We start from the raw sequence: 57,328 nt of genomic DNA, 5'->3' as shown, positions 1-57,328 counted from the left end.
CTTCGGTCCGGTCCAGCCCTTCGGGGAACGCAGCACGATCATCGGCCAGCGCGGTCGCTCGGTGACCCCGTCGCGGCGGGCGCGGCGCCGGATCTCGAGGATCGCATCGACGCAGTGGTCCAGGGCCGCCGCGAACGCCTGGTGCATGCGCTCGGGATCGGAGCCCTCGACGAATACCGGATCGTGGCCGTAGCCGCGGAGCAGGTGCTCGAGCTCGTCGTGGTCGATGCGGGCGAGGACGGTCGGGTTGGCGATCTTGTACCCGTTCAGGTGCAGGATCGGCAGCACGGCGCCGTCCCGGCGCGGGTCGACGAACTTGGTGGAGTGCCAGCTGGTGGCGAGGGGCCCGGTCTCGGCCTCGCCGTCGCCCACCACGGCAGCGACGATGAGGTCCGGGTTGTCGAAGGCGGCGCCGTAGGCGTGCGACAGGGCGTACCCGAGCTCGCCGCCCTCGTGGATGGACCCGGGTGTCTCGGGGGCGACGTGGCTAGGGATGCCGCCGGGGAACGAGAACTGGGTGAACAGCCGGGCCATGCCGTCCGCATCCTGGGACACGTCGGGGTAGATCTCGCTGTAGGTGCCCTCGAGCCAGGCCGCGGCGACGGGCCCGGGACCGCCGTGCCCGGGACCCATCACGTACATCACGTCCAGCTCGCGGGCGGCGATCGCGCGGTTGAGGTGGGCGTAGACGAAGTTCAGCCCCGGGGTGGTGCCCCAGTGTCCGAGCAGCCGGGGCTTGATGTGCTCGGGACGCAACGGCTCGCGCAGCAGCGGGTTGCCCATGAGGTAGATCTGCCCCACCGACAGGTAGTTCGCGGCTCGCCACCAGGTGTCGAGCGCGGCGAGCTCCTCGCGGCTCAGCGGTCCGGTGCGGTCCGGCGTATGCACGGTTGTGTCCATGGTGTTCCTCGTCTCGTCGTCCAGCGCGAGTGTCCGCGGCAGCGACTTTCGGTCAGCGTGGACCCGTCGGTGTGGGCTCGGGCGCCCGCGTCCGCTCGCTCGGTTCAGGCTGGGGCGGCGTAGGCAGTTGCAGTCGTTTGAGCATCAGTGCGTTGACCGCGACGATCAGGCTCGAGCCGGACATCGAAATCGCGGCGATCTCCGGGCGCAGCACCAGCCCGAATGCGGGCTCGAACACGCCGGCGGCGATCGGCAGCGCGATGACGTTGTACCCGACCGCCCAGCCGAGATTCTGCCGCATCTTGCGCAAGGTGCCCCGGCCGATGCGCAGCGCGATCGGCACATCCAGCGGGTCCGAACGCATCAGCACCAGATCGGCGGTTTCGATCGCGACATCGGTGCCGGCACCGATGGCGATGCCCAGATCCGCCTGCGCGAGGGCGGGTGCGTCGTTGACGCCGTCGCCGACCATGGCGACCTTCTTCCCGCCGCGTTGCAGTTCGGCGATCTTGTCGGCCTTGTCGCCGGGCAGCACCTCGGCGATGACGGTGTCGATGCCCAGTTGTCCGGCGATGCGCCGGGCTGTGGCCTCGTTGTCGCCGGAGAGCATGACCACCTCGATGCCGAGTTCGTGCAGCGACGCCACCGCCTCGGCCGAGGTCTCCCGGGCGGCGTCGGCCAGGGCGATCACCCCGACGCCGCGGCCGTCGACCGCGACGAGGACCGCGGTGCGGCCGGTCGACGCCAGCTCGTCGCGTCGGTCCATCAATGCCCCGAACTCGACATTCTCGGCCACCATCAACTTGCGGTTGCCCACGGCCACCCGCCGGCCCGCCACCTCGGCGACCGCGCCGTGTCCGGGCACGTTGCGGAAGTTCTCCAACGACACCTCTGGTATGTCGCGGGCGGTCGCGTAGCGCACGATCGCACCGGCGAGGGGATGCTCGGATTCGCGTTCGACCGCCGTCACCAGAGCCAGCATTTCGTCCTCGTCGAGCCCGTCGACGACGACGTCGGTGACCTCCGGTTCGCCCTTGGTCAAGGTGCCGGTCTTGTCCATCACCACGGTGTCGATGCGGGCCGAGGTCTCGAGGGCGGTGGCGTTCTTGAACAGCACGCCGCGCTGGGCGCCGAGGCCGGTGCCGACCATGATCGCGGTCGGGGTGGCCAACCCCAGCGCGTCGGGGCAGGTGATCACCACGACGGTGATGGCGAACAATATCGCCATCTGTACGTTCCCGTCGACGAGCCACCACACCAGGAAGGTGCCCACGCCGCCGATCAGGGCGACGAAGACCAGCCAGAACGCGGCGCGATCGGCCAGGCGCTGGCCGGGTGCCTTGGAGTTCTGCGCCTCTTGCACCAGTGCGACGATCTGCGCGAGCGCGGTGTCGGAGCCGACCTTGGTCGCCCGGACCCGCAGGGTGCCGGTGGTGTTGATCGAGGCACCGATCACCTCGGATCCTTCGGTCTTGGTCACCGGCAGGGACTCCCCGGTGACCATCGATTCGTCGACCTCGGAACTGCCGGTCTCGACGGTGCCGTCGACCGGGATCTTCGCCCCCGGTCGGATCAGAAGCAGGTCCCCGACCACGACCTCGGCGGTGGGGATCTCCACCGGCTGCCCGTCGCGCAGGACCACCGCCTGCGGGGGGGCGAGTTCGAGCAGGGTCCGGATGGCGTCGTTGGCGCCGCCGCGGGCGCGCATCTCGAACCAGTGCCCGAGCAGCACGAAACTCGCCAGCACGGTGGCGGCCTCGTAGAACACCTCGCCGCCGCCGGTCAGGGTGACGCCCACGCTGTAGAGCCAGCCGGTGCCGATCGCGACGGCGACGAGCACCATCATGTCCAGGGTCCGCGCCTTCAGCGCCCGGAAGGCACCGTCGAAGAAGATCCAGGACGAGTAGAAGATCACCGGCAGGCTCAGCAACAACATGAACACGTCGTCGCGGAGGCCGAACGGCGCCGGCACGGTGAATCCGAGGACTTCTCGGCCGATGGGAGACCACAAGGTGATCGGGATCGACAGCACCAGCGCCACCAGGAACCGGTTGCGCATGTCGCGGACCATGGCGTCCATCGACATCCCGGCGTGACCGCCGTGGCCCATCATCTCCTGGGCGGAGCGGGTGCCGTGCTCGGCGGGCATTTCGTGCGCTGCATGGCCTCCGTGCGCGGCGTGTTCGGTATGCGTCGCGTGCTCGGCATGGGGTGTTCGAGAGTCGAGGGCAGGGTTGACCAGTTCAGAGGGTGCCTCGGTCATCGGATCACAGATGTGATGCGGGACCGACCGCCCGGTGCAGTGGTACCCGCAGTCCCGCACCCATGTCGACAGCTCCGCCACCGAGGTTCGGGTCGGGTCGTAGGTGACGGTGGCGGTCTGGTTTGCCGCGTTCGCCTCCACCGTGGTCACGCCCGGTCGGCGCCGTAGCACCGATTCGATCACTGCAGTCGATGTCGCCCAGTGCAACCCACCGACCTCGAGAACGGTGGTTTCGTCCATTCGCTTCGACTCCTCTTGTGATGATGATGGTGGGTCGTCGGGTCGCCTCGGAATGGCGACTACGGCACTCGGCCCTCTGTGCTCGCGGGACGACTGACCCACGGTATCGAGACCAGCCCATCGGCGCCTTCGTCAATGCCGGTGTCCGCCCCCGGGGAGCATCATCATCGCCATCATTCCCAGACAGGCCAAGGCGAACACCACCGCTCCGGCTCCTACGGTGCCGGTGAGCACCAATACGAGGGCGATGACGAGCATCGGGATGCAGCACGCGATCATCATCCAGCGGTGACGACCGTGACCGCCACTGTTCTGAGGTCCGCCATGACCCTCGGGATGATCGTGGAGCCCGGGTTGCGGGTCGCGCCGTTCTTCGTTCGTCATGATGTTCCGCCCTTCAACGAGGCTGGGACATATCCCAGCTTCTGGTACAGCGGGCAGTGACCGGTTGCCCCGGTTACCACCAGGTCCAGCCCTGCGAGAATCAACAGCACAGCCAGCACCGCAGTGACCGCCGTGGCGCCGCCCATGAGCACATATGCCCCGCCGACCACGCCGGCGAGGCCGATCATGACTCGGGCAATCCGCTCGGCGGGTGTGACATTGATACTCCACTTGTGCATCATCACCGCTCCTCGAGGTCCGCTGGGAGCCGCTATCGCAGCCGGCCTGTCCGAACAGATCCGAGTCTTCCTCCCGCAGATGTGGCCTTGACCGGTCATTCCATGAAGATTCGTTGAAGAATCCTCCGCGCACGCCCTCACCCCTGTGCTAGATACCCCATTGGGGTATATAACCGAGGAGTGGACGGATCTTCCGTCCGTCCGAGCACACGAGAGGGCGTAGAGCAATGAACGGCACCACAGTCAAGGTTCGAGGTATGACATGCGGACACTGCGTGTCGACGGTGAAGGCCGCAGTCGGATCCGTCCCCGGGGTGACCGCCGTGGAGGTGGACCTGCAATCCGGCACTGTCACCAGTACTGGTACCGCATCTCCCCATGCTGTAGCCGAAGCCATTTCGCAAGCCGGATACGATGTCGACTCCGCCGAGCAGTCGATGCCGGCCACTCAGGCCCTTCCGCGAACGGGGAAGTCCGGGGGATGCTGCGGCTGACCCTTGATCACGGCGGCGGCGCCGATGCGCCGCCGCCGTCCGGATCGCAACCGAGGGTGATATGGCCCTACCGGAAGATCGAGCTCAGAGCCGATCAGCCCCGGTTCCTCCCGGCCATGTAACACCCGCGGTGTCCGGAACGACGCTCTTTCCGGCCGTTCTGGCGTGATCCGACCACCGGGCGGACCGATACGCAAGGCTTCCCGAGGCCCGACGGTCGTTGCCTGCGCAGGCGATGCTCCACCACGTACCGCACACGACGCCGAATCGGTACTCGACGCGAACGTACGCGGCAACCAGTAGAGCCGTACCGCCACGGCAGCGGCCATGCCTGCCCAACGATTTCATCCGCCGTGGTGTTCACCGTGTTCGGTCGGGGTGCTGGTCACCGTCGCGGAGGTCTGTCCCGGCAGTTCCGACGGATCGTCGGAGGTGTTTCCGGTGAGAGCGGGACCGATGACGAACGCGGACAGCGCGAACATCCCGGCGAACACCACCAAGGCGATCGCCGGCGCCTTCCAGGTGTGGAAACGACGATACAACCGGCGCAGCATCGGGATCGAGAACACCACACCGAGACCGAAGAAGAGCAGATTGCCGCCGGCGCCGGTGACCAAGGCTGCTCCGGCGATCAGACCGACATGATGCAGCACGTGCGGCACCAAACCCATCACCGCACCGATCGCCCCGGAGACGGCGTTCCACACTGCCGCCAGTGCACCCTTTTTCGTGGGTTCGGCCGCGGCCGCGGGTATCGACTCGTCGATGGGGGCGTCCTGGGCGAGAGGGTGAGAGTGATGATGCTCGCCGGGATGCATCGACATGGGGATCCTCCTCAGGCCCGGTAGGACACGGTCGTCATCATTCCCGCCTCCTGGTGGTAGGCGTTGTGGCAGTGCAGGGCCCACTGCCCGGGATTGTCGGCGTCGAACTCGACCTCCACGGTCTGCATGGGGCGCACTGTGACGGTGTCCTTGCGTGCGCCACCGGAGACCAGCGCGAAGGTGTGCCCGTGCACGTGCATCGGATGGAACATCATGGACATGTTGCGAAAACGCATGCGCACGCGTTGGCCCTGCGCGACGGCCAGGGGTGCAGCGTCGGGGAAGGCACGTCCGTTGAGTGTCCACCGGTACGGAGACATGGTGCCGCCCATGTCCACGCTCAGATAGTTGTCGTGCGACTTGCTCGCCAGACGGACCTGCTCGCGGGGACTCAGGTCGGTACCGAGCAGGACCTGCCGGTCCAGTTCCGCGGGCCGGGTATCGGTGGGGCCGGCACTGCCGGCGCCGGTGCGCACCAGCGCCACACCGTATCCGGGTTTGCCTTCAGCGGCGGCGTAGAGGGGAAACACCCCGTCGGCGAGGGTGACCAGGACATCGAACCGCTCGCCCATGCCGATCAGCAGGGCGTCGGTCTCGCGGGGAGTGACGGGGAACCCGTCGCTGTGGGTGACCGTCATCCGGTGCCCTCCGAGGGCGAGGCGGAAGGCAGTATCCGAACCGGCGTTGACGATCCGCAGGCGAATCCGCCGCCCCGGCACCGCGGTCAAGCTCACCGGATCGGTGGGGATTCGACCGTTGACCAGGTAGTACGGGTAGTTGACATCGCCGGCGCCACCGAGCAGATCCGACTGCATCGTCTCTGCGCCCATGTCCCCCATACCCTCCATGTCTTCCATGGAGCCGTGATCCATTCCGCCCATTTCCCCCGCGGATTCGGATCCCTCCCCGGACGCAGCCATGCCGAGTTCGCGGGCGACGTCGTCGGGGGTGCGTCCGGTGCCGTCGACCCAGTCGTCGAGCACGACGACCCATTCGTCGTCGTAGCCGCCGGGCTCGGCCGGGTCGTCGATCACCACCACCCCATACAGGCCGCGGTCGAGTTGGACTCCCGAATGCGAGTGGTAGAAGTAGGTGCCGGGGTGGGGGGCGGTGAATTCGTAGGTGAACGCACCGCCCGGGGCGATGGGATCCTGCGTCAGTCCCGGGACTCCGTCCATGTCGTTGCTCAGCGCGATGCCGTGGAAATGGATGCTGGTGTCGGCAGGAAGTTGATTGTCCACCCGCACCTGTAGCAGGTCCCCGGCCCGGGCCCGTAGCAGCGGACCGGGCAGCGTGTCACCGTATCCCCAGGTCTGCACGATCCGGCCCCCGAGGTCGATCTGAGTCGGGCGCGCCGCCAGGTGCGCGGGGACGATCGTTTGATTCGCCACCCGGCGCTGGGCTTCGAGCCGGCGTACCGCTTCGGCAGTCGGCGCCACCGGATCCCCGGTGGCCCCGGTTCGGCCGCATCCGGACAGGCCACCGAAGGCCACCGCCCCGGCGGCAGCGGACGCGCCGATCAAGAAACGGCGACGGGACATCTGCACCACACATCACTCCTGAAAACGTCGACAGCGCCCGCTACGGGCGACCGGTCAGCGGGTCGAACGCAGCGCCTTCAGCCGCGTCCGGTATTCCTCGACGTCGATCTCGCCGCGGGCGAACCGGGCGTCGAGCAAGCTCACCGGATCGTCGCTGTGAGGGACGGGTCCGGTGCCGATGCGGTGCTCGGGACGGAACACCGCAGCGATGCCGAACACCACCAGCGCCCAGAAACCGAACATGGCCAGCGCCATCAGCAGCCAGCCGACCCAGCCCATCGCACCCCATTGCCACATCATGGTCGCTCCTTCCTCGAAGCTCGATGTCGATCCTCGTCGCCGAACCCCACGGTGGAGGTAGGCGTTTGATGAAGGTTCGCTGAAGAAGGGCTGCGACGGATCTGCCGCCCCCGCAGGAACCCCGGCCGGTGCAGGGCGTCCGATTACGAGCCACCGGCCAACCCCGCCGCTGCCTACCGAACCGGTGATCCGATCCCCGGTCGAGCGCGTGTCCGGGCGGCCGAGGGATGAAGTGCCGCAGGCCACGGTGGCGCACCGATCCGGATCACACGCCGATGCCGCCGTAGATCATGCCCGGTCCGATCCCTCGAATGTTCTGTCCCGCCGATCGACCACACCGGCGGGGTTCCGATCCTCGACCGCGTAGTCGGGGCCCGCAGTGCCTCACTCCGGTCCAACGCGGCATTCCTGCGGTCGGTCCGCTAGTGGTCATCGGCGTCAGTTCGTCGGTGACCACACCCAGGCAGCCTGCCCGAACTCGGGGAGGTTGCGTCCGGGTCGTGTCGACGCACTCGGGCCAGGTAGTCGTTGAGGTCAGCGCGCGTGTACCGCCAGTCGAACGGGCGAGCAGTGGTGTTGTAGCGGTCCTCGAACGCCAGGATCCGGGTGGCAAGGACATCGAGGTTCGGCGAAGTCGACCGGGGCGATGGCCCTGCGTTGCAGGACGGAGAAGAAGATCTCCACCTGATTCAACCACGACGCGCACACCGGAAGGTGCATCGATGTCGCTGTCGGCCAAGCTGACTGCATTCGCTCAACCGAACGGGTCCCGTTGTGGGACGAGCCGTTGCCGACGACCCAGAACACCCGCGTGGCCAGAGGCATACGGTTCGGTGGTCATCACCTTCTCGACCAGTTCGGCGAACCAGGCGATCCCCGTCTTCGGGGCGATGGTGCCGAGTACCTGCCCGCCGTGCGCGTCGTACGCGGCGAAGTACGCTAACGTGCCGCCGCGGCCGCATGGCCTGCACCAGTCCGCCCGAGCCCGAGACCGATGGACCACGATCGCCCGGATCGAGTTGCGGTTCCGGGCACCGTACGCCTACGTCGAGGCCGTACTGACCGACGGACAGACCCTGACCCCTGTGCCGGCTCAAGTACGCCGGTTACGCCACCATGTGGGGCTTCGCGATCTACCGTGCCAGCCACGACGACTCCCAGAATTCCTACCTGGCCACCGGCCACAGTGCCGGCACCGCCGAGGACGCCCTCGACACCGCCTGCGGCCTCTACCTCGCCGCCCTCACGGCCTGGACCTGAACCCCGACGAACTAACGCCGATGACCACTGATCGTAGCCCCACGGTGTCGCGGCAGTTATTATTTCGCACCGTCGCGAGCCGCCGACCGTGGCGGAGCAACGACCGCACCGCGGGAAGGTGACCGACCGGAGCTGAGACGGTGATTGGTGCACCTACGGAAACGTAAGTGCGGACACCCGAACCCGTTCGCAGCAAGCCGTTACAGATCCAGAGTCAGCAGAGGACTGCGGGAGCGGGACACGCAGGGATACATGACGTTCTGCTCGTCTTGCTCACGCGTGTGCGGGATCGAGTCGAAATGCTCGGCGTGCCCGCTGATCACCCGCACCGCACACGCACCGCACACCCCCTCGCGGCAGGACGCGACGACCGGGACGTGGGCGTGCTCGAGGGCCTCGAGGAGCGATTCGTCCTCGGTCACCTGCACGTGACGGCCGCTGCGGGCGCACACGACCTCGAAGGGACGAGGCCGAGCAGTCGGCGTGATCGGTGCGGCGGTGAAGTGCTCGACGTGCAGGCGCGCAGGGGGGACAAGGGTTGTCACCTCGTCGGTCATCGATGCGGGGCCGCAGCAGTACACCATGGCCGTGGTGCCGGTCAGAATGCGGGTCAGGTCCGGCCGGGTGCCGGTTTCGTCGCGGGCGAGGATGCTGACCTGTTCGGGCCATCGTTGCTCGAGTTCGTCGCAGAAGACCATGGCGTTGCGGCTGCGCCCGATGTAGATCAGTCGCCACGACCGGTGCGCGGGCAGGGATTCGATCATCGTCTTGATCGGGGTGATGCCGATGCCGCCGGCGAGAAAGAGGTAGTCACCGGCCGGTTCGAGGCAGAAGTGGTTGTCCGGGCCGGACACGCCCACGACGGTGCCAGGGACGGCGTGCTCGTGCACCCAGGCGCTGCCCCCACGCGAGTGCGGCGGCCGGTGCACCGCGATGCGGTAGCCGGTGCGCTCGGCCGGGTCACCGCACAACGAGTATCGGCGTTGCAGTCCGTTCGGCAGGTGCACCGTCGGGTGGGCGCCGGGTTGCCAAACCGGCATTGAGGTCCCGTCCGGCGGTGCCAGGTCGAGCCCGACGGTGTCGGCTGCCAGGGGGTGCACCGCGGTGATGGTCATCGGCTGGGGCATCGCACGCGATTGCGGAGTCGACGCTTCGGTGACGCGCCGACCGGGGCTGAACAAGGTGCGCACCAGGGCCGCCACCGTCGCCGAGACCAGCAGGACGAACGCGACGAGCCGATAACCCCAGGTGCCGACGTCGGTGCCGGACCATCCGGCGTGGAAGGACACCAGCACCACAGCTCCGTAGCTGCCGTAGTGCAGCGCTTTCCACCACCGCCGCGGCAGGCGGGTGCGCAGCAGCGAGGATCCGTAGACGGCCAACAGCAGGTAGAACGCCACGATGCCCAGGGCGACCGGCCAGGGCCGGTAGTCGGCAGCCAACGGGACGAGCAGGTCGGTGACCGAGAACCGGTCCAGGTATCGAGCATGAGGGAGAACAGGTGCAGTCCCGTCATGATCAGGGCCGTGCCGCCGAGCCAGCGGTGCATCTCGTGCAGCCACGCCGGATTGTCGACTGCCCGCAGAATGCGGGTCGACAGCAGAACCCCCCACAATGCCGAGGTGGTCATCGTCACCCACGCGACCAGGGCGCTGGCGCGGGTGACATACCACCACAGGTGCGGGTCGCTCATTCGAACTCGCTCCAGTTCACGGATCGGTGTTGCTGTCGGTCGGCGGTGAGCACCAAGGCGACGGCGCCGAGGTGCGGGGCTCGGCGCACCAACCGGTCGGGTTGCGGGGTGAAGGCGAGCTTGGTCAAGGCTTCGGCCCGGGCGCCGGTTCCGGCCACGACTGTGGCGGTCACCGTCGAGGTGCGGGCGTTCACCCCGGTGGCCGGATCGATCAGGTGGTGGGCCGGGCCGTAGCTGCCGGTCCACACGCGCACCAAGCGGCTCGAGGTGGCCACGGCTCCGCCGGCCAACCGCACCACAGTCAGCAACCCGCCCGGAGTGAAGGGGTCCTCGATGCCGACGGTCCAGGCACCCTCGTCGGGCGGTGCGCCGGCGACGACGAGGTCTCCCCCAACCTCGGCGAGCACTCCGTCGGCGCCGTGGTCGAGGGCGAACTCGGAGAGCATGTCGGCGGCCAATCCTTTGCCGAGTCCCCCGGGATCGAGGGTGGTGCCCCGGGGAAGCCGGACATCGAGGCCGTCGATGTCGATCTCGGAGACCGCGGCCGGCCAGGTGGCGGTGTCGGGCAAGGTGGTGCGCCGGGTCGGATCGGTGCAGCTGCCGGCGTAACCGGCGGCAACCAACTGAGGAAGGATGGTGGGGTCGAAGGCGCCGTCGGTCATCGCCCACGCCCGGACCAACTCGGTCACCAGATGTACGGTGTCGGGCCGCACCCGCACCGGGCGTCCTTGTGCCCAGTTCAGCCGCCAGATGTCGCTGGTGTCGAGGAAACGACTCCACGCCTGTTCGAGTTCGGCCAGCCGCGCGAAACACCGGTCGGCCAGGCCGGCCGGACCGCCCACCACGGTGATCGCTGCGGTGCCGCCCATGGCGGGGCGGCGATCGTGCTGCACGGTCCCCGTGGTCGGCGAGCCGTGGTCGCAGTGTTCGGAAGTCCTCACTTCGGGTGGAAGCATCATCTCAACCTCCGGATCCACGGGAGATCGCCTGCGGGGCGGTGACCGCACCGCGGGACGTGCTCGGTGCGGGTATCGCCGCCGGTACCGGGCGATCGGCGGAGGTTCCGGGTGCAGCCGACGGTACGCCGACGTTGGAGCCAGCCGGATCGGCCGTTCGCGCAGGTGGGGTGTCGGGGGTGTGCACGGCCATGCCGGTAACGAGGGCGAGTACGGCGCCGCCGGACAGGGCGGCGCTGGCGATCTTCGAGCGCAGTGCCGGTGACCGTTGCGGTGCGTTCCGGTCAGTCGTCGGGCTCATGTTCGCTCCTGCGCCGGAAGGAGTACTCCTCGTCCGGCGACTCATCGTCCTTTGCCGGCGCGGTGGCAGGGGGCGTGGATGTCTGCTGCGTCGATGCTCCGCTGTCCGCGGGCGAAGTGCCGGGAACCAGGACTTGGTCGGCGCGCCCGATGTCGCTGGTGGACGAGGCGTTGAGGATCCGGGTGTTGACGGCCAGGGCGGCCGCTCCGATCACCAGGATGAACACCACGGCCACGATCACCGCTGTTTTCGATCTCATGGGTCCACCGTAGGGACGCTCCGGTGAAGGAGGATCCGAGAAAGATCCAAGATTCGTCCAAGATCGACCCAGGGTCCGCCGCGGGACCCGCCGCTCGGTGACGACCCTGGGGGTGAGCCGATAATGCGCATGTGCTGGTTCTCGTGGTCGAAGACGACGACTCCGTTGCCGACGGAGTGTGCGGCGGATTGATCCGTGCCGGATTCGAGGTCCGGCGGGTGGCCACCGGCGCCGCCGCTGTGGCCGCGGTGTCCGAGACCGGCCCGGATTTCGTGTTGCTGGATCTGGGGTTGCCGGACATGGACGGCACCGATGTCTGCCGCACCATTCGTGCCGGATCGAAGACCCCGATCATCGTGTCAGCGCTCGTGCCGACGAGATCGACCGGGTTCTGGCCCTCGAGATGGGAGCCGACGACTACGTGGTCAAACCGTTCGGCATGCGCGAGCTCGTCGCCCGCATCCGCGCCGTCGGCCGACGCGTGGCCGACTCCGGTGACACCCCACAGGCCCGGGCAGGGATACAGACGGTCGGGACGCTGACCATCGATCGCCGGACTCAGCGCGTGCACCTCGGAGAGCGTGAGATACACCTGACCGCCAAGGAGTTCGACCTACTCTGCCATCTCACCGAAGATCCCGGGGCGGTGTACCGGCGCTCGGAGATCTTGCATCAGGTGTGGGGCGGCAACTGGTACGGAACCAGCAAAACCCTCGACGCCCATGTGGCCGCCATCCGGAAAAAGCTCGGTGATCCCGGCTGGATCGAGGCCGTACGTGGAGTCGGCTTCCGGATCGCGGTGCCCACGTGAGATGGCAACTGATGGCCGCGTTCATGGCCGTCACCCTGGCCGTGGTGATCGTGCAGGACCTCCCCCTCGGGAGCTATCTGATGCGAACCGAACGCGAACGCATCACCACCGCCCTCGAACGGGATGCGTTCCTACTCGCCGGCCGCAGCGAGGAGGTGCTCGAGACCGGCGGCCCTGATCCCGCCCTGGTCGCCGATGCCCAGCGCTACTACCGCAGCAGCGGCGCCCGAGTGGTGATCGTCGACACCTCCGGCACTGCTGTGGTCACCTCCGACGACGACCAGGCCACCGCCGGTTCCTCCTACCGCTCCCGCCCGGAAATCGGTACTGCCCTGTCGGGACAGATCACCACCGGTCAACGTCGTTCGGACAGTCTCGGCACCGATCTGCTCTTTGTGACCGTGCCCGTGCTCAGCGGGGAACAGGTCGTCGGTGCGGTACGGCTGACCTATCCGGCCCAGGTGGTGGCCGACCAGGTTCGCGGCCAACTACGCATGCTCTGGCTCGTCGCCGTCGTCACCGTGATCGTGGCTGGCATCGTCGCCTTCCTCATCGCCGGCACGGTGACCCGCCGCCTGCAGCAGCTGCGCCGTACCACCGAACATCTGGCCGAAGGGCACCTCGGCGCCCGCACACCCGAGGGTGCCGGCGCACCGGAGATCCGCAGCCTGGCAAGGTCGTTCAACCGGATGGCCGACCGTCTCGAATACCTGTTGCGGCAGCAGCGCGCCTTCGCCGGTGATGCGTCGCACCAGTTGCGTACCCCGTTGACCGCGCTGCGGCTGCGCCTCGACGGCGCCGCCGACCTCGTCGACGCCGATCCCGAGGCGGCCCGTCGAACACTCGCGTCGGCGCAGGACGAGGTGCTGCGGCTGCAGCACCTCATCGATGCGCTGCTGGTGCTCAGCCGTGCCGACGATTCCGGCACCGCAGCGCAGCAGACCGATCTGGCCGAGGTGGCGCGCGCCCGCATCGAGCAGTGGGAACCCCTCGCCGACGAATCCGAGGTGCGGATCACCGTGACGGCACCTGCGGCAGCGCTCGTGCTCGCCGTGCCCGGCGCTGCCGAACAGATCATCGACAATCTGCTCGACAACGCCCTGGCCGTGTCCTCGCCCGGCAGCACCGTCGAGGTCACCGTCGACAAGGCCGCCACCGACGCGGTGGACCTGCATGTGCTCGACCACGGCCCTGGTCTGTCCGCCGAGAACCGCATCCGGGCCTTCGACCGGTTCTGGCGCGCTCGCACCGACACCGAAGGCAGCGGACTCGGCCTGGCCATCGTCGCCCAGCTTGCCCGCGCCAGCGGAGCCACCGCCGAGCTGCTGCCCCGCAGCCCATACGGTGGCCTCGACGCGCACGTTCGATTCCGCGCCGTGACGCCGCGGTAGACCATCGATTCCGCAGACGCCAGGCGATGCCCGGACAAGGACCCTTATGCTTCCCCGCTCGACCTCGTCCCGGCGACGTCGCCGGCCTCACCTCGGGGCGGGCCGTCACCGGGACTTGTACACCGAGTACCAGATGCGCCGTGCGACGCGCAGCACGGCGCTGTGCAGGTGTTCTGCGCGGTGGTACAGTTCCCGACGGCGTAACTCCCGTCGGATGTCGGGCTCGTCCTCCAGGGCGGCAATCTGTCAAGTCCTGAGTCTTGTTGAGGCTGAGCGTGTGTTCAGTTCTCAGGCCGCAGAGGCGGCCGGCCGTTGTGCGTAGTAGGCGGTCTCGATCTCGGCCGGGGTGCGATAGTCGAGCATGCCGTGGACCCGTTCGGTATTGAACCAATGCACCCATTGCGCGGTAGCGGCCTCGACGTCTTCCCGGCCGGTCCAAGGGCCGTCGAGGAAGATCAACTCGGCCTTGTACAGCGAATTCAGCGTCTCCGCCATGGCATTGTCGTAGGAGTCCCCCTTGGATCCGACCGAGGCGACCGCGGCGGCCTGGTCCAGGGTCTGGGCGTAGCGGAGCGCTCGGTATTGCACGCCGCGGTCGCTGTGGTGCACCAGTCCGGTGACGTCCTGGCCTGCGCGTCGTCGTGCCCACAGGCCCATCTTCAACGCGTCGAGGGCCAGGTCGGTGTACATCCGCGTCGAGGTCTGCCAGCCGACGATCATGCGGGAAAACACGTCCAGGACGAACGCGACGTAGACCCATCCGGACTGTGTGCGCACATACGTCAGATCGGCCACCCACAATTGGTTCGGCGCGGTGGCCGTGAAATCCCGCTCGACGAGGTCACGGGGCCGATCGGTCTCCGGTGCCGGCTTCGTCGTGCGCGGCCATTTCCCGCGCACGGTGCCACGGACACCGAGTTCGCGGCAGAGTCGCTCGATGGTGCAGCGGGCCACCTCGTGACCTTCCCGGACCAGTTGGGCGTGGATCTTGCGGATCCCGTAGACCCGCATCCTCGGGTGGGAGTGGATGCGCATGATGTGTTCTTTGAGGAGGGCATCGCGGCGTGCACGGACGCTCGGTTCGCGGCCTATGAAGGCGTAGTAGGTGCCCGGGGCGATCTTGACCTCGGTGTTCTCGGACAGAACGCGACAGATCGGTTCGATCCCCCAGCGGTGTTTGTGCTCGTCGATGAAGGCAACGATCACTTCAGTCGGCGGTCGAACTCCGCCTTCGCGAAAAACGCTGTAGCAGAGCGAAGTATCTCCATCGACTGTCGTAGTTCGCGGTTCTCCTTCTCCAGGCGGCGGATGCGCGCTTCGGCGTCGACCGGCTCGGTCGGGAGCTCGTCGTCTTCGGCCTTGCGCACCCAGGTCCGCAGGGCTTCCTTGTGGACACCAGTCTGCTCGGCGATCCGGTTGATCGCGCCGGTGCGGGTGTCGGGGTCGCGGCGGGCTTCGACGGCGAGTCGGGTCGCTCGCTCACGGAGTTCCTGGGGGTATTTGTAGTTCGCCATGATGAGTCTGGGGGTGATCCTTCCGGGATATCTGGCTCACCCTCAATGAAACCAGGGACGATTCAATCGCAACCCGATAAGCGTGTTCGGCCGCCGACAGTTTTTCGATGGTCCGGTCCGCGTACGTCGCGGCGGTGCCACGCGGCAGCGCACGCAGCCCGTCCAGCAGAGGAACCGCCGCATCGGCCAGGGCGTCGAGCAGCCCCACCAGGTAAGGGTCCGGTTCGGTGCACGTCAGCCCCGCACACGACAGTTCCGATTCCCGGACCAGCGCATACCCGGCCTCCGGGATCTCACCGAGACGTTCCCCCAGTTCGAACAGATCCTCCGCCTCGAGCGGCGTGCTGAAACTGTCGCGTACGGCGTTGTGGAGGTCGCGACGCGCGGCATGCTCGGCTGCAGTGGCACTGCGCAGCTCCGCGACGGCATCACGGGTGAGAATCTCATCGTGCCCCCAGCGACGCAGGATGCGCATGCTCTGCTCCACGGTGGCCGCTTGGGCCTGCAACAGGGCGAGCACGTCGAACGACCGAGGCAGAAACCAAGAGGCAGGCAGGTGGGGCCAACGCATCAGATCGCCTGCCAGATCGGAAACAACGCCGCCCCCAGCAGGGCGGTCGCCGGCAGCGTGACGATCCAGGCCGAGCCCATCTCTTCGACCACCTTCCAGTGCACATGGCGCATGCGTCGCTGCGCCCCCACACCTACCACGCCGGCCGCGACGACGTGCGTGGTACTCACCGGTGCCCCGACGAGAGCAGCTCCGAAGATCACACCGGCGGCGCCGCCTTGGCTGACCAGGCCGTCGAGCGGGGTCATCCGGTACACCCCGCGGCCCACGGTTCGCACGATCCGCCAGCCACCGAACGCGGTTCCGGCGGTCAAGCTGGTCGCGGCCGCAAGTTTGACCCACAGCGGAACCGTGAACTCCGCCAACTGCCCGCTCGCGACGAGCAACAAGGTGATCACGCCCATCGACTTCTGCGCGTCGTTGCCTCCGTGGCTGAACGCGAGCGTGGCGGCCGTGACCCATTCGGCCTTGCGGACCGGGGCGAGCACACGGTGCCGGGCCCGCCGCACCAGCCGCCATGCGACCGCCCCGAGCAGAGCGCACGCGAGAGCGCCCAGGACAGGTGAGATCGCCAGTCCCAGAAGAATTCCCACAACGCCTGTGGGACGGCCGTCGGAGAATCCACCCCACTGCACTCCGGCCACTCCGGCGGCGACCAGGGCTGCACCGACCAGCCCGCCGACGAGGGCATGCGACGAACTCGACGGCAGCCCGAATCGCCACGTCAGCAGATTCCACGCAATCGCCGCGGTGAGCGCGGCGCCGACCGCGGCGACCGTGACATCGGCGGGCAACTCGACGACCCCACCGACCGTGTCGGCCACGGCCGTGCCCAGGAGCAGCGGTCCGGCGAAATTCCCAGCCGCGGAGAGCACGAGCGCGTGTCCCGGCCGGGCAGCCCGGGTGGCGACAAGTGCGGCAATCGAGTTGGCCGAGTCGTGAAAGCCGTTGGTGAGGTCGAACGCCAACGTCGTCACAATGGCCAGCAGCACGGGGACATCCACCGGTCAGTCCGCTCGGCCGCAGGGCAGGTGCCCGGCAGCAGTCTTCGAAGACCGCGGTGCGTCCAGCGCAACCACATTCGTCGGCGTCCTTTCGGGGAGGGCCGCATCGCTGCAGCCGGCACGCGAGCCGGGAGGAATCGACGTGAGCGAGATGACGGCCATGTTCCTCCGGCGGTGATCGGCGCGGCGCCTATGATCCGGGCACCATTGTGCAGTAGGTCCAGCCCCGGGGACATTCCAGTGGGCACCGTTGCGGCGTCGACGGCCCGGTGTGCGTTGTCCGCGTCGGCTGGAGCGAAGTCACCGCGCCCGCCGGGCCATGTCGCGCAGATCGCTGCGTCCCGATCTGCAATGACTGGGCTTCTTCAGCAGATCTTCACGGATCTCGTCCTCGGCTACCGCCGCAGGCATCTACCGTGGGGGCACCACCGCTGCCGCGGCCGGACCGCCGCGGGTCGGTGACCTGTCCGGTCGGAAGCATCCGAGGTGCGCGATGGCTGTATCGGGGTCCGAGCCCGCCGAGCCCACGGCCGGTGCGACGGCGGTGGCGGTGTTGGCGGCCGAGGGCATCGAGAAGAGCTTCGGTCGCGGCTGGTGGCCGCGACGGCACCGCACCCCGGTGTTGCGCGGGGCGGACCTGGTGCTGCGCCCCGGGGAGGTTGTCGGGCTGGCGGGGGAGAACGGCTCGGGCAAGTCGACGCTGATGAAGATTCTCGTCGGGGACCTGCGGGCCGATGCCGGCTGTGTGCGCCGTCCGCGGCGGCTGGGCTACTGCCCGCAACAGCCGGTGGTCTACGAACGGCTCACGTGCGACGAGCACTTCGAGTTGTTCGGTCGGGCGTACCGGATGAGCCCGGAGGTTGCGCACCGCTCGCGCGGCCACCTGTACGCCACGTTGGGGTTCGACCGCTACGCCGGCACCCGTGCCGACCGGTTGTCGGGCGGGACGCTGGCGAAATTGAACCTGGGGCTGGCGCTGCTGGCCGATCCGGAGGTGTTGCTGCTGGACGAGCCGTATGCCGGGTTCGACTGGGATACCTATCTGCGGTTCTGGGAGATCGTGGCGCAGCGTCGGCAGGCGGGCCGCTCGGTGTTGATCATCAGTCATTTCGTGGCGGACGAGCAACGGTTCGATCGCATCGTCGATCTGCGGGAGGGCCGGACGGTGCCGCGATGAGCCTCGCCCCCACCGTGCGGTCGGCGGTCGGCGACGTCCGGGCGCTGATCGGCCGGTTCCTGGCCGACTACGCCCGCAACCCGGTGAACCTGCTGGTGCTGGTGATTGTGCCTGTGGTGTTCGTGATCGTCGCGGCTGGAGCGATGGCCGATGCGGCCCGGCTGCTCGGTGGCGCGGGCGGACCGGCGGTGGAAACGGCGACGGCCGGGTGGGCGGCGGGTTTCCTGGCCGGGATCGCGATGTACTTCCAGATCAATGCCGCCCGCGCGGCGGACCGTCGACTGGTGTCGGCGGGCCTGGCGACAGGGCGGCTGGTGCTGGCCCGGCTCGGCACCGGCCTGGTGTTGGCGGTGCTGGTCTCGGCGGTGGCGTTGCTGGCGCTGGCGGTGCGGGTCGGCATCGATGCTCCGGTGCGGGTGACGGTGGGCACGATGATGTTCGCGATGATCTACCTGGCGATCGGGGCGATGGTCGGCGCACTGGTGCCCAATCCGGTCAACGGCACCGTGCTGATCCTGTTCGTCTGGATCGTCGACGTGTTCTTCGGGCCGGCGATCGGCTCGGCGGAGCGGGTGGCCACCCGCGGATTTCCCACCCACTTCGTGACGCTGTGGATGGTGGATGTGCCCTCCCGCCACGGCGGAAAGGTCGGGGACCTGGGATGGGCACTGGTGTGGATGGCCGGGGCTCTCCTCGTCGGGGCGGTGGTGGTCACCACCACGGTCGGCGGGGTGCGCCGCAGCGGTGGGCTCAGCGGCCGGGCCGGGCGGGCGGATCGGTTCGCGGTGGGGCTGGACATGGGGTTGCGGGACTGGCGCCGCAACCCGGTGCTGTGGGTGCTGCTGGTGGTGGTGCCGATCGTGTTCATCGCGTTGTCGAAGGCGATGACCGTCCCCGAGTTCGGGATGTTCTCCCTGGTCGAGGACGGACGAACGGTGACGGAGGTGTTCTGGCTGCCGGACGTGCATGCCGGGACCATGACTCCGATCGCCATTGCGTCGCTGTCGGCGCTGGCCGGGTTGTTCGTGGTACTCGATGCGCGCAGCGGTGATCGGCGACTGTCGCTGGCCGGCTTCGGTGCCGGGGTGCTGCTGGCGGTCCGGTTGACGGTGATCGCGGTGGCGGCGGTGGTGGTGACCGCCTCGTCGTTGCTGGTCACCGCCGCGGTGTTCGATGCGCGTCAGTGGGGCCTGTACGCGGCCGGGAACCTGCTGCTGGCGTTGACCTACGGGCTGGTGGGGGTGTGTCTGGGACCGTTGTTCGGGCGGGTGGGCGGGGTATTCATCGCGTTCTTGGTGCCGTTCGTGGATCTGGGAATCGGGCAGAGCCCGATGCTGCGGCCGCAGCCGTCGCAGTGGGCGCAGACGCTCCCCGGCTACGGCGCGACCCGGATGATCCTCGACGGCGGGCTGACCGACAGTTTCGACGCCGCCGGGCCGTTGCTGGCTGCGCTGGGGTGGCTGGTCGGGCTCACTGCGGTGGCGGCCTGGTTGTTCCGCCGGGCCCCGGCGAGCCCGCCGCGGCCCGGCTCCGGGCTCTGAACCACCCGGAGGTCAGTATTTGGCGACGGTGAGCAGCGCGACTGTGTCGGCGACGGCGTCGATCCGGTGCCGGGTGCGGGGTAAGGCGATCAGGTCCCCGCTGCGTCCGTCCCAGCTCGTCCGGTCGGCGACGACACGGATGCGCCCGCGCAGGATGTACACCGTGGCCTCACCGGGACTGACGTGCTCGGCCATGGACTGTCCGGCCTGCAACGCCACGAGAGTCTGCCGCAGCACGTGTTCGTGCCCGCCGTAGACGGTCTCGGCGCTGCGGCCGCTGGGCGCGGCGGCGGCATGCGCGGCCAGGTGCCGGGCGAGCGCGTCGAGGGAGAACTTGTTCATGGCTGCCCCCGGGGGCCGGTGTGCTCGATGCCCCGCGACAGGGTGGTACGCGCGCCGGTGCGGGTGGGCAGGTGCACGGTGAACCGGGCGCCGGCCCCCGCCCCGGGGCTCTCTGCGGTGAGGGTGCCGCCGTGGGCTTCGACCAGGGCGCGGGCGATGGTCAACCCGATACCGCTGCCGCCCTCCTGGTAGCGGCGGGAGGTGTCGGCGCGGTAGAAGCGGTCGAACAGATGCCCCAGGTGCTCGGCCGCGATGCCCTCGCCGGTGTCGGTGACGGTAATCTCGGCCCACCGGTCGTCGACGTCGGCGGTGACGGTGACGGCGCCCCCGGCGGGGGTGTGGCGCAGGGCGTTGTCGAGCAGGTTGCCCAGCACCTGCCCGATCCGGTCCGGGTCGACGATCACGGCGGTGGGCCGCTCGAGATGGTGGATCAGGGTGACGTTCCTGGCGGCATAACGATCGGTGGCGGCGCGGACCGCGGCCTCGACCAAGGTCGCGGTGTCGGTGGGCACGGGATCGATGGACAGCCGACCCTCTTCGGCGCGGGAGACCGCGCCCATGTCCTCGGCGAGCCGTTCGAGTCGGGCGGTACTCGACCGCAGAATCGTCAGCGTTTCGGTGTCGGCGACACGGATGCCGTCTTCGAGGGCCTCGAGGTGGGCATCGAGGGTGGCCAGCGGGGTGCGCATCTCGTGGGCCAGGTCGGAGAGCATGCGGCGGCGGGTGGTTTCCACCGAGTCCAGCCGAGCGGCGAGCTGGTTGAACGTCTCGGCGAGCTGGTCGAATTCGTGTCCGAGACCGGGCCCGGGCAGACGTACGTCGTAGTGGCCGCCGGCGATCTCGGTGGCCGAGGCAGCCACACCGGTGATCGAGCGCTGCACCCGGCGGGTGAAGTACCAGCTCACCGCCAGGGCCATCAGCACCGAGACCACCAGGGCGATGGCCAGTGAGATGATCATCGCCGAAGTGAACGCCTCCTCGACGTGGGCCGCCTCGGTCGAGACGTGCTCGATGCCGGCCTGCTGCAGATGATCGTGGAACAGTCCCGGGGCGACGGCGGCCGCGACCAGCCAGGCGCTGATCGCACCGCCGACGACGACGATCGCCTGCGCGGCCAGTAGCCGACTGCCGAATCCGGCACTGCGACGCGCGGGCCTCGGCCCTGCTGCTGTGGGCGGGGGTGGTGTGCTCATTGTCCGGCTCCCATCCGGTATCCGACACCACGCACGGTGCGCACGAACACCCCGCGGGTGGCGTCGTCGCCGAGTTTGCGGCGCAGGTGCCCGATGTGCACGTCGACCAGGTGTTCGTCGCCGACCCAGCTCGGGCCCCACACCGCGGTGATGAGCTGCGCCCGGGTGAACACCATGTTGGGGTGTGCGGACAGCGCGGCGAGGAGGTCGAATTCGGTGCGGGTCAGGGCGATCGGGGTGTCGTCGACCCGCACCTCGCGGCCGGCCGCATCGAGGGTCAACGACCCGAACGTACGGCGGCCGGTATCGGTGCCGGACTGCGCGGGGGTGCGGCCGTCCCCGGTCGAGGGTCGGGGGCGCCGCAACATGGCCTGGATGCGGGCGATGAGTTCACGCGGGCTGAAGGGTTTGGTCATGTAGTCGTCGGCGCCGACCGACAGGCCGACCAGGGTGTCGATCTCGTCGGCGCGGGCGGTGAGCATGACGACGTAGGCGTCGGAGAACGTGCGCAGCTGCCGGCACACCTCGATCCCGTCCAGGTGCGGCAACCCGAGATCGAGCACTACGACATCCGGATCGACCTGCCGGGCCCGGGCGACGGCGTCGAGGCCGTCGTGCACGAGCGTGACCTCGAAGCCGGCGCGGTCGAGGTAGGTGCCTACCACTGTGGCGAGGGACACCTCGTCCTCGACCACCAGGGCTCGCAGGCCGGTGGGGGGGACCGCAGGGCCCGGGGCGGAGTCGGGGGTGCGCTGAGCGGAGTCGGCTGCCATGGTCCCATCCTGGCCACCGCCGCGACCCGGTGGCGATGTTCTTCAGAGAACCTTCATCGAACGCGCCCCCGCGACACCGGGTGACCGGACCAGACTGGGATCTACGCCGTGAGGGAAGGGAGCAGTCGTGATGTGGGGAGCGGCCACGATGGGCTGGATCGTCATGTCCCTGATCCTGGTCGGTTTCTGGGCGCTGGTGGTGTTCGGCATCGCCGCGGTCTTCCGTTTCCCGCACGCCGCACCGCCACCCCGCCGCGTCCGACGGCGACCGATCCGCTGCAGGTCCTCGACCGCCCGGCTCGCGGCAGGTTCGACACCGAGGAGTACCGGACCCAGGGGGCGGGCGTGGCGTTCTCCTCGGTAGATCTGCAGGTCGGCGGCGCCGATCACCCTCCCCTACAGAGATTGGGCACGCGCGGGACGAGTAACCCGCTCGAGACGGGACAGGGCCGCAGCGTAGGCGCCTACCGACGGGCACTGTGGGTGTGGCCTCGGATCCGGACTCGAGGGTGATGGGCGCCGTGCCCTACTGGGAGGGCGGAGTTGTCCGAAACGGGGCGCGGTGATTCTTCAGGAAATCTTCACAGAAAGCTCTGCATTGTCATCGGGTGCGGCTGACAGGCTCGGATATGCACCGGTGCGCCGGCCGACCGGTCGGCTGCAGATCGAGCTGTATCGCACGGTGAGCGCTCCAGGGGTTTGCCCCGATCCCCGAAGGGGGATGCTCTCTTCGATGCGACCGCGGTGGGTTCGCCCGGTGCGTGCACACGAGGAAAGGAATGTGCTTGTGAGGAAGAAGTCTCTGGCCACCGGCGCCGTGGCGGTCGCCGCGGCGCTCATCCTGGCTGCCTGCAGCGACTCCGGCAACAACCAGGCCACCGAGGCGACCACGTCGGCTGCGGTGAGCGCCACCGCCTCCGCCGAGGCCGCCGCGGACCACAACCAGGCCGATGTGACCTTCGCCCAGCAGATGATTCCCCACCACTCCCAGGCCATCGAGATGAGCGACGTCATCCTGGCCAAGGAGGGCATCGATCCGCGGGTGACCGAACTGGCCCAGCAGATCAAGGCTGCCCAGGGACCGGAGATCGAGCAGTTGCAGGCCTGGCTCACTGCGTGGGGCCAGTCCACCTCCTCGCCCACGTCTGCGACGAGCACCCCGAACATGCCGATGTCCTCGCCCGGGATGGAAATGCCCGGGCACGACATGCCGATGCAGTCCACCACCATGCCCGGCGGCGGCCAGATGGGTGGGATGAGCGGAATGATGTCGGCCGAGGACATGGCCGCGCTGCAGAACGCCCAGGGCGTCGATGCGTCCCGGCTGTTCCTGACCCAGATGATCGAACACCACCGCGGCGCGATCGAGATGGCGCAGACCGAGGTCGATTCCGGCCAGAATCCCGACGCGGTGGCCATGGCCCGCACCATCGCCGACACGCAGCAGCAGGAGATCACCACGATGGAGAACATCTTGTCCTCGCTGTGACGCAGTCCCTCGATCGAGGGCACCGCACCAGGCCCGGCCCGCACGTGCGGGCCGGGCCTGTGCCATGTTCAGCTGCCGGAGACCACCTCGGGAGGTCAGGTCAAGGTGTACAGCGCTTCGTCGGTGGCGGCATACGCGGTCTCGAAGCCGGTGGCGGTCAGCGTCTCGACCTGCCCGACGTATACCCGCTGCTCCCAGGTGGCACCGTCACGGCTGCGCCAGGCGTAGCCGTCGGCGTCGACGCCCCACAACCCGTCACCGGTGCCGGCCAGCATCAGCAGGGCGGGTGCGTCGGTGATGGGCGTGAAGGTGCGCGCCAGGTCGGTGCTGCGCTCGAGACCGGCAGGTGTGATCGCCCAGATCCCAGCCGGAGTCACAGCCAGGGACGCGGCCGCTACCCTGGCCCCCGCGCTCCACGTGGTACCGCCGTCGGTGGATATCCGGATCCCCTCGGTGCCGTCGAAACCGACCACCATGGTTCCATCGGTGGCCAGGGCGTGGAAGTCGACCTCCCCGAGAAGAGAACGGTCACTCCAAGTCTGTCCGCCGTCGTCGCTGCGGCGCAGCCCGAGCGGATTCGGGGCCGAACTCGATCGGCCAGGGTGTCCCGAGGTGACCAATGTGTCGGTGCCGGGTACCCCAGCCAGTCCCATCAGGTCGTCGTCGGAGGCGCCGACCTTGCGGGTGGCACCGGACGGATCGACCGCAAGCAGTCCGCTGTGGGTGCCGGCCAGGACCGTGCCGGCGGCATCGACGGCCAGCCCGTGGACGTGATCGAGTGCCGGGGCCAATGTGACGCTCGGTGCGGTGAGAGCGCCGGAGGGTGCAGTCGCCGCACTGGAGGTCTCAGCGGACGAGCATCCGGCCACGAGTAGGGCAGCTGCGGCCAAGGCCGACACCGCGCCCGATAGGCGGGGCACAGACATACGGGAGATTCCTTTCTTCGAGCCGGAAGCGAGGCACCCGGCAAAAGCATCAGGCCGAGACCGGTGCGTCTGTCAGCGCCGGCGAGGAGGGTGGGTGCGCAGCAGCCGAAACAGTCGTCCCAGCCAGCGTCCCCGACCCACACTGGACACCGGCCCGGCGCTGAGATTGCCGGGCATAATGTCCGCGTGTCTTCCGCCCCCGAGCTCCCGAATACCTCGGGAGCGAGCCTCGACGACCATACCCCGCCCGGTACAACGGGACTTCAGCGGCGGGCCCCGAGGATCCACTGCTGTCGCGCACGGCCATCGCAAGTCGAGATCCGATGAAGATCTGTTGAAGAAAAACGGATTTCGTATGCGGGAAATCACTCGGTGAACGATGAAGGATGACAGTGGAAAGTATCCGCACCCGAAAACTGCTCGGGCTCGAGGAAGGTCACGACTGTGAACATGATGGGCATGATGGATCAGGCGCACACCTTGCTGCACCAGTTGATGATGTGGCTGCACCAGATGAGCGGGATGCCGATGATGAACATGCCGATGTAGTGAGCTGTCGACAGAATCGACGCGGACGTCCCGGGAGGTGGGTCCGGCACGGGTCCGGATCGCCGACCTCGATCATCACCGCCGACATCCCGTGACCCCTTGACGGTGCGAGCTGATGCAGCGACGGCCTTCGGGATCGCCAGAGCCTCTGCGGACCGAGCAGCGCGACCACCGGATAAGACCATCAGCGCCACGGCGGGCGCGGCAAGCGCAACGCTCGTCACGCCCGCCCACGTCACCGGCTCCCGCGTAGGGCAGGATCCGCTTGACATCATCGCGGGCGCATCATCTTCGAGGCAGAAATACCATGACGCAACCACCGATGGATGCCCAGGTCCGCTTCTGGACCGAGTGGGTCGAAGACTCCGCCCCCCGCGAAAACAATCCCGGCAACGAACGACGCGGAAAATACGTGCTCGAGGCGGTCCGGTCGGTGACCCGACCGAACATGCGCATCCTGGACATCGGCTGCGGAACAGGATGGTTGTCGCTCCAGCTCGCCGAGTTCGGGACGGTCACCGCCCTCGATCTGCCCTCCAAGACCATCGACCGGCTCAAGACCACCCACCCGGAGATCACCTGGATCAGCGGCGACTTCCTGACCACCGACCTCCCCCAGGGCTTCGATGTGGTGGTCTCGGTCGAGACCATCGCCCATGTGCCCGATCAGGAGAAGTTCGTCCGCAAGATCGCCGCGCTGCTGGTGCCGGGCGGCACCGTCGTGCTGACCACGCAGAATCCGCCGATCTGGAACCGTACCCGGGCGCTGCGCCCTCCCGGCCCGGGGCAGATCCGCAATTGGCCCTCACGGGCGCGTCTGCAGGAGCTGTTCACCCCGTACTTCGATCTTCAGCCGCTCCGCACGTGTGCGCCGAGTGGGGATCGCGGGCCGCTGCGCCTGCTGCACAACCGCATCTCCCGAGCGGTCGGGACCCGGCTGTTCGGCCGCGAGCGGTGGATCCGCTGGCGGGAACGGGTCGGGCTCGGGTGCAGCCTCGTCCTGGTGGGCACGCTCGCCCACCCCGTCGAATGAATCTCTCCGAGTCCTTGTCGGTCGACACCCCAGGGACCCGCCCTCGGCGGATTCGCCCACCCTCCCATCGGCTCCTGCCCGACGCACAGATACCGGAGCCGAGCACTGTTGCGCCCCGACTTCAGAGGCAGGGCGCAACAATACTCAAGATGGCCACCCGGTGCAGAGTCCCCGCCACCCTCTACACCACCGTCGTTACTCCCGCCCACCCGTGGACCGCGGCCCCGGTCGCCGCCCACTCTCGGCGGGGACGGGCTTACTCTCGGCGGGGCCGGGCTTACTCTCGGCGCAGCACCCACCTGACGACGGCTCGCTCGAGCAGATGAGGTGCAAACGCCCCGGAAATCGGACACCGTCCGGCCCTGCGCCGGGCACCCGGCCGCACAATCCGGTCAATACCGAATCGACCAGGCGGCACAAGACATCCAATCGATTCGAAGTCGGGACCGATCGCCGCATACCGCCACTGCCTGGGCACCAGGGCACGGACACGACCGGCGCCACGTCGATACACCAGTCCCCCGGCTTCCGCGCCCCGGCAAAGTGGGGGAACGATGAAACGAACAGCGGCCATGCTCGCGCTGATGATGGCCGCGAGTTGTTCGGACGCCGGCGACTCCGGCGGCGCGCAGATCAGCCCGTCGTCACCGACTACCGTGGCGGCAGCCGCACCGTGCAGCGGCCCCGACAGCGCCGACCGGCGCTACATCACCACCATCAGCCCCGACGGACGCTACTTCGAAGACCAGTACGGTGACCCCGTCCTGGTCCGCGGGGACTCGCCGTGGTCCGGTCTGGTGGACTGGTCGCCCGAGCAAGCCGAGCTGTACTTCGCCGATCGGGCGGCCCGCGGATTCAACGCGTCGATCATCTCGGCGATCGGCGCACCCGGCAACGGCGGGCCGAGCGATCAGGGAGCCACCTTCGACGGCATCGAACCGTTCGTCGACGGCGACATCACCGCATGGAACGAGCCGTACTGGGCCCGGCTCGACGAGTACTTCCGGATCGCCTGCCGACACGGAAACACCTTGTTCCTCTATCCGGTGGACGGGTGGAACCTCTCCGACGTGTTCGCCTCGGCCACCCCACAGCAGGCTTTCGTCTACGGCCGGATGTTCGCCCAGCGATACGCGCGGTTCCCGAACCTCGTCTGGCTGACCGGCGGGGACTATTCGCCCGACACCGAGGATCGTGCAGCCGGCGCCGCATCGGACCACGTACTGCGCGCGATGCTCGACGGGATCCGCGCCGCCGGCTCGGACCGGCCGTTCTCGATCCAGCTGGGCGCCGAACGATCCCTGTCCACAGACAACCCGTTCTGGGAACCGCTGGTGGACTGGAACTTCGTCTACATGTACATGCCCACGTACAAGGCGGTGCTCGACGGGTACGCGCGGGCGGCAGGCGCCAGGGATCCGCGCCCGGCCTTGTTCTCGGAGGGAAACTACGAAGGCGAGAACAACCAGTCCGACACCGCGCCGACGACCGACGGGACCCTCCGACGTCAGGCACTGTGGGCGCTGACCTCCGGCTCACCGGGCGAATTCCGTGGCTCCGACGACTGGGAGTTCCGGGACGGGTGGGAGACGCGTCTGGACACCCCCGCCGTCACCCAGCTCGAGGCCATCCGCGAGCTGTGGAACTCGTGGCCGTGGTGGCAGCTGGTGCCGGATGTCGACGAGCCGCTCGTCGTCGACGGGCGCGGCGCTGCATCGACGGACGAGGAGATGGTCGACGTCCTCGACAACGACTACGTCACCGCCGCCCGCACGCCGGACAGATCGCTGGCCGTCGTCTATGTGCCGACACGACGGACGATCCGGCTCGATCCCTCGCTGGTTCCGTCGGGGGCGACCGCCGTGTGGATCGACCCCGCCGATGCCGGTGGCCCCACACAGCCGGCGGACCTCAAACCCGACGGCACCGTTCCCACCCCGGGGGCGAACCGGGACGGCAACGAGGATTGGCTCCTGGCGATCACAACGTGAGCTCTCGACCCGCTGCTGCCCCTCGCCACCATCCTCAGGGTGAGAACAGCAGGCTGCCTCGGCCGGTGAAGCGCGACACCAGCGATCAGGCCTACGTGGTGCAACACGTGCGGCGCGAGCCCGTCAACCGCGTTCCGGTCGCTTCCAAGACGAGAACGGTGTCCGACGTAGGAGTGTCCAGTGCGATGGGATCACCGATTCGGTGAGAGTGGCGCCACCGTCACCGAGGATCCTCTGTCGCGTGGTACGACACGCACCCCACCGCAGTGCATTCGCCGGTGTCGGCCGATACCACGATCGTCTCACCGCTCATGGTCACCGTGGTGGCGAAGGCCCTGTGGGACGTCGATACCGGTGGCCAGAGCCAGCCAGTATCACCGCCCCGCACAGGCTGCTGCAGGCTGCCCAGGACCGCTGACGGGACGGGGTCGACCGCCGAGGTTGTGCCCTGCCTGGGGTCGAAGACAACGCATGGTCCGACGCATCCGGCGCCACCCACCAGGACGGACGAAGGTTCGGTGAAGATCCGTCGTGCGGGGCGGCCGGTACGGCCGAACGGGACTAGGGTGGCACCCGAGGATGATACCGGCGGGGGTATGCGACGTCCGAGGAGGTGCCCGATGGGTGGAATGAACGGATGGGATCATATGGGCGGCTGGGGCGGCATGGGCGGCGCGTCGGGCTGGGGATGGGTGTTCCTAGTGCTGCTGCTCGTCGGGGTCGCGGCGGTGGTCGTCGCCCTGGTCCGGCTGCGCACCGCCGGCCGCGGCGAGCAGAGTCCCGGCGGGGCCGGCCGGTCGTCGGCACGGCAGATCCTCGACGAGCGGTTCGCCCGCGGGGAGATCGACGCCGACGAGTATCAGCAGCGGGTGCGGCAGCTGGAGGACCGGTGACCGGACGCCCGATCGATCGTCGCCGCGCGCTGCAGCTCGGGGCACTGGGGGTAGCCGGGATCGCCGCCGGTGGGCTCGGGCTCTCGCGCACCGGACTGCCGTTCGCGTCCTCCCCCCGCAGCACGATCGCCGAGTCGGGGTTGCCGGTGGTCGAGCCGGCGGTGCTGCGCAGCGAGGCCGGAGTGCTGCGGGTGGAGCTGACGGTGGCCCGCACCCGCCTCGATCAGGCCGGAACGGCGGCGACGATGCTGACCTACAACGGCACGGTGCCGGGCCCGACCTGGCGGGTCCGTCCCGGGGACCGCCTCGAGGTGCGGGTGGTCAACACCCTCGATGCGGCCACCAACCTGCACTTCCACGGCCTGCGCGTGTCCCCCCAGGGCACCGGCGACAATCCGTTCGTCAGCATCGAGCCCGGCCGGAGCTTCGACTACCGTCTCGACGTGCCGCCCGACCATCCCCCCGGCGTGTTCTGGTACCACCCGCATCGGCACGGCTCGGTCGCCGATCAGCTCTTCGGCGGTCTGTACGGCACGATCCTGGTCGACGGCGACGACGCGATCCCGGTTGCGCGGGAGCGGGTGCTGGTGATCTCCGACGTCTCCCTCGCCCCGGACGGCTCCCTCGCCCGGGTGTACCCCCAGCAGGTGATGACCGGGCGGGAAGGAGAGCTGCTGCTGGTCAACGGCCGGCCCGAACCGCGGCTGACCGCCCGCCCCGGGGACCGTGAGCGGTGGCGGCTGGTCAACGCCTGCACCTCCCGCTACCTGCGCCTGACCGTCGATGGTCACCGGCTGCATCTGCTCGGCGTCGACGGCGGCCACGAACCCGGCACCCCCGAGGTCGGTGAGGTCCCCCTGGCCCCGGGCAACCGGGCCGACCTGGTGGTGGACATCGAGGCCGGGACCGGGCAGCTGCGCACCCTCGGCTACGACCGGGGCGGGGCGATGATGGGCATGATGGGCGGCGGCACCGAGTTGTCCGGGCCGGCGATGCTGGCCACCGTCGTCGCCGACGGGCCCCCGGCCGCCGACGCCGGTCCGGTACCGCAGCGGGCAGTCGATCCGGACCTGCGCGGACGCCCCATCGCCGCCTCCCGGGAGATCACCTTCACCATGGGCATGGGCATGGGCGCCATGATGGGCTCCGGGCCCGGCGGGGCGGGGATGAACTTCGGGTTCGACAACCGCGCCTTCGACGCCCGGCGCACCGACCAGGGTCCCGCCGCCGGGACGATCGAGCAGTGGACGATCCGTAACCCCACCCCGATGGACCACCCGTTCCACCTTCACATCTGGCCCATGCAGGTCGTCGAGGAGCACGGTGGACCCGTCGAGCAGCCGAGGTGGCGGGACGTGGTCAACGTCCCCGCGGGGGGCCGGGTGCAGGTGCTGGTCGACTTCACTCGATTCCCGGGGCGCAGCGTGTATCACTGCCACATTCTCGACCATGAGGACGCCGGCATGATGGCCACCGTCGAAGTCCGCTGAGCACACCGGAACAGTGCCCCGAAGGCCAAAGAAGGCACGGGCCAGACGAGCGGGACCGGGCACCACGCCCACTGTCCGTACAAATCTGAACGAATCCCCGGCCCCGCCTCGGACCGACTCGCGTCGCCTCCGGGCGACGGGAAACGAGCAGGCCGCTGGTGGCTGAAGAACACGCTGCCCCTGCACGCCGGAAAAGATGTGCGGTTGCAACCGCGGCACAGCAAGGTGGGACGAAGAGCAAGAATTGGGCAGTCGGCTGCATCCCAGCTCACTGCTCGGCCCAGTATACACACCGACCGCTGCGGCCGAAGTGGCGTCCGAATCGTTGCCCTCCCCATGCGGCTGCTCCGGCTGAGTATGGTCTACATCCTCGCTCGCCTGATCGTCGTGGCAGGGCACATCGGTCTCGCTATGGTCCGGGTGCGCACGCGCGAGCTCGCGGTCTCGCGCCCCTTGGGCGCTGATCGGGGGTCTGTTCCCCTGGGACGGCGGCTTGATGTGCGGCGTGCGCCGGAGGTCGACGACGAGACCGTCGCGCTCGATATCCGGCGTAGGTGTCCGACCCGACCAACCGTGACGGTAAGGACTGTGCGCCTTTATCTTACGGCCGCACGGTCAGGTAGATCAGGGCCAGATTCAAAGCGGTGATAGTCGCTGCGATCGCCCAAGCCAGAGCTGTGGTGACCCGATGGTTGGCCTCGACGCCCATCAGTGCCCGGTCGCTGGTCAATCGCACCAGCGGAATCAACGGCGAACGGAATTCCGAACGAGAGCACCACCTGCGAAAGCATCAGCGCCCGGCTCGGATCGGTTCCGAGAGCCACCACTGCCAGCGCCGGCACGAGGGCGATGAGCCGCCGCGCCAGCAGCGGGATCCGGCGCCTCAGCTGCCCATCCATGATCAACGCCGCCGGCATAGGCCCCGACCGAGGTGGAGGCGAATCCGGAGGCCAACAATCCCAGGGCGAACAGCAACGCCACCGTCGGACCGAGTTCCTGACCCACCGCCGTGTGCGCCCCGTCGATCGAATCGACCTCACCCCGCCCCTATGCGGTGTATCTGCACTCGGGTTTGGTACGGGATCGGCACGGCCGCCCCGAGGCCGGCCCTCGTCGCACGCTGCTACTTGCGGCCACCCGCTGGGATGTCGGGCTGGCCATGGTGGTGGCGGGAACGGTGAATCTGGCCATGTTGCTCATGGCTGCGACGACCCTGCAGGGGTGCTTACCCTACTCTCCTTGATCACCGAGGCGTTCCGGCCGTATTTGCAGAGCCTGATCTGATCCCGGGACCGCCCGGGAACCGGCTCGTGCCCACACCCCTCGTCGGCGCGCACGAGCCGGCCGGGCCGCCTAGGAATCTGTGGGCGGATCCTGCGCGTCGCGGCGGGGCGGGTCGAGCCGGTAGTGGAACTGCTCCGGCAGCTGTGTCTCAGCGTCACGGCGGGCGGCCTCGGCCTCGAGCATCCGGGATGAACGGGCCCAGACCACCTTGATCCAATGGAAGGCCAGCACGAGGACCGCGGCCCAGCCCAGGAATAATCCGGTGCCCGGGCCGGCACCCCCAGCAGCCGGATCGAGGGTCTGCCGCGACCACACCGCCAGCACCGCAAACACCACCGCCAGGGTGCAGCCCGCGGACGCAACCCAGGCAAGCACCCACCGCCGGGTCACCAGCGCCAGCATCGACACCACGATCCCGAATACCGCCGCCAGGATCAGGAAGATCCGGGAGGGCAGGGTAATCGTCTCGGCCACCGCCTGTTCGGAGCCGGCCAGCATCTGCCAGCCGTTGGCGCCGCCGCTGTGAGGCAGGGCAAATGAGAGTGTCAGCACCAGCACCGCCGCGGCGACCACCACTGCCCGAATCCCGGGATCGATCACCGCAGCCACCTGTTGTTCGACGGCCGCCAACTCCTGCCGGCGCTCGGCCGGATCGGGACCCGCAGTGGGCTCGTGCCCAGACTCGGTCATCGCGTTTCCATCCATCCGGTTGGGCTGACCGCCCCGGTGGCGGGGCGGTCACCGAGGGTCGACGAGCAGGCCGGCCTGGGGTTCACCCTGCCAGACTTGCGAGACGACGGTGCAGTACGACCATGCGGAGGTCGACCAGCTGTCGAACGCCTCGGCCAGGCCCGCACCGGCGGCGACCACCCCGGCTGCAGTGAGCACCGTCCGGTTGGCCAGAGCCGCGGCCGGGCTGCTGAGTTCGGCGACCGTGCCGGCCAGCCATCCTGTCACCTCGAGCACCTCACCCGGCACGGCCGGCGCCGAGTCGACCGTCAACGGAGCCGCTGGCCACCGGTACCTCCCCGCACGCAGGTGCACCTCGACCTGCGCAAGAACCTGCTCGAGCGCACGCACGTGGCGGCGCAGCTTGCCCGGACGGGCGATGTGCGCGGCGGTGATCGGCGGCAGCCGGTACAGCCGCTGCGGATCGGGCAGCCCGGCATGGGTGAGCACGAGTGGGGCCAGATCCCGGATCAGCCAGTCGGTCAGCAGTGCGGTGGCGTGGGGTGTGGCCGGCACGGCGACCGCCGGGGTGCGAGAGTACATCTTCGTCTTCCTTCGAGAGATGGGGACGATCACCGAGTGGACGGATCGGTGGGCGCCTCGGGCGCAGACCCGGTCCGTGGTGCGGCGAGCAGCTCCTCGGCGTGCCGGTGCCCCGGTCCGACATGGGCTTCGGCGCGTAGCCGCTCGACCATGTGCGAGTAGTGCAGCTCGAACGCCGGGCGCTCGGAACGGATCTTCGGCAGCTCGGTGAAATTGTGCCGCGGTGGCGGGCACGCGGTCGCCCACTCGAGGGAGTTGCCGTAACCCCACGGATCATCCACGCTCACCACCTGCCCGTACCGGTAGCTCTTGAACACGTTCCACACGAACGGCAGCACCGAGGCGCCGAGCACGAACGACCCGATTGTCGAGACGATGTTGAGCGCGGTGAATCCATCGTCGGGCAGATAGTCGGCGTAGCGGCGCGGCATACCCTCGTTGCCCAGCCAGTGCTGCACCAGGAACGTGGCATGGAAACCGACAAAGGTGAGCCAGAAGTGCCACTTGCCGAGACGCTCGTCGAGCATGCGCCCGGTCATCTTCGGGAACCAGAAGTAGATGCCCGCGTAAGTGGCAAACACCACGGTGCCGAAGACCACGTAGTGAAAGTGCGCCACCACGAAGTACGAGTCGGTGAGCTGGAAGTCCAGCGGCGGGCTGGCGAGGATGACCCCGGACAGGCCGCCGAACAGGAAAGTAACCAGAAAGCCGACCGAGAACAGCATCGGCGACTCGAACGTCAGCTGCCCCTTCCACATGGTGCCGATCCAGTTGAAGATCTTCACGCCGGTGGGCACTGCGATCAGGAACGTCATGAACGAGAAGTACGGCAGCAGCACCGCGCCGGTGGCGTACATGTGGTGCGCCCACACCGCGATCGAGAGCGCGGCGATCCCGAGGGTGGCGTAGACCAGGCCGGTGTAACCGAAGATCGGCTTGCGGGAGAAGACCGGGAAGATCTCGGAGACGATACCGAAGAACGGCAGCGCAATGATGTACACCTCGGGGTGGCCGAAGAACCAGAACAGATGCTGCCAGAGCATCGCCCCGCCACTGCCTGGATCGAAGATGTAGCCGCCGAGCAGCCGGTCGTAGAGCAGGCCCAACAGCGCTGCGGCCAGCAACGGGAACGCCAGCAGGACCAGCACGCTGGTGATGAGGATGTTCCAGGTGAAGATCGACATTCGGAACATCGTCATGCCCGGAGCGCGCAGGCACACGATGGTGGTCACGAAGTTGACCGCCCCCAAGATGGTGCCCAGACCGGAGATGGCCAGACCCACAATCCACAGGTTCGCACCCAAGCCGGGCGAGTGCAGCTCCGAGTTCAGCGGCGCGTAAGCAGTCCAGCCGAAGTCCGCGGCTCCGCCGGGGGTGAGAAAGCCGCTGACCGCGATGAGCGAGCCGAACAGGTACAGCCAATAGCTGAAGGCATTGAGCCGCGGGAAGGCCACGTCCGGGGCACCGATCTGCAGCGGCAGGATGTAGTTGGCGAAGCCGAACACCACCGGGGTGGCATACATCAGCAGCATGATCGTGCCGTGCATGGTGAACAGCTGGTTGTACTGCTCGTTCGACAGGAACTGCAAGCCCGGCACCGCGAGCTCGCTGCGCATGATCAGCGCCATGACCCCACCGAACGCGAAGAATGCGAACGAGGTCACCAGGTACAGCAACCCCAGCACCTTCGGGTCGGTGGTGGTGACCATCTTGTGGACGAAGGCACCCTTGCGTCCCCGTCGCGGTGGTATCGGGCGGGTGGCGGCGGGTGCGGGTGGTGGGGCGAGAGCGGTCATGGGCTGTCCGATCCGGGTTTCTGCGCGAGCGCACAATGATGAGACACTCGGTAGCCTACCCAAATACTATCTAAAATAGTATTTAGACGGTGGGCGTCCCCCTTCTCAGCTTGATTTTTAACCTGCCTGGCTGACGCCGGTCGGTTCCTGCGCGTCGGTTCTGACGCGAATGCCCACGTGGTCGTGGGGTGCGGGTCGGGTGTTCTTCGAGCCGGGTGGCCGTCCGGGGCCGGGTCGGGAGGGTTTCGGTGCACCGGCCGGAGTGGGCATCGTGCGGCGGACGTGCGGAAACCCGCGACGGACCCGGGCCGGGGTCAACCGGCCCGGCGGACGCGGTCGCTCCCAAGGCCTGCGCAGATCTTCGGCCAGGGGCCGGGCGAGCCGCAGTTGGGTGTGCGCCACGATGACGATCCAGGTCCAGCGATCGGCGGCCTCGGGACTGCGGATCTTCGGCGCGGTCCATCCCAGGGTTTGCTTGAACAGGCGGAAGGTGTGTTCGAGGTCGAAGCGGCGCAGGAACATCTGCCAGAGTCGGTCGACGTGGTCGCCTCTTACTGTGGGGTCCGAGTACCAAAGCCACACCGGCGCCGGATGCCGGTCCCCGGGCAGATGCTCGACGGTCAGCCGGATCACCGTGCCCTCGATGATCGGTGGGGGGCCCGGATGCTCGGCCCACACGCCGCGGTGGGTGAGCCTGGGGTGCAATCGGTTCCACGCATCCGCCACCGCCGTACCGTAGCGGTCGGTCACGGTGGCGGTGGTGGTCGCGGGCGGAGGCCAGGTGGTCGGGTCGGCGAAGTGGAACTGCGCCCCGTGCCGCGGTGGGCGACCGGTACGGCCCGGCGGAGGCGCCGGGAAGCACAGCACCCGGTCCCCGCGCATCCGTCCCAGCACGACCACCGGCAGATCGACGAGGGTGAACGCCAGCCGGGGCAGGTCGTAGCCTTCCGTCGAAGATCAGCAGGATGTCCGGGTCGTCGTCTCGGTGGTGGCCGGCCGCCCGCAGACGTCCGACGACGTTCCGGATCTGGGTGGCGGTCACGGCGGTCGGGTCGTCGTCGGGGTGCAGGCGCACCGCGTCGAGCACCGCCGTCCACGAGGTGCGGCCCGGTTCGAGCGCGGCGACGAACGAGTACTGCCAGCCGGGGATCAGTTGCGCCTGTCCCTTGCCGCGGCCGTAGACGTGGCAGAACGACCGCTGCGGACTCGTCGGGGCGTGAAGGCCGCAGCCAGGCACTGACATCGACGGCCAACACGATCGCGCCCTCACGGTCGCGTGGGATCGACTCGGCACCAATGACATTCCGTAGAGGAGCGATATCAATTCCACCGTAGCCCAGTCCGTCGTACAGGGCGCCGTGGCCGCGACGGTGCTCGGGCGCCAGGGACAACTCGACGAGGGTGCGGACCGCGCCGCCGGAGCACAGCACCGCGTCGGTCAACTCGAACAACGCGTCACGACGAGTGGTCAGGCAGTCGTAGAACCGGCCCCGGAATCCCGCCAGGTCGACACGCGCATCGATGTGTCAAGTCCTGAGTCTTGTTGAGGCTGAGCGTGTGTTCAGTTCTCAGGCCGCAGAGGCGGCCGGCCGTTGTGCGTAGTAGGCGGTCTCGATCTCGGCCGGGGTGCGATAGTCGAGCATGCCGTGGACCCGTTCGGTATTGAACCAATGCACCCATTGCGCGGTAGCGGCCTCGACGTCTTCCCGGCCGGTCCAAGGGCCGTCGAGGAAGATCAACTCGGCCTTGTACAGCGAATTCAGCGTCTCCGCCATGGCATTGTCGTAGGAGTCCCCCTTGGATCCGACCGAGGCGACCGCGGCGGCCTGGTCCAGGGTCTGGGCGTAGCGGAGCGCTCGGTATTGCACGCCGCGGTCGCTGTGGTGCACCAGTCCGGTGACGTCCTGGCCTGCGCGTCGTCGTGCCCACAGGCCCATCTTCAACGCGTCGAGGGCCAGGTCGGTGTACATCCGCGTCGAGGTCTGCCAGCCGACGATCATGCGGGAAAACACGTCCAGGACGAACGCGACGTAGACCCATCCGGACTGTGTGCGCACATACGTCAGATCGGCCACCCACAATTGGTTCGGCGCGGTGGCCGTGAAATCCCGCTCGACGAGGTCACGGGGCCGATCGGTCTCCGGTGCCGGCTTCGTCGTGCGCGGCCATTTCCCGCGCACGGTGCCACGGACACCGAGTTCGCGGCAGAGTCGCTCGATGGTGCAGCGGGCCACCTCGTGACCTTCCCGGACCAGTTGGGCGTGGATCTTGCGGATCCCGTAGACCCGCATCCTCGGGTGGGAGTGGATGCGCATGATGTGTTCTTTGAGGAGGGCATCGCGGCGTGCACGGACGCTCGGTTCGCGGCCTATGAAGGCGTAGTAGGTGCCCGGGGCGATCTTGACCTCGGTGTTCTCGGACAGAACGCGACAGATCGGTTCGATCCCCCAGCGGTGTTTGTGCTCGTCGATGAAGGCAACGATCACTTCAGTCGGCGGTCGAACTCCGCCTTCGCGAAAAACGCTGTAGCAGAGCGAAGTATCTCCATCGACTGTCGTAGTTCGCGGTTCTCCTTCTCCAGGCGGCGGATGCGCGCTTCGGCGTCGACCGGCTCGGTCGGGAGCTCGTCGTCTTCGGCCTTGCGCACCCAGGTCCGCAGGGCTTCCTTGTGGACACCAGTCTGCTCGGCGATCCGGTTGATCGCGCCGGTGCGGGTGTCGGGGTCGCGGCGGGCTTCGACGGCGAGTCGGGTCGCTCGCTCACGGAGTTCCTGGGGGTATTTGTAGTTCGCCATGATGAGTCTGGGGGTGATCCTTCCGGGATATCTGGCTCACCCTCAATGAAACCAGGGACGATTCAATGCTCGGCTGCTCGCCGATGGACCGCACGTCGGGCACACTGATGCTCACGGTCACCGCCTGTTTTCGTCTCGGATGTTCTGTGGAAGGAACCCCAAGATGATCGGGTGGTGGCCGTCTCGCGTCGCCGCGACACGCCGAACAACACCGGCCCTGCCGTCGCAGCAAGTCGCCAAGGTTAAAAATCAAGCTCAGGGTTCGGATGAACGACAGCCGCTCGACGACCCGGTCGCCGCCCGCCCCTTCTCGACCAGATCGCGGTGCACCTGTCGGATGGGAACGCCCAGGCCGATCCGATCGATGAACCGGGCTTCGACACTGCGTGCCCCATCCGAGCAGCAGCGAGTCACAGCCGACAAGACTACGGGAATTACGCTGCAAGGCACCATCTTGAGAAGGCGATCCGAGCAGCAGAGACAGTGCCGCCCATCAAATCACCCTCGCGGAATCGACCCAGTCTGCGCACTTCGACCATGCGCCCCATCAACACCTTCGGCAAACGCAGCAACGTGGCCTGCGGTAAGGACGAATTTGACGGCATTGACTTCAGAGTCGGGGCGCAACAATGCTCCAGACGACCACCCGATGCGGAGACACAGCTACTGCCCGCACACCGCCACCGTCGTAGCTCCGCCCACCCGCGGACCACGGACCGGCCGCTGTCACCCCTCGGCGCTGCACTCCACCTGACCACGGCTCACTCGAGCAGGCGGTGCGAACGACCCGGGATATTGGGTCACTGTCGGGCACTCGACCCGCACGATCCGGTCAATGTCGAATTAATAAGGCGGAACAAGATATACGATCGATCCGGAGTCGGGACCGATCGCCACATGCAGCCACTCCCATAACACCGGGGGCACCGGAACGACCGACGCCGCGCCGATACGCCCCGTCTCTCGGCTTCTGCGCCTCGGCGGAGGAGGGAAAGATGAAACGAACAGGCGCCGTGATCGCGCTGATGTTGGTCGCGAGTTGCTCGGACACGGGCGGCTCACAGACTCGACCGCCCTCATCGACAACCGTGGCAGCCGCCGCACCGTGCAGCGAAGCCGACAGCGCCAACACGCGCTACATCACCTCGATCAGCCACGACGGGCGCTACTTCGAAGACCAGCACGGTAACCCGATCCTGATTCGCGGGGACTCGCCGTGGTCCGGCATGGCGGACTGGTCGCCCGAGCAAGCCGAGTCGTACTTCGCGAATCGTGCGGGCCACGGATTCAACGCCTCCATCATTTCTGCGATCGGCGTCCCCGGCAACGGTGGACCGAGTGAGGACGGAGCCACCTTCGACGGCATCGAACCGTTCGTCGACGGTGACATCACGGCATGGAACAAGCCGTATTGGCAGCGTGTCGACGAGTACTTCCGGATTGCCTGCCGGTACGGCAACACCCTGTTCCTCTACCCGATGGACGGATGGAACCTCTCGGAGGTGTTCGCGGCGGCGACTCCCGAACAGGCCGTGGTCTACGGCCGGATGTTCGCCCAGCGATACGCCCGGTTCCCGAACATCGTCTGGCTGACCGGCGGTGACTATTCCCCGGACGCAGACGATCCCGCCGCCGGCTCGGACTCGGACCATCTCCTGCGCGGCATGCTCGACGGGATCAGGGCGGCCGGTTCGGACAGGCCGTTCTCGATCCAGCTGGGGCCCGAGAAATCCCTCTCCACGGACAATCCCTTCTGGGAACCCCTGGTGGACTGGAACTTCGTCTACACCTACATGCCCACGTACAAGGCGGTGCTGGACGGGTACGAGCGACCGGCGGGCGTGAGGGATCCACGTCCCGCCGTCTTCTCGGAGGGCAACTACGAGGGCGAGAACAATCAGTCCGACACGGCGCCGACGACCGACGAGACGCTTCGCCGCCAAGCCCTGTGGGCGTTGACCTCCGGCTCCCCGGGGGAATTCCGCGGCTCCGACGACTGGGAGTTCCGGGACGGCTGGGAAGCGCGCCTCGATACCCCCGCCGTCACGCAGCTCGAGGCGATCCGCGAGCTGTGGGCGTCGTGGCGCTGGTGGGAGCTGGTGCCGGATGTCGACGAGCCGTTCGTGCTTGACGGGCGCGGGATGCGGTCGACGGACGACGAGATGGTGGACGTCCTGGACAACGACTACGTCACCGCTGCCCGTACGCCGGACGGCGCGCTCGCCGTCGTCTATGTGCCGACGCAGCGCACGATGCGCCTCGCGTTGTCGCTGATCCCGCCGGGCGCGAGATTCGCGTGGATCGATCCGGCCGATGCGGCTGCCCCGTCGCGGCCCGCGCAGGTCGATCGAAACGGACGCGTCTCCACTCCGGGAGCGAACGCCGGGGGCGACGAGGACTGGTTGCTAGTGATCACACCATGATCTTCCGACCGGCTGATATTTTTGTCGCCAAGATTGCCGATTCGGCACGCCACTACGCGGGATTGTCGACCGGACGGCCGGGGCGCTCCGTATCGATCAACCGAAAAGGGTCACGCTGTCGATCTTTTCGCGACTGGGCGTCGCGTATCACTACTAGCATGGTCGCATCTCCCGTCGCACCTTCTCGGGGCGGATCGTCAGAAGCTCCTTGACCGTCAGCTCGTATCCCGGGGTGGGCACGATGGCGAAGCGCGTGAGGATCTGTGCCAGCGCGAGTACCGTCTCGTGCAGCGCGAACTGGCGGCCGATGCACGCACGCGCACCGATGCCGAACGGCTTGTATGCGTGCGCCGGGCGCACCGGCACCGTCGCGAGCAGGAACCAGTCCGGATCGAACGCTCTGCGTTGCCCCACAGTTTTGGGTCGTGGTGGCGCAAGCAGCACAACCAGGATCGTTTGGCTCTTGCGGATCGGAGAGTCGGCCAGGGTGGTCTCCTGCCGGGCCTTCCGGAAGAAGGCCGGATCGGACGGCCACAGGCGCACCGTCTCTTCGATGATGCGCCGGACGTAGCGCAGCTTGACTCCCTGCTCGAAGCGCACCGATGCGCCGTCCATTCCAAGCACCTGGTCGATCTCTTCGCGCGCGCGCTCGATGATCTCGGATTGAGCGACAGGTCGTTCAGGCTAACGACAGAAATGCCGCGGTGATCTCGGGACCTGTTGCAACGGGTTGTCTTGCCGCCCCGTTACAGGGCTGGGGTTACAGCTCCTCCAGCACGGTGAGCAGCTCCTCGAGCAGGGCATCGGCACGATCCTCGATCTCGTCGAAGACGTCGGCGAGACCGTCCAGACTGTCATGGGCACTGCGGCGAGCCGCGATACCGCGTTTGTAGTAGTGCGGGTCGAGGTCGATCTCCGACTCGATCCACGCCGTAGGTCCCTCGTCGCGGTCGCTCTGCTTACGCAGCGGCAGCGGGGCACGGGCCCGCACCCGGCCAGCCAGGTGGTCTCGCACGATCGAGGCGATGGACTGCGCCGTCATCGGCTGCGGCATCAGCGGCAGGTGTCCCCAGCGGTCGATCGGACACAGCAGGGGGTGGCGGGCCTGCCGGTCGGTGAGCGCGCCCTGGTCGACCTCGATCGGGTCGGTCAGGTGCTGGGCAAGCAGGTCGGTGTTCGGGTACGCGTCCAGGAACGCCTGGATCTCCGCCCACCGCCGGTAGACCGCCGCCGGGCTCTCGGCAGCGGCGGACTCCGGTGCCAGGCAGAACCGTTCACCCCCGTCGGTGGTGGCGACGAGGGCGCCGGCATCGAGATGGATGTCGCCGCGGCGCAGCCGGGCCAGTTGCGCGAACGGCATCCCGGTCGCGGCCAGGGTCAACAGGAGCGCGTCGCGGCGGCCGAACAGCCCGCTCGGCCAGCCGGTGACCGGCAGCTCGGCGGCTTTGTGCAGCAGGAGCGGGGCGAACCGGTCGAGGCGGGCGGCGCGGGTGGTGTCGAGGCGGCGGCGGACGGTTTCGCTGCGGCCGGGTGCCGGGTGGCCGTGGCGGGTGTGGACGGTGTTGATCGCCGAGACCCGCCGCCGCTGGGTCGCGGGCGCCGCGGGATGCTCGCGCAGGAACAGCGCGAGCGCCTCGGGGGTGGCGGGCAGCGGGGGCTGGTCGGTGGCGGTGCACCAGTCGGCGAACAGCGCCCAGTCGTGCCGATAGCGGGCCGGGATCCGCAGGCCGGACACCGTTTCCGAAGAATCGTCGAGGCGTTCGGTCGAGGTGCTCACGCTATAAGCCCAGGTTGGTGACGGCGTTGCCGAGCAGGGGGGCGTGTTCGCGGGCGTAGACCTCGAGCATGGCCGGGGTGGTGTGCCCGGTCTGGCGCATGATCGCGTGCGCGGAGGCGCCGTTGCGGAAGGCCTGGGTGACGAACCCGGCCCGCAGCGAATGCCCACCGAGCTGCCGGACGAGGTCGGGGTCGTAGCCCGCCAACTCGGCGCGGCGGCGGATCGCGTGGTGCACCGCCGCCCCCGAGAGTGCAGTCTCGGAGAGGTTGCCGTTGCGGCGGATCGAGCGCAGCAACGGCGCACCCGAGGTGGTGCGCGGTCGCGATCCCCGGCACACGTGCGCGTCGAACGGCTCGGCGTGCCGGAGTAGCCGGATCACGCCGGGGCGCCCGGCGGTGTCGAACGCGGCGACGACCTGCGCCCACCGCAGCCATGCACACGGCGGGCAGCTGGTGTGGCTGTGGGTGAAGGGCAGGGCGCGGACGGTGCCGCGGCCCTCCTGATCGGTCTTCGATTTGCGGAGGCGGATGTGCAGGCCGTCGAGCCGGTGCAACGCCACATCTCCGCAGGTCAGGGCGACGAGTTCGCTGCGGCGGAAGGCCCCGGCGAAGCCGAGCAGCAGGATCGCGGTGTCGCGGCGTTCGACCACTTCGTCGGACCAGCCCTGGCAGTCGGCGCGGGCCTTGTCGACGATGGCGAGGATGTCGGCGGTGAGCAGCGGCGCCCGGGGGCTGCGGGGCCGGTCGCCGGTGGTGGCGTAGTCGCGGCGGATCCCGGACAGGGTCGCTTTCACGAGATCGTCGCCGGTGGGAGCCGGGTGTCCGCTCTGGCGGTGGTGGTGGGCGATCGCGGCGAGGCGGTGCGCGAGGGTGGCCGGGGCGTAGGCCCGCTGTCCCGCCTCGGTGACGGTGTCGGCGCAGGCGACCAGGTAGGCGGCGACGGTGACCGGGTGCGCCGGCACCGCGACATGGCCCTCGCGCGCGCACCAGGTGGTGAAGGCCCGCCACGCCGAGGCGTAGGTGCGGCGGGTGCCGGCGGCCCGCGCCGACGCCACCGACTCCGCGATCCGCGCCGCCGTATCGGGCGCCAGGTCCGGCAGTGCGGGCCCGGCGGAGGTCGCAGGTACTAGGAGCGGCGCGTCCTGGGCGGGTTCGGTCTCCGTATCCACGGGGGGGAACGCTACCGGAGGGCGCCGACACCGTCTGTCCTCGCTCGAGATAGTTGTCGGAGAGCAGGGAGTTCACCTGCGGTGCAACAACTATCTCGAGCGAAGGTGGCGACAGACGTCCAAGATAGTTGTCGTAAATCATCGAATCATCCTTGCAAGAAAGCGGACGGCGTCTCCTGCTCACCTCTCGGCCACTCCGCGTGTGAACCTCTCAGATTCTCCCGTCGCTGCGACCGTGTCGGTGGGGAGTCGAGGCTCGGGGCCGGTTCGGGACTTCGCCGGGTCAGATAACGGTTTCGGCGGGTCCTGTCCGAGCGTGGTGACGCTGCTCGATGCATCGTGTGAGCAACGGATCGAACACGCCGGCCGGGACGGCGCCGTCTGTGACGGTCTCTGTGAGGTAGCCGATCGTTTCGTGTCGGTCCGTCGTGTTCATGTGCAGCAGCCGGTTTCGCCATGCGGCGTCGGCGAGGAAGGTGGTCACCGCGACGGCCACGGGGTATTCGGCGGTCCGGCAGATCGCCGACGACGGACACCACCGTCCGGGGTCCGGTTCGAGAACGGCCATCCGAGCGTGGATGGACCGGAACGGCCACGGCAGTTGCTTGTGCCACTCGTGGACGAGGTGGGACGCGTCTTCGAATGCGTAGCGGACCTGTTCGCGGCCGAACCGCACGATCAGCCGCTGGTGGCGGCGGTGCGCCGCAAGGACATCGGGCAGCGCCGAGATGTCGATACGTGGCCATCGGTCTTCGCACGTCAGCACCGGCCCGCCGGTCCAGATCCGGTGCCGCCGACACAGCACCTGCTCGTGGGTGGCCCATACCCGCACGGGCCGGGCGGGCCCACGCAGCCCGGTGCAGGACGGGCAGTAGTTCGAGGAGCCGACCGCCGTGGGGCGTCCCCGCAGTGCCGGATAGGTGGCGACGTCGTCAGGGGTGCGTAGTTCGGGTAGCGCGAAGATCAGGGTGCGTTCCGGCAGGCCCGTGAGGTCATGGACGGTCTCCCGGTCGGGGAGGGCGGTGTCCGCGACGTGGTGTCCGAATGCGCTGCCCGGCAGTCCGTTTGCCTCGCCGAGCCGGTGTAGGTAGCTGGAGAGATGCTCGTTGGGGAACGGGGCGAGGCGGCGGGGCAGTCGGCGCCGGATGCGGCGGCGGGTCACCGGGGGAATCATGGGCCGGCGGCGGCGCAGTGGGCGGTCGCGGACTCGGCGGCGTGGTCGATGATGGTCTCGTCGAGGGTGCCGCGGGTGATGGACTCGTCCCCGGAGAGGACCGCGCTGATCGCGGCCACGCGGACCAGGTGCGAGAGACTGCTGATCGATCCACCGGTGCGTTGGTGCAGGTATTTCGCGTTGCGGGTGAGGGTGCCCGGCGTGTGGGCGTAGAGGCGCAGCGCGGATTCGAGGGAGGCAACGAGGGCTTTCCATTCGCCGTCGTAAGGAAACGGGCCGGTGCGCACCAGCACCGAACGGGCGGAGATCTGTTGCCCCCGCACCCCGGTGAACAGGCCGGAGCGTTCGACGTTGATGCCGGCGTAGACGAAGGTGGCGGGCATGTGCTCGGTGAAGTATTTCAGGTGATCGGACATGTCCTCGCCGACGCTGGTGGCCAGGTTCAGGTTGTGGATTTCGTCGACGATCACCAGGTCGGTGCGGGCTTCGGTGAGTACCCGGCAGACGGAGTCGGCGATGTCGGTGGTGTTGTGGCGTGACTTGTCGGGCAGGCCCAGGAAATGCGCGAACTCGGCGGCGAGTTTGCGTGGGGAGCCCTTCGGTGGGGTGGTGATGTAGACGACGGGGATGCGGTCCTGGCCGGGGTATTTGCGGCGGATGTTCTGTTCGTGGACCTTGCCGAGCAGTTTGATGCCGGTCGTTTTGCCGCTGGCCCACGGACCGGAGACGATCAGGGCGCGGCGGGCGCCGCATTCGCGTTGGTTGAGCAGGGTCAGCAGCCGGCCCTGGTGGGTGAGGTGGCGGACGGTGGAGGTTTCGATGATCACCAGTTCCGAGTGGTAGGCGATGCGCCGGTCGTCGTATCCGATCCGCTGGGCTGGTGACAACGCCTCCCGGGCGGGGGTGTCGAGGAGGGTGCAGGTGGCGGGTGTGGCGTCGACGAAGGAGCGCCACCCCTCCAGGGTGACCGAGGGAAGTTGCCGCGGATCGAGTTGCTCCTCGTCCGGCGGTGCTGTTACCACCATGTGCGGGACTCCTTGTCGGCGTCGAAGACGGGCAACGGGACGATGTCGGCGACGTCCTCGTCGTCTTCGGGCGCGAACATCGCCGCCGCCGGCGGCGGTGTCCCGGGTATCGGCGTCGGTGCGGCGGTGGCCGCGCGGGTGCGGGCGGCCACCCGCCTGTCCTTCGCGGTTTTCGTGCGGCGCTTGCGGCGGGGATGTGGCGGCGGTGGCGGGCCGGCCCGGTCGAGTAGGTCGTCGACGGCGGCTTTGATCGTCTCCTCCGACGGTGTGCTCGCGCCTCGCTCGGCGACGATCCTGCGGGCATGCTCCCACGCGGCGTCACCGAACGGCTGCGGCATGGCGTGCAGTTGCCGCCAGTAGGCAACGATGAACCCGCCGTCGCGGTGGTTGCGCACCCAGACCCGGGTCACGTCGTACGGGTCGTAGTGCACCTGCCACCGCTTGCCCAAGAGTTTCGGGCCCGAATGTTGGCCGCGATAGCCGTTGAGCTCGTCGCTGTCGTAGATCCGGTGGTTGATCTTGATGCCGTAGGAGTTGATCACCCGAGGAGTCGACGGCAGCAGCGCGATGTAGTCGTCCCCGGACAAGGGGGTCGGCACGTAGCCGGCGACGGTGAGCAGGGCCGCGTACTTCTCGTTCGGGGTCAGCACCCGCTGCGGGTTCAGCGGGTCACGCAGTCCGTCGTGTGGGCGGTTCTGCCAGTGGGTGAGGATCCATTCGTCGAGCAGATCCTGTAGCTCGATCAGGGAGAACACAGCCCGCTCGTCGGCGCCGGTGCCGCGGTGTTCGATCGACGCACCCAGATAGCCCGTAACATACTGAGCGAAGAGCGTTTTCACCGATCCCAGAGTGCGTTCGATGATCGGTTTGGCCGACGTCGTCAACTACACCCAATCTCGACGATCGGTACCGACGTGTGCGGGTGACACACCGGTTCCATCCACTGTTCGGCCGGGACTTCGAGTTCGTCGCGCACCGGCAGAACTGGGGCGAGGACCGGGTCCACCTGCACGACGAGAACGGGGAGCTGTTCTCCCTGCCGGCCGGGTGGACCGACGTCGCCCCGGTCGACCCGTTCGTGGTCGTCGCCGACGGACGTTGTGCGTTCACCACCGACGGGCTGCTGGCGGTGGCGGATCTGATCGACCGGCGCCGGGCGCAGCGCGACGGTGACGAAGACGTCAGGCGGATTACGCCGTGAACGTCAAGAGAATTATGCCGGGACCGACTTTTCGATCCGGACGCGAACACGAGCCTGCAATTGCAAATATTCATGTGCTACAGCAGATAATGGATGGCAGTCGGTGTGTCGCGAAGATTCTTCAGCGCAGCGTCGTCATAATTATATTGACGATCGCATGGTTCAGGAGGCGACATGACCCGGCGCGCAACACCCGAGGACCCCAAGACGGCGGCGCTGCGCGAGGCCCGCAGCCTGAACCCGCACCCCGAAGGGGTGAGCGATCCGGGGTTCTTGACCGAGGAGTTCTTCGACGCCCGGGACGCGGTGCAGGTCAAGTACGAGATGGTGCGAGCCGTCCTGGTGGACGGCCAATCGGTGACCGCGGCCGCGGCGGCGTTCGGGTACTCCCGGCAGACCTACTACCAGGCGGCCGCCGCGCTGGCCGAGGGCGGACTGGACGGGCTGGTCGCCGCCAAGCCCGGCCCCCGCGCCGGGCACAAGCTCACCGGCGAGATCCTGGCCTGGGCCGAGCAGCAGCTCGCCGGCGATCCCGCACTGAAACCGGCCGACCTGGTCGAGCCGATCGAGCAGCGGTTCGGCGTGCGCGTGCACCCCCGCTCCATCGAGCGAGCGGTGGCCCGCGTCCGGGAGCACTCCAAAAGCCGCTGACTCACCCGTCTTCGAGCAGAAGGAGGACCCCGCGCCGGAGCCGGGCAGGTCCCGGTCGCGCTCGGACGCCGACCGGGACGAAGGCCCGCTCGACACCCGGTACGAACAGCTCCGTCACGCCGCCCTGCACGAGGGCGCCCGCGCGTTCCCGCTCGGGCTCGGCGTGCTGGTCGGCAGGGGCGTCACCGCCTGGCGGCGGGCACTGACCCGGCTGACCTGCGACCGCGCCCTGTCCCGCGGCCCCGGCCCGGCGACCACCCTCGGACCGGCAGCGGGCGGTCCGGGCGGCCCGATCGATCTGTCGGGCGCACTGACCGCCGAACTCATCGACGTCCTGGCCGCCGTCGCGCTCGCCGGCGCCGGCCCCGGTCCGCCGCCCCCGTCCCCACCGCCGTGAGGAGAGTCCCACCGATGTTCACCGACACCCACCCGACCGCCGGCCCGTCCAAGGTGACCGCCGCACACCTGCAGCGCCGGGCCCTGCTCTACGTCCGCCAGTCCAGCCTCAAACAGGTCCTGCACAACACCGAGTCCGCGATCCGCCAATACGACCTGCGCGGCAAGGCGATCGCGCTCGGCTGGGCCGCCGACCAGATCACCGTCATCGACATCGACCAGGGCCAGTCCGGGGCCTCGGCCGCCGACCGCGAAGGCTTCGGGCAACTGGTCGCCGACGTCTCCCTCGGCCGCGCCGGAATCGTCCTCGGCCTCGAATGCTCCCGCCTGGCCCGCAACAGCGCCGACTGGCACCAACTGCTCGAACTCTGCGCGATGACCGGCACACTGATCTGCGACGAGGACGGCCTCTACGATCCCCGCACCTTCAACGACCGCCTCCTGCTCGGCATGAAAGGCCAAATGTCGGAAGCTGAACTGCATTTCATCAAGGCACGGCTGCGCGGTGGGCAACTGTCCAAGGCCCGCCGCGGCGAGCTGATCACGCCGCTGCCGGTCGGGCTGGTCTACGACGGAGCCCACCACGTCATCCTCGACCCCGACACCGCGGTCCGCGGCGCGCTGGCGCACCTGTTCAGCACCTTCGAGGCCACCGGATCGGCATCCGCGTGCGTCAAGGCGTTCCACACCGCCGGGCTGCTCTTCCCCTGGCGGCACCTCAAAGGCCCCCGCAAGGGAGAGATCGACTGGAAGCCGCTGGCCCACAGCACCGCGCTGCGGGTGCTGCACAATCCCCGATACGCCGGCGCCTTCACATACGGACGGCACAGCCACCACACGATGCCGGGTGGCAAGACCGTCACCACGCAACTGCCCCGCGAGCAGTGGGTTTCCTTCATCCCCGGCGCCCACCCCGGATACATCACCCTCGACCGGTACGACGCCAATCTCGCACGCCTGCAATCGAACGCGGCCGCACACGGGCGTGAGCGCCGCAGCGGGCCGCCGCGGGAAGGGCCGGCGCTGCTGCAGGGCATCATCGTCTGCGGCCGGTGCGGGCTGAAGATGACCGTCCGCTACCACCACCGCCGCGGCACCGAGGTGCCGACCTACATGTGCCAACGCGACGGCATCGAGAACGGCCGACCGGTCTGCGCCACCATCCCCGGCCAGGACCTCGATCAGGCGATCGGGCAACTGCTGATCGACACCCTCACCCCGCTCACCGTCGAAGCGGCCCTGCAGGTCTCGGCCGAGCTCGAGCACCGGGCCGCCGACGCCGACCGGCTACGTGCCGCGCACGTCGAACGCGCCCACTACCTCGCCGACCTGGCCCGCCGCCGCTACCTGGCCGTCGACCCCGCCAACCGGCTGGTCGCCGACACCCTCGAGGCCGACTGGAACACCGCCCTCCGCGCGCTGAACCAGGCGCAGGAGAGCTACGAGAGGGCCCGACACGAGGGCACCGGACACCTGACCGACGCGCAGAAGACCCGAATCAATCAACTGGTCACCGACCTGCCCGCGATCTGGAACGACCCGGACACCCCGCAGCGCGAACGCAAGCGCATCGCCCGACTGCTGCTCACCGACGTCACCATCACCCGCACCAGTGACACCATCACCGCGCACCTCCGCTTCCCCGGCGGAGATCACACCACGCTCACCCTGCCGACACCCAAACCTATTGGAGAGCAACGCAAAACATCAGACGAGGTCGTCGCCGCCGTTGGCGAACTACTCGACGACCACACCATCGGCGAGATCGCCGACCTCCTGCGCCAACGTGGCCTGACCACCGGCACCGGCGAACCCTTCCACCGACTCAGCGTCGACCGCGTCATCCGGACCTACCGGCTGCGCAGCCGCCGCCAACGCCTGCGCGCCGCCGGTATGCTCACCCTCGCCGAGACCGCCGCCGCCCACGGCGTCACCAAAGACACCGTCAAGGCCTGGCGGCGGGCCGGAATTGTCGGAGGCCAACGGTATAACGACAAGGGCGAGTACCTCTACACCCCACCCGACCCCGACAACCCGCCCGACTGCCCGAAGATCGGCCGCCGCACGAAAGGCCCCTGACCAGCCCAAACGTCAACACCGCACGAATCAACCCGAAGAGGTGCAGTATGCAACCCGAGGTTTGTCGGTGGGAGTGTCCGGATGGGCGGGCTGCGCATTGATCCCGAATCTGTGACAGGCGCTGCGGAAGGTCGACGACAGGTACACGCTGCCGTGGTCGTAGACGATGGTCTCGGGCATGATCACCGGCCGGGCCGCGGCATTCTCGAGCCGGGCATCGATCGAGCGCATCACCCGGTACGGCAGCGCCGAGTACGCCATCGACACCGCCTGCGGCCAGCCGGGACGCATCGGCTCCGGGGTCATCGCCTTCGCCAGCAGCAGAGACGCGTCCACCGCCTTGGTCGTCGGACGCAGGACCGCAGCGGCGATCGTGCGGGTCGCGACATCCACCAACGCGGTCAGCTCGACCCGCCCCGCCAGATCCTCGTCGAGGCGCACTGCCACATCGAAGGGGGTCGAGTCGATCTGCATCCACTCTCCCGGCCGAGTAGCCACGACCGTCCCGAACGGCGCCTGCGGTTGCCTGTCGAGGGTGCGCCGGGTGCGAGCGGGCCCGGTGGCGTGGCGACCTTCCCGCAGACGCCTGAGCAGCCTGTTGAACGTTTGATGTGAAATTAGCGGTACAACTCCTGCTCCATGCGCTGCCACCACTCTCTTCTCGACTTCACGCCGGAGTCGAGCCGCGGTGCCCGACGAGGAACGGACATTCTCGGCGAGGACCTCCTCGAGCGCGGCCAGGTAGCGAGGATCGGTACGCCCGGTAACAGGACCTTCGCGGATCGCCCGGCGGTCGATGAGCCCCGCAATCCCCTCACGCTCATACCGTTGCCGGTATCGCTGAAACACCCTCAACACCATGTGCTCCCCGTCAGCGGCGAGTTCGGCGATCTTCGTGATCTCCCGTTCCCGCAGCGAGGTGCTCGTGACGTCGTATCCCCGGCGCGGCGACGTTCCGGGCGCCGCGTCGATCGGGACTCCATCGACAACCTCGGTAACGTGTCGCTCGAGCCGACAGGCCCGCTCGCGGACCGTCACCGGCAGGGCCTCGAAGTAGTGCGGTCGGATGCGACGCCGCCGGAATGTGGTGGCGACCGGCTCGAAGGTCGGGTCTGCCAGCAGAGCCGTCAGTTTGATCGCCACCCGCATCGCGCCGACTCCGTCGCGCACAGTCAGAAAGACGATCTCGCCGTCGAGTCCGGCGATCTCGTACAGACCGTCCCGGAAGCGCACATGGTCACCCAACTGGAGGGCACCCGGCGGTCTACCGGCCATGACAGAGGTTCTCCGTGACCATCGATTCGGTCGACAGCAGCAGGTCGTCCAACCGCGTCTGCAACGCGTGCGTCCACAGCAGATGAAACAGGCTCGGCAGGACCGCAACAGGATGGCCGACCCGACTCGCCAACTCCCCTATCGAGACCTGACCCGATCCACGCACCATGGTTACCAGTTCCCGGCCCACGTCCACGTCCAAAACGCGTCGATGGCGGTATCCGGCGAGCCAACGCAGGTTCGACAGCCGCACCGGTGGCAGTTCACCGACGCGGCGATAGCTCCAGCCGACCTGTTCGCACACCCGAGCGGTCTCGCCGAACACAACCCGATCCCCGGGCCCGATCAGAGCATCCGGACGCACATCGACCACGTCCCCACGCCCATCGTCATATCGGAGGAAGAAGTCCGGGACGTGAGAGCAGGCTTCGCCGTCGATGACGAAATCCAGCCGAAAGGGCTGGGCTGCCATCCCGACAACCGCACGATCGTGATCGGCGCTGATCACAAAATCCCGCTCCACCCACGACTCGTACGCCACGTGACGATTCGTAGTGGCACACCACCAGAGCCCGGCGTAGTTCTTCTGCCCTTTGTACGAGGCGATCCGCCTGATCGGCGACGCCACTTCCAGCGGCTGCGCATCCCAATCGAAGCCGAGCCCAGCGGACACCGGCTCGCCTTCCGCCGGCAAGTACGTGATGCGTTCGACGACTCGCACAGGAGCCGCCGCGGCCGCCTGCATGGATTCGACATTAAACGACAGGACTCCCCGAACCGTGCAACCGACACCGCGTGTCAGGTCCCGTCTGGTGTGGCGAGGCTGATTCTCGGTGAACTGCGGCTCGCCATGCGGGGTCTGTGCTGCCATGTGTCGTTGTTTCCCGTCTGAAGTGGCGGATTTCTGGTCGGGGTGGTGGGTTCGTGCGCGTGGCGGTCCGGGATGTGTCATCGGCTCGGGGTGTGGTGTCGGTAGGTGAATCTGTAGGTGTGTCGGTGCTGGGCTTGGTGTTGGTCGACCCAGCGGCGTAGGGGGTCGTTGTCGGTGTGCAGGCCTGCGGTCCAGCCGAGGAATCCGAGACGGTGGGCGATGTGCAGGTAGAACGGTCGCTGTTCGTGGACCAGCTCCGCGAGCCCGATCCGGCGACGCCAGGTCGGATCGATCAGGATTTCGGCGAGGATCACCGTCTCGGGCAGAACGAGCAATCGGGTCGGCAGCAGCTGTGGGGCGTGGTTGACGGCGTTGACCGCGTCCTCACGCGCGTTCCATCGCCGGGTGAGCCGCCGGTGCAGGAGCGGATCGGGGTTCCGCCGCCAGGCGATCATGATGTCTTGGGCGGTGTTGACATGGCTGGAAATCCAGTCGGGGTCCTCGTCGCTGCGAAACAGCTTGTCGCGCCGATGGATCGCTTTCGCGATCTCGGGTGCGGAGCTGAGGTTCACCGGCGGCTGTGCGGCGCACTCCCCGAGCCAGAGCTGATGCCGGCGGCAGTAGCCCTCGGCCGCCGACGAGTAGACCCTGATCACGGGAGCGCCGGGAATCTGTGCGATGCAGCGAGGGCAGTGCGTGCGCGTATGTGAGCTGACGCCGGCGAAATGCAGGCTGGGTGTGGCGGGGTCGATGGCATCGCGCCGCGGACCGGGCATCGGCAGGCTGCGTGCCAGTTGCTTCAGCGGGATGCCCGCGAATATCGCGAGCCGCTGCCGGGCGGCGAGGTTGAGCTGGACGTCCCAGTTCTTGAGGACCATGAATCGGTCCGGGCTGGTGTTGTCCGGGTGCCCGATCGACCGGAGCAGTGTTGTCGGCCTGACCAGTTCGTTCGCGGCAGCGAGCCGGAACACGAAGGACAGGGTCGTCTCGCCGCGGACCGGGCGAACCCGGAACGGCAGCGGGACGGCGGGCTTGTGCCAGAGCGGAAGAACGGTCATGACAGCGGCTTGCGGCGCGGGTCGTATTGATTGCCCGCAGCGATGTCGAGGATGACCGCTTCGAGGTGGGCTTTGGTGATCTTCTCGGTGCCGTCGCTGATGGCGTCGTTGGCGGCCTCGTAGATCAGCTGATCGAGGCTGCCGATCATGCCGCCGGTGCGGGCGTGCAGGTAGGGTGCCCAGTCGATCAGGGTTCCGGGTGTGTGGCGGTGCAGCCGCAGTGACTGCTCCATCGTGGCGACCAGCTTCTTCCAGTCGTTCTTGGCGGCGATGGTGTGGTAGGAGAACGGCCCGGTGGTGACCGGGATGAACCGGCCGGCGATCTGCCGGCCCCGGACGCCGGAGAACAGGTTGGTTTCTTCCAGGTCCAGACCGGAGTACACGAACGTGGCGGAGATCGAGTCGAAGAAGTATTTCAGCTGGTCGGATGCGTCTTTTCCCTTCTTCGTCGACAGATCCAACCGGTGGATCTCGTCGACCAGGACCAGCCGGGTGCCGGCCCGGCGCATCACCGCGGCGACCGCGTGCGCGAGGGCTTGTGGGGAGTCGTGGCGGCCGACGGGCAGTCCCAGGAACACCGCCATCTCCCCGGCCAGGGCCTTCGGGTCGGCGTCGGGTGGAATCACGATGTAGACCACCGGGATGCGGTCGGGGATCCCGGGATTGCGGCGTTCGAAGTCGAGCTGGAACCGGCGACCCAAGTGCGTGATCGACGTCGATTTTCCGGTCCCGCTGCCGCCGGAGACCAGCAAGCCCCGCCGGCCGAGCTGCTTGCCGCGGTTGTTGACGATCAGTTTCTGCCCGGTGTGCAGAACCTTGCGGATGTCGGGAGTGGCGACCAGCAGCAACGACGAGTGATAGTCCTGCCGGGCCTCGTCGTAGAGTTCCCGCTCGAGTTCGTCCATCCGCTCACGATCGCTGCCGGAGAGCATCTGCGGTGGTTGAGGATGGGCCGTGCCGACGAACGACGACCAGCCCTCCTTGGTGGCCAGCGGGTGCCGGGCATCGAGATGTATCGAGCTCACCAGCGGCCTTCCTGCTCGTCGAAGGCATCGAGCAGCCCGAACGGCACCACGGTCTCGGCGTCGGCCTCGATCGTCGGATCCGATTCCGCCTGGACCGGCGGTGCGGGCGGCAACGCCGGGGGCCGGGCCGGTTCGGGCAGGGCGGTGGGCCATCGGCCGACCTCGGTGACCTCCACGGGCAGGTGGTTGGGCATCTCGCGGGTGCACGCATGGCGAGCCAGCGGACGGCGGGTGTCGGGGCCGGCTTCGGCGCGGCGCAGCAGCGCGGCCAGGATCACCGCGACCGCCATCTCGTTGGCGTCGTCGACGCCGCGCTGCGCTGCCAGTTTCCGTGCTGCGCGCCAGGTGAAATCGGCGAACGGCTGCCGCACGATGTTCCGGTGCGTCCACGGGACGGTGATCCAGCCGCGGCCGCGGTGGTTCCGGACCCAGACCCGCGAGACGTCGTAGGGGTCGTAATGGACCTCCCAGCGGCCGCCCTTGGTGACGATGCCCGAGGATTCCCCGGCGAAACCGCGCAGCTCGCTGCTGTTGTAGGTGCGGTAGTCGATCTGAACACCGGCATCGCCGATGGCGCGCCATTGCGCCGGCAACAACTCGATATAGTCCTCGCCGGTCAAGGTGACCGGGACATACCCGGCCGCGGCGATCAGCGCCGCGTAGACATCGTTCGGTGACGCGTTCTCGGTGGGGGTGAAGGGGTGCCGCAGCCCCTCGTGCGGGCGGGTCTGCCAACCGGCCAGCACCCATTCGTCGAACAACTCCTGCAGATCCGCCAGCGACCAGACGGCGCGCTCGTCGACGTCGGTGCCGCGGCGGGTGACGTCGCGGCCGGTGTAGCCGGAAACATGCTGGCAGAACAGGGTATTGATCGAGGAGAAGGTGCGTTCGACGATGGCCTTGTCGGTCGGGGTCAGCACGTGCGCGGGCTGCACCGAGATGCCCAAGGTGTCCGCGGCGCGGGCGAACACCTCCGACATGAACACCTTGCCGTGGTCGATCACGACGGTGTCCGGGACGATCACCGGTTTGGCGGCCGCCATCGCCATCCGCGCGTCCAGTGTCACCAGCCGCCGATACGGGATCCGCGACGCCGCCAGCGCCAGCGCATGGTCCCAGCCCGGCCGCATCGGCTCGGGAACGCTCATCCGCGCCAGCATCAGCGCAGCGTCGACGGCTTTCGCGCCGACCGGCCGGAGCACTCCCGCGCCGATGGTGCGGGTGGCGATATCGACGGCCAGCACGAGCTCGGCGCGACCGATCACCCCGTTGTCCATCACCGCCATCACATCGATCGGGGTGGTGTCCAGATGCACCAGCTCCCCCGGCCGCGCGGCGGTGGCCGGGGTGTAGACCTTGTCGGGCCTGTGCGCCGCCGACCGGCGGGTGAGCGCCGAACCGAACGTGTGCCGGCCCTGGGCCAGCACGTCCAGCAGCCGGTAGAACGTCGTCTTCGACGGCATCGGCACCACCCCGGGCCCGTGTTCGTCGTCGAGCATCTGCTTCACCCTCGCGATGACCCGCGATTTCGTGCCCGTCGACGTGCCGGTCTGGGCGTCGATCACCGCCGTCGCCGCGGCAATCACCCGCGGGTCGACCTGCCCGGTCGGCGCGGCCGTCCTGGTGTAGCGGGTGTCGACCAGCCCCCACAACCCCTGCTCGCGGTAGCGCTGCCGCATCCGCTGCACCGTGCGGGCGCTGGTCTGGCGGCCGGCCGCGGTCAGCTCCGCGGCCTTTCGCGTCTCCCTCGACTTCAGCGAGAACACCGTCGGGTCGTACCCCGGCCGCGGCTGCGCATCCTCCGGAGTGTCCGGAAGCAGACCCGTCTCGACCTCGATCACGTGACGTTCCCAGTCCCTGGCCGCCTCCAGCACCTTCTCCGGCAGCGAGGCGAGCAAGTTGCTCGGCTCGATCTTCGGTGCCGGAGCCGCACCGACCAGTTCGAAGTCCTCCGCTGCCAGCAGGAACGACAACGCCACCACGCTCGATTCGCCCGCCTCGGACAACAAGCGGATCTTGGTACCCGAGAGCGCGACGACCGCGTGCGCCGTGCCCTCGAACACGACCCGGTCGCCGACCGACACCACCGGACGTGGCGACCTCATCACCACCCCTGCTCGGACAACGGCACCGACCGGGCACTCGCCAGATCCGCCACGTCCGCCACGTGCGGCGACACCCGCACCACCGTCCGATGGGACAACACCAGCGCCAGATCCGCGAGCAGCCAACGTCGCCACATCAAGTGATAGAGCACCGGCAAGGTGCCCAGCGGATCCCCGGCCGCCTCCGCGCCGTCGAGCAGCGGCTGCGGGCATGCGAACACCTGCAGCAGGTCCCGTGCCGTCGGCTCGTCGAAACAGCGGGGATGCCGGTAGCCGCCCAACCAACGGTGGTTCGCCGCCAGCACCGGGTCCAGCCGGTCCCACACCGCGTACTCCCAGCCGACATCGCCGCAGGCCCGTGCCGTCGCCGCGAACGCTTCCCGATCCCGGTCCTTGATCCGCTCGGACGGCCGTGAATCCAGCACCAGGGTGCGCCCGTGGTCGAGCCGGACCAGGAAGTCCGGGGTGTGCCGCCGCCTCCGGCGCGTGCCGGCGTCCCACAGCAGTGTGAACGGCTGCGACACCACATCCGACACGGTCGGGTCGAAATCCAACGCCACCAGATGATCCCGCTCCACCCACGACTCGAACCCGATCCGCCGGCCCAGCGTCGCCGACCAGTACCAGCCGGGGAAGTTCTTCTGCCCCCGGTACGACGAGAACGACCGCACCGGACCCCCGATCTGCGCAGCGACCTGTGGAAACGACTGCCACGGCAGCCTCCGCCGGTCACCGGAGACCGTCACGAACTCCACCTCGACCCAGCAATCACCCCGGGCACTCGCATCGTCTCGGAGCTCGGAAGCAGTCAGCACCGGAACATCTTCGCCACTTCCGGTGGGAACCCGCCACCGATCCGCCACTTCTCCCGGGAATCCGCCACCTCGATCGGGAACCGACAAGCGTGCGACAACTATCTCGGACGACGCCTTCCGGATGCGACACCTATCTCGGACATCGCACCGACAACGTGGACAAGGACATCTCCGAGCGTAAAAACACGCTCACCACGGGGTTCGCGGGGATCGCTGCGTAAATGGGAATTTTCGTCACCATCTGTAAGCCGTAAACCTAGACCGAATGCAGAAGTGTCTTCATCGTCCCCCGCAGGCGGACGGTGCCCCCAGGCCACGACCCCGGCGAGACAGCCGCGAGGTTCGTCGCGCAGTGGGTGCGGCTCACCGACGCGATCACGGACCGACGCCGATCGCGCGCCGGTCCCTCGACCTGTCCGTGCTCGACCGGACCGGGCGCCGCACCGCCCGGCGCGCACCGCGGGTGCTGCGGGCGGCCGCGGCTCTCGCCCACGCCCGACAGCACCGGCAGGCGCGGTAAGCGTGGGCCGGAAGCCGGAGTGAACAGCCCAAACCCTCCCCGCGGTGCGTGCGGCCTTTCTAGACTCGGGGTATGACAGCGCTGCGAATCTCCGACGAGCCGGTCGACCACTCGAAGATCGAGAAGCGGGCACCGTCGGTGGCTCAGCTCTTCCTCGACCGAATTGCGGCCAGCCCCGGCACGGAGGCGTTCCGGTTCCCGAAGGACGACGGGTGGGAGAGCGTGACCTGGCAGCAGGTCGGTGACCGCGTCCGTCTGCTGGCGGCCGGGTTGATCG

At 68.3% G+C, this 57,328-nt stretch carries 51 protein-coding genes, 4 pseudogenes and 2 other annotated features (2 of these 57 running past the window's edge); of the genes and pseudogenes, 19 read left to right on the top strand and 36 right to left on the bottom strand.

Annotated features, from left to right (window positions below; translation table 11 throughout):
• The 4 genes from LZP97_RS21175 to LZP97_RS21160 all read right to left on the bottom strand — a co-directional run.
• Positions 1–900: the beginning of a phosphoketolase family protein gene (locus LZP97_RS21175; protein ID WP_040273279.1), read on the bottom strand. Its footprint begins 1,539 nt before the window's first position; only the first 900 of its 2,439 coding nucleotides appear in the window; it begins with the start codon at positions 898–900; its stop codon lies beyond the left edge, outside the window.
• A gap of 52 nt (positions 901–952) precedes the next feature.
• A complete protein-coding gene (locus LZP97_RS21170; RefSeq protein WP_006937121.1) occupies positions 953–3,403 on the bottom strand; it encodes a heavy metal translocating P-type ATPase in 2,451 nt (816 codons plus the stop codon).
• Positions 3,404–3,535: 132 nt separating this feature from the next.
• Positions 3,536–3,787, bottom strand: coding sequence for a membrane protein (locus LZP97_RS21165; RefSeq protein WP_040273282.1), 252 nt, complete (start codon positions 3,785–3,787; stop codon positions 3,536–3,538).
• The gene (locus tag LZP97_RS21160) at positions 3,784–4,029 is read right to left on the bottom strand and encodes a YgaP family membrane protein (protein WP_006937119.1); all 246 of its coding nucleotides are present in this window, start codon (positions 4,027–4,029) and stop codon (positions 3,784–3,786) included. The genes LZP97_RS21165 and LZP97_RS21160 overlap by 4 nt, the downstream gene beginning before the upstream one ends.
• A gap of 224 nt (positions 4,030–4,253) precedes the next feature.
• On the opposite strand from LZP97_RS21160, the gene LZP97_RS21155 reads away from it, so the two are divergent.
• Positions 4,254–4,520, top strand: a complete 267-nt coding sequence (locus LZP97_RS21155; RefSeq protein ID WP_081636973.1) for a heavy-metal-associated domain-containing protein — start codon at positions 4,254–4,256, stop codon at positions 4,518–4,520.
• Positions 4,521–4,864: 344 nt separating this feature from the next.
• On the opposite strand, the gene LZP97_RS21150 is transcribed toward LZP97_RS21155, so the two are convergent.
• Genes LZP97_RS21150 through LZP97_RS21140 form a run of 3 tightly spaced genes read right to left on the bottom strand, consistent with a single transcriptional unit; the run spans position 4,865 to position 7,185 of the window.
• Entirely contained in the window at positions 4,865–5,344 is a 480-nt protein-coding gene (locus LZP97_RS21150; protein WP_006937117.1) for a hypothetical protein, read from the bottom strand.
• An 11-nt stretch (positions 5,345–5,355) separates the two neighbouring features.
• Positions 5,356–6,894 carry a multicopper oxidase family protein gene (locus LZP97_RS21145; RefSeq protein WP_006937116.1) on the bottom strand — a complete coding sequence of 513 codons (1,539 nt, stop codon included), beginning with the start codon at positions 6,892–6,894 and terminating at the stop codon, positions 5,356–5,358.
• A gap of 45 nt (positions 6,895–6,939) precedes the next feature.
• The gene (locus LZP97_RS21140; protein ID WP_185113645.1) at positions 6,940–7,185 is read right to left on the bottom strand and encodes an SHOCT domain-containing protein; all 246 of its coding nucleotides are present in this window, start codon (positions 7,183–7,185) and stop codon (positions 6,940–6,942) included.
• Positions 7,186–8,301: 1,116 nt separating this feature from the next.
• Here LZP97_RS21140 and LZP97_RS21135 point away from each other — a divergent pair.
• Positions 8,302–8,445 (top strand): hypothetical protein, encoded by a 144-nt coding sequence (locus LZP97_RS21135; RefSeq protein WP_006937112.1) that lies wholly within the window; start codon positions 8,302–8,304, stop codon positions 8,443–8,445.
• A 200-nt stretch (positions 8,446–8,645) separates the two neighbouring features.
• Here the strand turns inward: LZP97_RS21135 and LZP97_RS21130 are convergent, their stop codons facing one another.
• The 3 genes from LZP97_RS21130 to LZP97_RS21120 all read right to left on the bottom strand — a co-directional run bounded on the left by LZP97_RS21130 (position 8,646) and on the right by LZP97_RS21120 (position 11,654).
• Positions 8,646–9,887 carry a 2Fe-2S iron-sulfur cluster-binding protein gene (locus LZP97_RS21130; RefSeq protein WP_234574910.1) on the bottom strand — a complete coding sequence of 414 codons (1,242 nt, stop codon included), beginning with the start codon at positions 9,885–9,887 and terminating at the stop codon, positions 8,646–8,648.
• 247 nt (positions 9,888–10,134) lie between these two features.
• Positions 10,135–11,079, bottom strand: coding sequence for an FAD:protein FMN transferase (locus LZP97_RS21125; RefSeq protein WP_234574908.1), 945 nt, complete (start codon positions 11,077–11,079; stop codon positions 10,135–10,137).
• A 299-nt stretch (positions 11,080–11,378) separates the two neighbouring features.
• Positions 11,379–11,654, bottom strand: coding sequence for a hypothetical protein (locus LZP97_RS21120; RefSeq protein WP_006937108.1), 276 nt, complete (start codon positions 11,652–11,654; stop codon positions 11,379–11,381).
• 131 nt (positions 11,655–11,785) lie between these two features.
• On the opposite strand from LZP97_RS21120, the pseudogene LZP97_RS27505 reads away from it, so the two are divergent.
• The 3 genes and pseudogenes from LZP97_RS27505 to LZP97_RS21110 form a co-directional block, all read left to right on the top strand.
• Positions 11,786–11,953: pseudogene (locus tag LZP97_RS27505) on the top strand (response regulator); the annotation flags it as partial.
• A gap of 104 nt (positions 11,954–12,057) precedes the next feature.
• Positions 12,058–12,465: a winged helix-turn-helix domain-containing protein gene (locus LZP97_RS21115; protein ID WP_006937104.1), complete on the top strand. Its 408-nt coding sequence runs from the start codon at positions 12,058–12,060 to the stop codon at positions 12,463–12,465.
• Positions 12,462–13,856, top strand: a complete 1,395-nt coding sequence (locus tag LZP97_RS21110) for a sensor histidine kinase (RefSeq protein WP_102031809.1) — start codon at positions 12,462–12,464, stop codon at positions 13,854–13,856. Before LZP97_RS21115 ends, LZP97_RS21110 begins: the two co-directional genes overlap by 4 nt.
• 288 nt (positions 13,857–14,144) lie before the next feature.
• Here the strand turns inward: LZP97_RS21110 and LZP97_RS21105 are convergent.
• From LZP97_RS21105 to LZP97_RS21095, 3 genes are all read right to left on the bottom strand, one after another.
• A protein-coding gene (locus LZP97_RS21105) for an IS3 family transposase (RefSeq protein ID WP_096824248.1) occupies positions 14,145–15,370 on the bottom strand; the annotation gives its coding sequence in 2 pieces (ribosomal slippage) (positions 14,145–15,088 and positions 15,088–15,370; 1,227 coding nt in all).
• Positions 14,967–15,101, bottom strand: a sequence feature (AL1L pseudoknot). It overlaps the preceding gene by 135 nt.
• Positions 15,336–15,890 (bottom strand): hypothetical protein, encoded by a 555-nt coding sequence (locus tag LZP97_RS21100; protein WP_040273299.1) that lies wholly within the window; start codon positions 15,888–15,890, stop codon positions 15,336–15,338. Before LZP97_RS21100 ends, LZP97_RS21105 begins: the two co-directional genes overlap by 35 nt.
• Positions 15,891–15,940: 50 nt before the next feature.
• The gene (locus tag LZP97_RS21095) at positions 15,941–16,945 is read right to left on the bottom strand and encodes an inorganic phosphate transporter (protein ID WP_040273301.1); all 1,005 of its coding nucleotides are present in this window, start codon (positions 16,943–16,945) and stop codon (positions 15,941–15,943) included.
• A 619-nt stretch (positions 16,946–17,564) separates the two neighbouring features.
• Here LZP97_RS21095 and LZP97_RS21090 point away from each other — a divergent pair.
• Positions 17,565–18,122 (top strand): ATP-binding cassette domain-containing protein, encoded by a 558-nt coding sequence (locus LZP97_RS21090; protein WP_006936613.1) that lies wholly within the window; start codon positions 17,565–17,567, stop codon positions 18,120–18,122.
• Positions 18,119–19,663, top strand: a complete 1,545-nt coding sequence (locus LZP97_RS21085; protein ID WP_048774358.1) for an ABC transporter permease — start codon at positions 18,119–18,121, stop codon at positions 19,661–19,663. Before LZP97_RS21090 ends, LZP97_RS21085 begins: the two co-directional genes overlap by 4 nt.
• A 12-nt stretch (positions 19,664–19,675) precedes the next feature.
• Here the strand turns inward: LZP97_RS21085 and LZP97_RS21080 are convergent, their stop codons facing one another.
• The 3 genes from LZP97_RS21080 to LZP97_RS21070 are packed head-to-tail and all read right to left on the bottom strand — an operon-like array spanning position 19,676 to position 21,971.
• Entirely contained in the window at positions 19,676–20,005 is a 330-nt protein-coding gene (locus LZP97_RS21080) for a cupin domain-containing protein (RefSeq protein WP_040273305.1), read from the bottom strand.
• On the bottom strand, positions 20,002–21,198 hold the full coding sequence (locus tag LZP97_RS21075) for a sensor histidine kinase (protein ID WP_006944402.1): 1,197 nt from the start codon (positions 21,196–21,198) through the stop codon (positions 20,002–20,004). The genes LZP97_RS21080 and LZP97_RS21075 overlap by 4 nt, the downstream gene beginning before the upstream one ends.
• On the bottom strand, positions 21,195–21,971 hold the full coding sequence (locus LZP97_RS21070; protein ID WP_082061311.1) for a response regulator transcription factor: 777 nt from the start codon (positions 21,969–21,971) through the stop codon (positions 21,195–21,197). Before LZP97_RS21070 ends, LZP97_RS21075 begins: the two co-directional genes overlap by 4 nt.
• 787 nt (positions 21,972–22,758) lie before the next feature.
• On the opposite strand from LZP97_RS21070, the gene LZP97_RS21065 reads away from it, so the two are divergent.
• Positions 22,759–23,460 (top strand): DUF305 domain-containing protein, encoded by a 702-nt coding sequence (locus tag LZP97_RS21065; protein WP_040273309.1) that lies wholly within the window; start codon positions 22,759–22,761, stop codon positions 23,458–23,460.
• A gap of 95 nt (positions 23,461–23,555) precedes the next feature.
• On the opposite strand, the gene LZP97_RS21060 is transcribed toward LZP97_RS21065, so the two are convergent.
• Positions 23,556–24,386 (bottom strand): F510_1955 family glycosylhydrolase, encoded by an 831-nt coding sequence (locus tag LZP97_RS21060; protein WP_082170442.1) that lies wholly within the window; start codon positions 24,384–24,386, stop codon positions 23,556–23,558.
• An 871-nt stretch (positions 24,387–25,257) separates the two neighbouring features.
• Between LZP97_RS21060 and LZP97_RS21055 the strand changes: the two genes are divergently transcribed.
• From LZP97_RS21055 to LZP97_RS21040, 4 genes are all read left to right on the top strand, one after another.
• Complete coding sequence (locus LZP97_RS21055; protein ID WP_006938857.1) at positions 25,258–25,968, top strand: class I SAM-dependent methyltransferase; 711 nt, start codon at positions 25,258–25,260, stop codon at positions 25,966–25,968.
• A gap of 554 nt (positions 25,969–26,522) precedes the next feature.
• Positions 26,523–27,959 carry an apiosidase-like domain-containing protein gene (locus tag LZP97_RS21050; RefSeq protein ID WP_040273313.1) on the top strand — a complete coding sequence of 479 codons (1,437 nt, stop codon included), beginning with the start codon at positions 26,523–26,525 and terminating at the stop codon, positions 27,957–27,959.
• A 620-nt stretch (positions 27,960–28,579) separates the two neighbouring features.
• Complete coding sequence (locus LZP97_RS21045) at positions 28,580–28,852, top strand: SHOCT domain-containing protein (protein ID WP_308116383.1); 273 nt, start codon at positions 28,580–28,582, stop codon at positions 28,850–28,852.
• Positions 28,849–30,342 (top strand): multicopper oxidase family protein, encoded by a 1,494-nt coding sequence (locus tag LZP97_RS21040; protein ID WP_234574906.1) that lies wholly within the window; start codon positions 28,849–28,851, stop codon positions 30,340–30,342. The genes LZP97_RS21045 and LZP97_RS21040 overlap by 4 nt, the downstream gene beginning before the upstream one ends.
• 601 nt (positions 30,343–30,943) lie before the next feature.
• Here the strand turns inward: LZP97_RS21040 and LZP97_RS21035 are convergent.
• Positions 30,944–31,389 (bottom strand): annotated as a pseudogene (locus tag LZP97_RS21035) (Nramp family divalent metal transporter); the annotation flags it as partial.
• Here LZP97_RS21035 and LZP97_RS21030 point away from each other — a divergent pair.
• Positions 31,388–31,564 (top strand): annotated as a pseudogene (locus LZP97_RS21030) (divalent metal cation transporter); the annotation flags it as partial. The pseudogenes LZP97_RS21035 and LZP97_RS21030 sit on opposite strands and share 2 nt — an antisense overlap.
• A gap of 131 nt (positions 31,565–31,695) precedes the next feature.
• Here the strand turns inward: LZP97_RS21030 and LZP97_RS21025 are convergent.
• The 6 genes and pseudogenes from LZP97_RS21025 to LZP97_RS21000 all read right to left on the bottom strand — a co-directional run bounded on the left by LZP97_RS21025 (position 31,696) and on the right by LZP97_RS21000 (position 37,488).
• Positions 31,696–32,316, bottom strand: a complete 621-nt coding sequence (locus LZP97_RS21025; RefSeq protein WP_006941855.1) for an Rv2732c family membrane protein — start codon at positions 32,314–32,316, stop codon at positions 31,696–31,698.
• Between the two features lie 48 nt (positions 32,317–32,364).
• Positions 32,365–32,898 carry a hypothetical protein gene (locus LZP97_RS21020; RefSeq protein WP_006941857.1) on the bottom strand — a complete coding sequence of 178 codons (534 nt, stop codon included), beginning with the start codon at positions 32,896–32,898 and terminating at the stop codon, positions 32,365–32,367.
• Positions 32,899–32,927: 29 nt separating this feature from the next.
• Complete coding sequence (gene ctaD / locus LZP97_RS21015) at positions 32,928–34,694, bottom strand: aa3-type cytochrome oxidase subunit I (RefSeq protein WP_006941859.1); 1,767 nt, start codon at positions 34,692–34,694, stop codon at positions 32,928–32,930.
• Between the two features lie 117 nt (positions 34,695–34,811).
• A complete protein-coding gene (locus tag LZP97_RS21010; RefSeq protein WP_006941861.1) occupies positions 34,812–35,594 on the bottom strand; it encodes a hypothetical protein in 783 nt (260 codons plus the stop codon).
• A 377-nt stretch (positions 35,595–35,971) separates the two neighbouring features.
• Positions 35,972–36,124 (bottom strand): annotated as a pseudogene (locus tag LZP97_RS21005) (NF041680 family putative transposase); the annotation flags it as partial.
• A gap of 138 nt (positions 36,125–36,262) precedes the next feature.
• Positions 36,263–37,488, bottom strand: a protein-coding gene (locus tag LZP97_RS21000; protein WP_096824248.1) for an IS3 family transposase whose coding sequence is annotated in 2 segments (ribosomal slippage) — positions 36,263–37,206 and positions 37,206–37,488 — 1,227 coding nt in all. Because the reading frame shifts where the segments join, the coding sequence is not laid out codon by codon here.
• Positions 37,085–37,219: a sequence feature (AL1L pseudoknot), on the bottom strand. (Overlaps the previous gene by 135 nt.)
• A gap of 995 nt (positions 37,489–38,483) precedes the next feature.
• Between LZP97_RS21000 and LZP97_RS20995 the strand changes: the two genes are divergently transcribed.
• On the top strand, positions 38,484–39,911 hold the full coding sequence (locus tag LZP97_RS20995; RefSeq protein ID WP_006946719.1) for an apiosidase-like domain-containing protein: 1,428 nt from the start codon (positions 38,484–38,486) through the stop codon (positions 39,909–39,911).
• A gap of 153 nt (positions 39,912–40,064) precedes the next feature.
• On the opposite strand, the gene LZP97_RS20990 is transcribed toward LZP97_RS20995, so the two are convergent.
• The 6 genes from LZP97_RS20990 to LZP97_RS20965 form a co-directional block, all read right to left on the bottom strand.
• Positions 40,065–40,526 carry a cytochrome P450 gene (locus LZP97_RS20990; RefSeq protein ID WP_006946722.1) on the bottom strand — a complete coding sequence of 154 codons (462 nt, stop codon included), beginning with the start codon at positions 40,524–40,526 and terminating at the stop codon, positions 40,065–40,067.
• A gap of 145 nt (positions 40,527–40,671) precedes the next feature.
• On the bottom strand, positions 40,672–41,688 hold the full coding sequence (locus tag LZP97_RS20985) for a hypothetical protein (RefSeq protein WP_006946724.1): 1,017 nt from the start codon (positions 41,686–41,688) through the stop codon (positions 40,672–40,674).
• 1 nt (position 41,689) lies between these two features.
• On the bottom strand, positions 41,690–42,856 hold the full coding sequence (locus LZP97_RS20980; RefSeq protein ID WP_006946726.1) for a site-specific integrase: 1,167 nt from the start codon (positions 42,854–42,856) through the stop codon (positions 41,690–41,692).
• 283 nt (positions 42,857–43,139) lie between these two features.
• Positions 43,140–44,018 (bottom strand): TniQ family protein, encoded by an 879-nt coding sequence (locus LZP97_RS20975; protein ID WP_006946728.1) that lies wholly within the window; start codon positions 44,016–44,018, stop codon positions 43,140–43,142.
• Between the two features lie 8 nt (positions 44,019–44,026).
• Positions 44,027–45,055, bottom strand: coding sequence for an ATP-binding protein (locus LZP97_RS20970; RefSeq protein WP_006946730.1), 1,029 nt, complete (start codon positions 45,053–45,055; stop codon positions 44,027–44,029).
• Entirely contained in the window at positions 45,046–45,894 is an 849-nt protein-coding gene (locus LZP97_RS20965; RefSeq protein ID WP_161800560.1) for a Mu transposase C-terminal domain-containing protein, read from the bottom strand. The genes LZP97_RS20970 and LZP97_RS20965 overlap by 10 nt, the downstream gene beginning before the upstream one ends.
• Before the next feature lie 83 nt (positions 45,895–45,977).
• Here LZP97_RS20965 and LZP97_RS20960 point away from each other — a divergent pair, with 83 nt between their 5' ends.
• From LZP97_RS20960 to LZP97_RS20945, 4 genes are all read left to right on the top strand, one after another.
• Positions 45,978–46,256, top strand: coding sequence for a DUF5372 family protein (locus LZP97_RS20960; protein WP_006946732.1), 279 nt, complete (start codon positions 45,978–45,980; stop codon positions 46,254–46,256).
• A 174-nt stretch (positions 46,257–46,430) separates the two neighbouring features.
• Positions 46,431–46,907, top strand: coding sequence for a helix-turn-helix domain-containing protein (locus LZP97_RS20955; RefSeq protein ID WP_006946733.1), 477 nt, complete (start codon positions 46,431–46,433; stop codon positions 46,905–46,907).
• A gap of 163 nt (positions 46,908–47,070) precedes the next feature.
• The gene (locus tag LZP97_RS20950) at positions 47,071–47,304 is read left to right on the top strand and encodes a hypothetical protein (RefSeq protein ID WP_006946734.1); all 234 of its coding nucleotides are present in this window, start codon (positions 47,071–47,073) and stop codon (positions 47,302–47,304) included.
• A 14-nt stretch (positions 47,305–47,318) separates the two neighbouring features.
• Complete coding sequence (locus LZP97_RS20945; RefSeq protein ID WP_006946735.1) at positions 47,319–49,382, top strand: recombinase family protein; 2,064 nt, start codon at positions 47,319–47,321, stop codon at positions 49,380–49,382.
• Between the two features lie 27 nt (positions 49,383–49,409).
• On the opposite strand, the gene LZP97_RS20940 is transcribed toward LZP97_RS20945, so the two are convergent.
• The 6 genes from LZP97_RS20940 to LZP97_RS20915 all read right to left on the bottom strand — a co-directional run bounded on the left by LZP97_RS20940 (position 49,410) and on the right by LZP97_RS20915 (position 56,462).
• Positions 49,410–50,657: an integrase catalytic domain-containing protein gene (locus tag LZP97_RS20940; protein WP_049904242.1), complete on the bottom strand. Its 1,248-nt coding sequence runs from the start codon at positions 50,655–50,657 to the stop codon at positions 49,410–49,412.
• Complete coding sequence (locus LZP97_RS20935) at positions 50,647–51,528, bottom strand: TnsA-like heteromeric transposase endonuclease subunit (protein ID WP_234574905.1); 882 nt, start codon at positions 51,526–51,528, stop codon at positions 50,647–50,649. Before LZP97_RS20935 ends, LZP97_RS20940 begins: the two co-directional genes overlap by 11 nt.
• Before the next feature lie 77 nt (positions 51,529–51,605).
• A complete protein-coding gene (locus tag LZP97_RS20930) occupies positions 51,606–52,586 on the bottom strand; it encodes a TniQ family protein (protein ID WP_010596657.1) in 981 nt (326 codons plus the stop codon).
• Positions 52,583–53,611: a TniB family NTP-binding protein gene (locus LZP97_RS20925; protein ID WP_010596658.1), complete on the bottom strand. Its 1,029-nt coding sequence runs from the start codon at positions 53,609–53,611 to the stop codon at positions 52,583–52,585. Before LZP97_RS20925 ends, LZP97_RS20930 begins: the two co-directional genes overlap by 4 nt.
• Positions 53,608–55,716: a Mu transposase C-terminal domain-containing protein gene (locus LZP97_RS20920; RefSeq protein WP_040273180.1), complete on the bottom strand. Its 2,109-nt coding sequence runs from the start codon at positions 55,714–55,716 to the stop codon at positions 53,608–53,610. Before LZP97_RS20920 ends, LZP97_RS20925 begins: the two co-directional genes overlap by 4 nt.
• Complete coding sequence (locus LZP97_RS20915) at positions 55,716–56,462, bottom strand: TnsA-like heteromeric transposase endonuclease subunit (protein WP_230831874.1); 747 nt, start codon at positions 56,460–56,462, stop codon at positions 55,716–55,718. The genes LZP97_RS20920 and LZP97_RS20915 overlap by 1 nt, the downstream gene beginning before the upstream one ends.
• A gap of 661 nt (positions 56,463–57,123) precedes the next feature.
• Here LZP97_RS20915 and LZP97_RS20910 point away from each other — a divergent pair.
• Positions 57,124–57,328: the beginning of an AMP-dependent synthetase/ligase gene (locus LZP97_RS20910; RefSeq protein ID WP_017681127.1), read on the top strand. 1,634 nt of this gene lie beyond the right edge of the window; 205 of the gene's 1,839 nt are visible here — the first part of the coding sequence; the start codon lies at positions 57,124–57,126; the stop codon falls past the right edge of the window.

Origin of the sequence: Rhodococcus sp. DMF-1, assembly GCF_021441945.1 — a bacterium.
In the GTDB taxonomy this organism is placed as follows: domain Bacteria; phylum Actinomycetota; class Actinomycetes; order Mycobacteriales; family Mycobacteriaceae; genus Rhodococcus; species Rhodococcus ruber.
Note: the sequence above shows the minus strand (reverse complement) of the source record. Positions and strands in the feature narration are given on the sequence as shown.

What these genes read in the sequence shown, in the direction of transcription:
- LZP97_RS21020 (WP_006941857.1), bottom strand. Translation starts at nt 32,898, where the DNA reads ATGTACTCTCGCACCCCGGCGGTCGCCGTGCCGGCCACACCCCACGCC.
- LZP97_RS21045 (WP_308116383.1), top strand. Translation starts at nt 28,580, where the DNA reads ATGGGTGGAATGAACGGATGGGATCATATGGGCGGCTGGGGCGGCATG.
- LZP97_RS21160 (WP_006937119.1), bottom strand. Translation starts at nt 4,029, where the DNA reads ATGATGCACAAGTGGAGTATCAATGTCACACCCGCCGAGCGGATTGCC.
- LZP97_RS21155 (WP_081636973.1), top strand. Translation starts at nt 4,254, where the DNA reads ATGAACGGCACCACAGTCAAGGTTCGAGGTATGACATGCGGACACTGC.
- LZP97_RS20945 (WP_006946735.1), top strand. Translation starts at nt 47,319, where the DNA reads ATGTTCACCGACACCCACCCGACCGCCGGCCCGTCCAAGGTGACCGCC.
- LZP97_RS21075 (WP_006944402.1), bottom strand. Translation starts at nt 21,198, where the DNA reads ATGAGCACACCACCCCCGCCCACAGCAGCAGGGCCGAGGCCCGCGCGT.
- LZP97_RS21120 (WP_006937108.1), bottom strand. Translation starts at nt 11,654, where the DNA reads ATGAGATCGAAAACAGCGGTGATCGTGGCCGTGGTGTTCATCCTGGTG.
- LZP97_RS21080 (WP_040273305.1), bottom strand. Translation starts at nt 20,005, where the DNA reads ATGAACAAGTTCTCCCTCGACGCGCTCGCCCGGCACCTGGCCGCGCAT.
- LZP97_RS20940 (WP_049904242.1), bottom strand. Translation starts at nt 50,657, where the DNA reads ATGGCCGGTAGACCGCCGGGTGCCCTCCAGTTGGGTGACCATGTGCGC.
- LZP97_RS21140 (WP_185113645.1), bottom strand. Translation starts at nt 7,185, where the DNA reads ATGATGTGGCAATGGGGTGCGATGGGCTGGGTCGGCTGGCTGCTGATG.
- LZP97_RS20995 (WP_006946719.1), top strand. Translation starts at nt 38,484, where the DNA reads ATGAAACGAACAGGCGCCGTGATCGCGCTGATGTTGGTCGCGAGTTGC.
- LZP97_RS21055 (WP_006938857.1), top strand. Translation starts at nt 25,258, where the DNA reads ATGGATGCCCAGGTCCGCTTCTGGACCGAGTGGGTCGAAGACTCCGCC.
- LZP97_RS21165 (WP_040273282.1), bottom strand. Translation starts at nt 3,787, where the DNA reads ATGACGAACGAAGAACGGCGCGACCCGCAACCCGGGCTCCACGATCAT.
- LZP97_RS21170 (WP_006937121.1), bottom strand. Translation starts at nt 3,403, where the DNA reads ATGGACGAAACCACCGTTCTCGAGGTCGGTGGGTTGCACTGGGCGACA.
- LZP97_RS20930 (WP_010596657.1), bottom strand. Translation starts at nt 52,586, where the DNA reads ATGACCGTTCTTCCGCTCTGGCACAAGCCCGCCGTCCCGCTGCCGTTC.
- LZP97_RS20970 (WP_006946730.1), bottom strand. Translation starts at nt 45,055, where the DNA reads ATGGTGGTAACAGCACCGCCGGACGAGGAGCAACTCGATCCGCGGCAA.
- LZP97_RS20955 (WP_006946733.1), top strand. Translation starts at nt 46,431, where the DNA reads ATGACCCGGCGCGCAACACCCGAGGACCCCAAGACGGCGGCGCTGCGC.
- LZP97_RS20990 (WP_006946722.1), bottom strand. Translation starts at nt 40,526, where the DNA reads ATGGACGGCGCATCGGTGCGCTTCGAGCAGGGAGTCAAGCTGCGCTAC.
- LZP97_RS21135 (WP_006937112.1), top strand. Translation starts at nt 8,302, where the DNA reads ATGTGGGGCTTCGCGATCTACCGTGCCAGCCACGACGACTCCCAGAAT.
- LZP97_RS21060 (WP_082170442.1), bottom strand. Translation starts at nt 24,386, where the DNA reads ATGTCTGTGCCCCGCCTATCGGGCGCGGTGTCGGCCTTGGCCGCAGCT.
- LZP97_RS21150 (WP_006937117.1), bottom strand. Translation starts at nt 5,344, where the DNA reads ATGTCGATGCATCCCGGCGAGCATCATCACTCTCACCCTCTCGCCCAG.
- LZP97_RS21050 (WP_040273313.1), top strand. Translation starts at nt 26,523, where the DNA reads ATGAAACGAACAGCGGCCATGCTCGCGCTGATGATGGCCGCGAGTTGT.
- LZP97_RS20935 (WP_234574905.1), bottom strand. Translation starts at nt 51,528, where the DNA reads ATGGCAGCACAGACCCCGCATGGCGAGCCGCAGTTCACCGAGAATCAG.
- ctaD (WP_006941859.1), bottom strand. Translation starts at nt 34,694, where the DNA reads ATGACCGCTCTCGCCCCACCACCCGCACCCGCCGCCACCCGCCCGATA.
- LZP97_RS21115 (WP_006937104.1), top strand. Translation starts at nt 12,058, where the DNA reads ATGGGAGCCGACGACTACGTGGTCAAACCGTTCGGCATGCGCGAGCTC.
- LZP97_RS21085 (WP_048774358.1), top strand. Translation starts at nt 18,119, where the DNA reads ATGAGCCTCGCCCCCACCGTGCGGTCGGCGGTCGGCGACGTCCGGGCG.
- LZP97_RS21070 (WP_082061311.1), bottom strand. Translation starts at nt 21,971, where the DNA reads ATGGCAGCCGACTCCGCTCAGCGCACCCCCGACTCCGCCCCGGGCCCT.
- LZP97_RS21025 (WP_006941855.1), bottom strand. Translation starts at nt 32,316, where the DNA reads ATGACCGAGTCTGGGCACGAGCCCACTGCGGGTCCCGATCCGGCCGAG.
- LZP97_RS20920 (WP_040273180.1), bottom strand. Translation starts at nt 55,716, where the DNA reads ATGAGGTCGCCACGTCCGGTGGTGTCGGTCGGCGACCGGGTCGTGTTC.